A 57,671-nucleotide genomic window follows, 5' to 3' on the forward strand; every position below is an offset into this window, starting at 1 on the left:
CCGGCCACCTTGAACGTCTCGGTCCGGACCTCCTCGAACGGCACGACCTTGCCGTTGTACTGGGTGCCGTTGGTGCGGACCTTCTCCAGGAACAGGTCGGTCACGTCCGGGTCGAGGTTGGTGAGACCCCAGGCGATGTTGTTGTTGTGGCCGATCACCACGCCGGGCACGCCCGCGAAGCCGAAACCGCTCACCTCGAACGGGCACTCCGCCTTGATCGTGCGGCAGTGCAGCCCGACCTGGGACCACACGCCGGGCATCGTCGCGCCCAGGTGCGGGTCGTTGGCCAGCAGCGGTTTGCCGGTGGTGGTGTGGTCACCGGAAACGACCCAGGAGTTCGAGCCGATGCCGTCGCCCTTGCCGAGCAGATCCGGCAGGGACTTGGTGATCTTGTCGATCCGGTCCAGCGACTTCGTGAGGTTCTGGTCGTCCAGCGACTTGCGCAGGGCCGGATCGAGCGCGCCGCGGCGGCTGGTGTTGACCGGCGGCTTCGCGTTCACGAACTTACCGTTGCTGACGTTGCCCGCCTCGACGATCGGCGCGTTCCGCTCGAACGGGTACGGCGGGTAGAGCTTGTTGATCTGCGGCAGCGACAGGATCGTCGCCATCCGCGTCCGGGCGATCTCGTCGTCCATATTGCCGGCCAGGTCCCAGGCCATCGCCTTCAGCCAGGCGAGCGAGTCCGCCGCGGTCCACGGCGCCGGGGTGTACTTCTCGCCCTTGAGGCTCAGTACGGCGTACTCCAGGGAGACGCCGGAGCCCTGGTTCTGCTTGAGATAGGCGTTGACGCCCTGCGCGTAGTCCTCCAGGTAGGCCCGCGTCGTCGGCTGCAGCAGCTTCAGCTCGCGCTCGGCCACCCGGCGCCAGCCGAGCGTCCGGACGAACTTGTCGGTGTCGAGCGCTTCCGGGCCGACCAACTCCGACAACCGGCCGGCCGTCACGTGGCGGCGGAAGTCCATCTCGAAGAACCGGTCCTGGGCGTGCACGTAGCCCTGCGCGGCGAACAGATCACCGGCCTTGTCGGCGTAGATCTGCGGAATGCCGTTGGCATCGCGAACCACCTCGACATCGGCGTCGAGCCCGGGCAGCTCGGCCGAGCCGTCGTACGACGGGAACGAGTGGCGGACAACGAAGACGCCGGTACCGGCGATCACCACCAGCAAGATGGCAAGCGCGATACCGCTGATGACTGAGAGTCGGAACAGGCGGCGCACGGACCCAACCGTAGAGACAACGCCGGTCACACCCCAAATGGACCCGTCCGATCAGCCCTCCGGGCGTGGCGCCCCACCGGCCTTTTACGGCTGGCTGGGCGCTCAGATTGGAATAGTTCGCCTCCGTGGCGCATTATTAGCAGTCGAGTAGTAGGAGTGCCAGGCCTGAAGGGGATCGACGTGCCGACGTACCAGTACCAGTGCACCGACTGCGGGACCAACCTCGAGGTGCGCCAAAGCTTCTCCGATGACGCACTGACCGTGTGCCCGGAGTGCAGCGGAGTGCTGCGCAAGGTCTTCAACGCAGTGGGCGTGGTCTTCAAGGGCTCCGGCTTCTACCGCAACGACAGCCGCAACACCACCAAGTCCTCCACCGTGCCCGCGGCCAAGTCCGACTCCGCGAGCAGCACGAAGAGCACCTCCAGCGACTCGTCTTCTTCTTCGTCTTCCTCGTCGAGCTCGACCAGCGGCTCCGCCAGCAGCTCCACCTCCGGCAAGTCCTCCTCCGCCGCGTAAATCTCGCGGCCGTCTCGTCGGCCGGCCGCCTCCCTGGGTGGCGCCTCCGCGGGGTTGACTGGTCCACGGCCGTCGCCGCGCCGGTGCTGCCATGCGGGTGCATCTTGTGGTCGCGTTGGTTCTGTGGTCGCGTTGTGACGGCTGAACTGGTTCGGAATCGGTCTGTGGATAAGTCCGAAACAGCTCGGCCAGGCTCGTAACTTCTCCGGCATGAGCCGATCCGAACCTCTCAGGCACCGCTTACTGCGGGCCGCCCGCTGGCATCGACGGCCGCTCGCCGCGGTCGCCGCCGCCCTTGGCGTGTACCTCGCCCTGACCGCCCTCGCCCCCGAGCCGCCTCCGACCGTCCAGGTCCTCGCGGCCGCCCGCGACCTGCCTGGCGGCGGCCAACCCCTGCCCGCGGACATCCGGGCAATCGCGATCCCTCCAGTGCTGGTGCCGGCCGGAGCCCTCAAACCCGGAACCACCACCCGCCGTACGCTCGCCGCCCCGATCCGGGCCGGCGAGATCCTCACCGACGCCCGATTCGTCTCACCCGCGCTGGTACGACGTACCGGCCCGGGCCTCGTCGCCTACCCGATCCGCTTCGACGACGCCGAGGTGGTCGGCCTACTCCGAGTCGGCGACCACATAGACCTGTACGCCGCCACCAGCACAACCTCCCCCACCGCCACCCGAATAGCCACCAACCTCCAGGTCATCGCCCTCCCCCGCGGCGGGGCGTCCGCATCGGGCGGGATCTCCGCAGCGGGCGAGACATCCAGGGCCGGCGGCACGTCCGGTCGCGCGGGCGGCCTGGTAGTGGTCGCACTCAAATCGGAAGCCGCGAGCCGCCTCGCGCAGGCCGCAACCAACTCCCGCCTAACGTTCGCACTCTCACCGCTGACCGGATGACAGCGCGGGCGGTCGCCGGGGTGAGGGACGGCGCGGTTGCTCGCCGGAGGGGGCGCGAACCACTAACTTCATCGGTTAGCGAACGAGGGTCAGCCGGACCCTCGCCGGTGGAGGCAAACAGTCATGATCAAAGGCTTCAAAGAGTTCATCATGCGCGGCAACGTCGTCGACCTCGCGGTCGCGGTTGTCATCGGCGCCGCGTTCGGCAAGATCGTCACGGCGCTGGTCGACGGTCTGATCACCCCGCTGATCGCCGCCATCTTCGGTCAGCCGGACGTGACCAAGGTCGGAAACTTCACGATCAACGGGGCGGAGTTCTCGATCGGCCTGATCCTGCAGGAGATCATCAACTTCCTGTTCGTGGCCGCCGCGATCTACTTCCTGATCGTGATGCCCCTCAACAAGCTCAACGAACGCCGCCGGCGCAACATCGAGCCCGAGCCGGAGACCCTCACCACCGACCAGCAGCTCCTCACCGAAATCCGCGACGCCCTCCGCACCCGCTGAACCACGCCACAGCCTCCGCTTTCGGACCAGCTGCCGCCACACCGCAGTCCAGTCCGACCAGATCGGCAAACCTGCCGCCACGGCGGTTCGGTGCCGGCCGTCGGTTCGGTGCGGCCGGCGGATTGGTGCGGCCCCGCGCGTGCCGTGCCGTCAGGCTGGCAGTGGTCGCGGGGCCGAGCCTGCGGACTAGTTCGGGTAGGTGACCTGGTAGGTGAGGTGGGTGACGCCTTGGCTTTCGATGACCTCGGGTGTTTCGAGGGTGATCGGCGTTTCGGCGAGGTTGGCGAAGTAGGGCACGCCCTGCCCCAGCACAACCGGGACCAGGTTGATGTGGACGGCGTCGAGAAGGCGCGCCTCAAGGCATTGGCGCACCATGTCGGGAGTCGCCACGCCCACGATCTTGTCGCCGGCAATGGCCTTCGCCTGAGCTACGGCGCTCTTGATGCCATCGGTGACGAAGACGAAGTTCTTGTTGTCGCGCCATTCCGAAGGCGGCTCGTGGGTGAGTACGACGACCGGTACGCCCATCGGGTGCTGACCACCCCAGCCCTTCGCCAAGTCGAAGTTGCGTCGGCCGGTCAGCAGCGCACCCACGCCGCTGAGCGCGTCACGCAACATGTCAGCACTTGGCGCCGGTGCCTGGAAGGAGAAACCCGGCGTAGCGGTCGGTACCTCGACATCGCCGCCGAAGAACCACCCTGCCACCGGTTCGATCGAGTCGTCCGGACGTGCAACGAACCCGTCGAGCGACATGGACATGTCGGCGATCACCTTGGACATCTCGTACTCCCTTTAGTCGTTGGTTCCTGGTGCCACCACCTTCCCGCCGCCTACCCCGCAAGACATCTGCCACCTGGCCGACTCCGCCCACCCACCTGGCCAAACCGCCCGGGCTAAATGACGACGAACCACCGGCGCTAGGCAGGTCCGGCTGAGGCAGAGTCACCACGCTAGGCAAGGTTGGCAGGGGTTCGTTGGCGGGCGTATTGGAGGTTTACGAGGGACCAGAGTTCGTAGCGGCGGATGGCTACTAGGGCGGAGGGGATGACGCCGGAGTGGCTTTGGCCTCGGTACCAGGCAGCCTGGGTTTGGAGGCCTGCGGCGACTGCGAGGTGGTGGTCGGCGTGCAGGTCGACCACCTTCCAGTCCAGGTAGCGGATCGCGAGGTCGCCCGAGGCGTGGCGGTCCAGCCATTGCGGTTTGTCCAGTACGTAGCCGTTCGGGCCGTCGCCGCGGAAATCGTCAGCCAGGAGTTTCCGCAGCGCCCGTACGTCTCCGGCCGACTCGGCCTGGATCCAGCGCCGGAGTAGGGCTTCGAAGGTCTCCACGCATCGACGGTGGCACGGCCTGTAACGACGTACATCGGCCAGCTGGCTGATGTACGTCTCGATGGCAGACTGAGCCTCGCGATGACGACTACTGAGGACCCGGGATTCCAGCCGGCTGACGAACAGGGCGGCTCGATCCGGCCTGCCGGCACAGTCACCTTCCTACTGACTGACACCCCTACCGCCGACTTCGGGCGCGCCGAGTCCGGGACGTCTGAGAGCAGCAGCCGGGCCGGGTTCGTGACGGCTGAGGGTGGGGATGGCGTGGGGCGGCCGATGGTCAGGGCGTTTGAGTCGCCCGGGGCGGCGCTGGCTGCTGCTGCCGAGTTGCGGGCCACCGGGTTACAGGACGTCGGGATGGGCGTGGGGCTGCGGATCGCGGTGCATGCAGGGGAAGCGCATGTTGATGGTGCTGGGCGGTATAGCGGTGAGGCGCTTCGCAGGTGCCAGTACTTGTGGGAGATCGCTAATCCGGGTCAGACGCTTATATCGGCTACTGCCTTGCCTGATGGTCTACTGCCCGATGGGCTGGTTTTGAAGGACCTTGGGCTGCATCGGCTTCGCGACCTGGCGGCACCACTTCGGATCTGGCAGCTGTGCATCACTGAGTCAGACAGCCAGACTGACGATGAACCGACTACACCCGAGCCAAGCCACCACCCGACGACCAGTCACGCGGCAAACGCCCGCGGGCCGAGAGGGCGAGTGGGGAGTGCGCTGGATTGGGTGGCGCATAACTTGCCGGTTCAGCTGACGGGGTTTGTGGGGCGCGAGGCGGAGTTGGCCGCGCTTAAAGACCAGCTGGTTGGCGGGCGGTTGGTGACCATTTGTGGTCCGGGTGGTGCGGGGAAGACCCGGTTGGCGGCGCAGGTTGCTGCCGCGACGGCTGCGCGTTGGCCCGAGGGGGTCTGGTGGGTCGAGCTCGCCGCCGTCACCGATCCCGCCCTGGTCCCGGAAGTCGCCGTCTCGACCGTAGGCGCCCTGCTGGATCCGGCGCGGGGCCCGATCGCTTCCCTCACGACGCACCTGCGCGACCACCGAGCGCTGGTCTGCCTGGACAACTGCGAGCAGATCTTGGATGGCGCGGCCGCGATCGCGGATGCCATCCGGCTGAATTGCCCCGAGGTCGTCGTACTCGCCACCAGCCGGGAGCCCCTCGGCGTACCGGGTGAGGTCGTCTGGCGGGTGCCCGCGTTGAGCGGCGACGACGCGCTGGCGTTGTTCGTCGAACGCGCTGGGGCGGTTCGGCCCTGGTTCACCGTCGACGCCTCGAGTGAGGCGGCGATCCGGTCGTTGTGCAACCGGCTGGACGGGATGCCGCTCGCGCTGGAGTTGGCCGCCGCCTGGCTCGGAACGCTTACCCCGCACCAACTCGAAGCGGGCCTGGACGACCGGTTCGCCCTGCTGGTGCGAGGCCCGCGTGGCGCCGTACCGCGGCAGCAAACGCTCGCGGCGTCGATCGACTGGAGCCACGATCTGCTTGCCGAAGAGGACCAGGTGGTGCTCCGGCGACTGGCCGTCTTCACGGGCGGCTTCACCCTCGACGCGGCGCGGGCGGTCTGCCCGGAGCCGGCCGGCGTATTGGCTTCCCTTGCCCGGCTGGTCGACAAATCGCTGGTGGTGATGGAGAGCCGTGCCGGTGACGCCCGCTACCGGTTGCTTGAAACGATCCGGGGGTACGCCGCCGCCAAGCTCCAAGCCGCCGGGGAGGACGAGACGACGCGGGACCTCCATCTCGCGTACTTCCTCAACGTGGCCGAGAGCCTCGAGCCCGAGCTGGACCGGGACAAGGACAAGTGGCGGGCGCGGATCGTGCCGGACCGGGACAACTTCCGTGCGGCGCTCGATCGTGGTCTGGACAAGGCAGATCCCGATCAGGGCCGACGGCTCGCGGCGGCTTTGGCGTGGCTTTGGAATCTCCAGGCGCAAGGGCCGGAGGGCATCGACTACCTGCGACGGGCGATCGACCGGACCCCGAAGGATCGCTCGCTCCTGCAGGCGAAACTGCTCACCGGGCTCGGCTTGATCGCTGATACCGCCGCGCCGTTCGACCTGGATCCGGCTCAGCTCGGGCTGGAGATCGCGACCGAACTCGGCGATGAGCGATTGCGCGCGCGGTGCCTTTCGTTGCTGGCGGTCGGCCGGTTCTACGTCGACTTCGACGCCAGTCTCGAACTGTGCCAGGAGTCGATCCAGGCCGCCGAGATCGCGCACGACGACTTCGCCCGCGACGGTTCGACCGTGCTGCGCGGGCTCATCCTGGTGCTGCGGGATCAACACGATGAGGCCCGTCGGCTGCTCAGCGCCGCCACGGAAAGCCTGCTCAAACGAGGCGAGCGCGGTATCGCCGCCACCGGCCTCGGCGGCCTGGCCAGCATCGCCGCCTGCACCGGCGATCTACCGACGGCCCTCCGCATCGCGGCGCAGGCCACGGCCACCGCGGAACCGCTCGGCGACTACCACCGCGTCGGTACCAGCCGGGCCTCGCTCGCCTTGCTGCACGGCCTGACCGGCGACCACGAAGGTGGCTTGCGAGTGATCGAGCCGTTCGTGCGGGCGGTCGAACAGACCGACGCCTTCGTTCCCGGTCTTGGCCGGATGGTCGGCGAACTGCACCGCCTCCGCGGGGACCTGGCCGCGGCGATCCGCTGGTTCGAACGGGACCAGCCGATGACGGGCCCGACCGCCGGCACGTACGTCGCGGCGATGACCCTGCCCGCGTACGGCGCGGCCTTGCGTCAGGCGGGCCGAACCACGGAGGCCGTCGAGGTACTCGAACGGGCCGTCGACCTGGCCAGGCGGTTCGGCCTTCCCGGCGTACGGGCCGATGCGCTGGCGCAACTCGCCCACCTCGACAACGATCCCGGCCGGCACCACGAGGCACTGGCCATCCGAGTCGACCACGGCCTCCGTACGGCGTGCGCGGACAGCCTCGACGCGCTGGCCACTCTCGCCGCCACCACGGGCCGTGCCGCCGACGCGGTACGGGTCTTCGCCGCCGTGACCGAGGCCCGTACGGCGATGGGTCATCCCCGGCCGCCGATCGACCAGCCCGGGTACGACGCCACCATCGCGAATCTCCGCGAGGCGCTCGGGGATGACGCGTTCGAGGCGGCTTGGACCGAAGGCGCCGGGCAGTCCCTGGATCAGACGGTCGCGTTCGTACGACGTACGCGCGGTGTCCGCGACCGGCCCTCAACCGGTTGGGCGAGCCTTACGCCGACGGAGCTGGACGTGGTCCGGTTGGCCGTCGAGGGGCTCAACAACCCGGAGATCGGCGCGCGGCTGTTCATCAGCCGGGGCACGGTGAAAACGCACCTCGCGCACGTCTACGCCAAGCTGGGCGTCGCGAATCGCACGGAACTCGCCAAGCTCGCCGCGACCAAGCTGTAGCCGCCCAGGCCAGGGCCGGTTAACCGAGCTAGGGCCGGTTAGTTGTGGTGAGGCGGCACGTCGCGCAGGAAGCGCTCGTCGTCGTCCTCGGGTGACGACTCGCCCCAGGAACGCGGGTCGTCGTCACGGGTCTGATCAGGCAGGACCGGTTCGTCGTCCTCGTAGGGCGTGCTCATACCGGTAAGCCTAGTCCTGACCCGGAATACGAGGCAGTTTGCGCTGCTCGGTCTGACCGGTGGTGACCTGCGCACTCTGGGCCCCTTGGACCAGAGCGGCGATACCCGGCTCCGACGGCCAACGCTCACCAAGCACGCGCCAGGCGCTCAAGACCGACAAGGTCGGCGTGGCCAGTCCAACCAGCCGTAGCGGCTCGGAGTTCTGGAAGCCGAAGGTGAGCGTCCAGTTCGCGGGGTCCGGGTAGAACTCGGACACAGTCGAGTAGTCGAAGCTCAACCAGCCCCTGGCCGGTAGGTGGCACATGAGCCGGTGCGAGGTGGCAATGAGCGACACCTCTTGCAGATCGCGCCACAGCAACTGCATGTCGCGTTGGGCGGCCGAACGACGGCTGGCGTTCACGGCGGCGGTAGCGGCCATCAGACCGAGGACCATGCCGGGCTTGCCGAAGTAGATGCCGCCGCTCTGGTTGTACTGACCCGTGCCGCCGTACAGACGGGCGTAGTTGACGGTCGTCTGGAGGTACGCGGTCTCACCCTGGTCGAGAATCAGCCCGTACAAGGTCAGCGGCTGCGGCTGGTTACCGGCCAGCAGCCAGCGAGCCCAGTCCTGGCCCAGCTGCCACTCCGCCGCCTGCCGCTCGGCGAGAAGGGCCGCCTCCTTCTTCTTGCCCACTGCATGCCTCCTGGTGGCGTCCACATCCGGTCGGCACCGATCATGCCATTTTGTTCAAACCGTAGCCCGCGGAGGGCAACCCGATCACCGGTCAGAACGTCCGCTGACCAGAAGGCCCTCGCCGTGACCAGATAGACGTGCTGCCGTGACGCTTCCGCCACAGCGGACGAGATCTCGGTCGACCATCATGGGTCCCTTGTTCCGCCCAGGAGTGTTCGCGGCCGCGGTTTCGGCCCGGGACACTTCGTTCCTGTCAGCAACCGGAAGGACCGAGTCGTGAGTGCAGTAACCCGGACACGGAGCCTCGTCGGTGCCTCGCTCATCGTTGTGGTTCTCGCGGCAGCCAGTGGCTGCGGCGACGAGAGCGCCCCCGCCGCCCAGCCCAGCCAGACACCGACCAGCACGCCCATTGCCACCCCAACACCCAGCACCACGCCGAGCACGCCCAACCCGAGCGGCACGCCCAGCATGGACTGCCCGCAGACGATCGCCAGCGTGCGGGCCGCCGTGGAGCAGGCGGTCTGGGGCAAGGGTGCGCCCAAGTCGGCGTTCCAGCCGGTCAGCGTGACGATCTGCCAGTACGACGCCGAGGCCACCGGCAAGGCCTACGCGACGGTCACCACCAAGCGCCAGGGCAAGCAGGCCGAGGAACTACTCGCGTTGATCAACGCCGCCAAGGTGACGGCCAGCGAGCCGAAGTTCTGCACGAAGGAGCTCGGCCCGACGTATGCGCTGCGCTTCACCGACAACGAGCGCGGTGTACTGACCTACACGGTGGAGGCCTACGGTTGCCGCCGACTGGTCGCCACCTCGTTCGAGGGCCAGGGCAAGCCGGGCGATCTCGCGTCCCCGCGCATCGTCACTCCGCAGCTGATCAAGTCCCTCGGCCAGCGCTGAAGCTTTACGGCACTTTGGGGCTTAGTGCAGAGCCCGATCCAGCACGGCCTGGCCCAACGGGGTCAGGCCGTGCTGCATTTTGTTGCGGTCTCGCACGCTCGTCACGAGACCCGCATCCCGTAAGGCGGTCGCATGCTGGCTCGCACTGGCAGGGGAAACACCTACGCGCCGGGCCAGCTCGGTCGTCGTACAGCCCTCGTCTATCGCTTGTAGTACGGACGCCCGTGTTTTACCGAGAAGCGTCGCCAGTGCCGTACTGGACGCGGTTGAGGTCCATAGCGCGTCACTTGCGATCGGGTAAATCAGTACGGCCGGCTGACCGTCGTGCGGGAAGTACGGCACGGGCCCGGCCGCGCAGAAGACCGACGGCACTACCACCAGCCCACCGCCATCCAACCGGGTGAAGAGCGGCTCGCGGGACCAACCACCTGCACTAGGTATTTCCAGTACTGGCGACTCCCAGCTGATCCGAGGATGCAGTGACGACAGCAAGCCCTCAACACCTTCATCAGCCAGTACGCGAGCTAGGCGGGCCTTCTCCATCCCCAAGGCCGTGCTGATCGCAGACCAGTGTGGCGCGACCGTATCCCGGTGCAGACGGTCCAAGACGCTGACCATCCTTCGACGCGCAGGAAGCTCCGCACGCTCGATACCGCGTAGCCACGAAGGGGTGAACCTACAACGGGCCACCTCCACCTCATCCCGGAACGAGCGTTCCGGGATGGCCAAGACCGCTTCCGCGCCCGTACCGAAGTCCTCGGCTGGTCCAACCCGGCTGAACAGGTCGAGCTGGATATGAGGTGTCGGGCAGTAGAAGAGGGACAACTCCGCCAACTCGCGCGCCGAGGCTCCTCGAATCGCTGCGCGCCAAGGGGCGGTAGGCCTTCCGGTCATGCGCACCGAGCCGACTCCGAGTGCCGTCTCCGCGAACGGCCCGAGCGTCGGCAGGATCCTGGTCCTGGCCAGATCCGCCGCGGTGAACTCGATATGCATCATTCCCACATTTGGCCACGGCCGAAGGTCATTGTCAGCCCTGTCCAGCGGGTCGCACGCTGACGCCAGATCCGACCTGGAGGCCTTCATGCGTAACCGCCTGGGCGCTCTGACCGCACTCACCGTCGTGCTCGTCAGCTGCGTCTCCCCCACCGCGACACCCACCCCATCGCCCGCTCCTTCTACTACCGCGCCACAGCCCGCCGTCAGCGGACCGAAGCTGGAGAACCCGCAGCCGTGCGCAGAAACACCTGGGTTCACCTGTACGACCTTGCGAGTCCCGATCGACCATCGCCGTCCCAACGGGCGCAGGCTCGAACTGTCCGTCGCGGCCGCAGACAACGCCGACGCGCCTCGCGGCGTACTACTACTGCTCGCAGGCGGCCCAGGCCAGCCGGGCGTCTCTCTCGTCAACCGGATCCGTACGTACTTCGATCCGGCTGTACTCGCGCAGTACCGGCTGGTGATGTTCGACCAGCGTGGGACCGGCCCGAAGGGGATCAACTGCCAGGAGCTGCAGAAGTCCGTCGGCGGTTCCGACTGGCTCACCCCGGCCGCCGAGGCTGTAACCGCGTGCTCCCGGCAACTCGGCGACGACCGGCACTTCTACCGTTCAACCGACACCGTGGCCGACATCGAGTGGTTGCGACGGGCCCTGGGTCAGCAACGCCTAACGGTCGACGGTGTCTCGTACGGCACGTTCACCGGCGCCCACTACGCTTTGAGCCACCCGAGCCGGGTTCGCGCGCTCATCCTCGACTCGGTGGTTCCTTTCACCGGTATCGACCCGTTCAGCGTCGACCTGCTGGCCTCCACCAGGAAGGTCCTGGCCGCCGCCTGCGCCAAGGACCCGGCCTGTACGACGGACCCAGTGGCCGACCTCGCCTGGCTGATCCGGAACGGGCAAATCGACGGTAAGCCGATCAACGGCATCAACTTCGTCGAGTCGTTGTCGGTGGCCAGCGTCAGTTCGGTCAACCCGGCCTTCCGGGGAATCCCGAAGATGCTGAACGACGCCCGCAACGGCGACACCGCCCGGCTGAAGACCTTGCTCGAGCGGTTCACCACCCTCGGCACTCCGGCCGACCAACTCTCCGCCGGGCTCCACCTCGCCACGCTCTGCGCGGATATGCGCCTGCCCTGGGGTAGCTCCGAAACCCCGCTGGCCCTGCGCCCGGCCGCGCTGGATCGGGCCGTCGCGAGGCTCGACCCGGCCGAGCTTTACCCGTACGACGTACGGACCGCGCGCGCGATGCTGCTGATCGAAGGGTGCCTGCGCTGGGAACCGGCCCGGGCCTCGACGTACTCGAAGCTGCCGCGACTGGTGCCGCCCACGCTCATCCTGCACGGCACGAACGACCTGTTCGTCCCGGTCGAAGGCGCGGAGTGGACCAAGCGGCAGGCCCCGCGCGGTGAGCTGGTCGTCGTACCCGGTGGTGGGCACGGCATTCAGGGCAGCCCGGCCGATCCGGCCGGCAAGAACGCGGTGCGCTCGTTCTTGCTGCGGTGAAACCTGTTGCGGTGAGACTTGTTGCGGTGACAGCGAAATACAACTGATTGAAATCTTTGCAGCACCCTGGGTGGTCAACGGCGTCTAATAGGTGTGAGGTGTTGTACACCCGTCCAGGGAGTTGCGAGTGGAGTTCGAGGAGTACGCGGCCGCGCGCGGGCAAGACCTGGTGCGGCTCGGATTCACCGTGTCCGGCGACTACCAACGGGCGGAGGACCTGGCCCAGATCGCGCTGATGCAGGCGTTCCGGAACTGGCGCCGCGTGCAACGCACCGAGGATCCGCATAACTACGTGCGGCGGATCCTCGTCAACTCCTACCTGTCGATGACCCGGAAGCGGTCCTTCACCGAGGCCCCCGCCGCCGACATCGACTCCGAACGAACGGTGCCCGACCCCGCCATCGACATCGTGAACTCCGACGACCTGTGGCGCGCACTCGCCCGGTTGTCGGCCAGGGAACGGGTCGTCCTGGTCCTGCGCTACTACCAGGACATGGACGACCGGACGATCGCCGAAGTACTCGGCATCAAACCGTCGTCCGTGCGTGCGACGGCCAGCAGAGCGCTGGCCTCGCTGCGGTCGGCAAGGCAGTACCGCCGCGTTGATGAGAGGTTGCCGTGAGCAAGACAGAACTCGAGGAAGACCTGCGTAGTACGTTGCAGCGGGCCGCCGCCAGCGTGCCGTTCGCGCCCGACCTCGTCACCCGCGCCGAGGCCCAGGTGCGTCGCGAGCGCCGTACCTGGGCCGCGGCCGGTGCCGCCGCGGTCGCGGTCGCCTCAGTCGCCGCGGTCGGCATCGTGCTGCAACGCGGTTCGGAGGCCCCGGCCCCCTTCGCGGGACCGCCACCGGCCGCCGTTCAGTCCGTTACTCCCGGCGGAACTCCGACGGCGCCGGCCTCGGCCAACGACGTGACCGGCAGCTGGCGGCCACTCCGCATCGCCGGGTTCAACGGCATGCGCAAACCCCGGCCGGATCAGCCCTTCCTGGCCTTCTCCCCCGACGGAACCTGGCGTGGCTCGGACGGCTGCAACGGCATCCACGGCACGTACAAGATCGGCCCGAACGGGGAGTTCTCCTCGACCACCGGACCGCAAACCCTGATCGGCTGCGACTACGTGCCGAACGCCGATGTCATCGCCGCCACCCGCAAGGTCGTCGGCGACCGCGCCACCTTGCGCTTACTGGGGGCCGACGGGCGAGAAGTTGCGACTTACGTACGGACACGGTAGGCCTAATTGATCGCGTATAGTGACCGGGTATTGACGATCCGCAGTCACTGAACGGACGATGCACCAAACACGTCCAGCGCTAAGGGGCAACGTGCGACTTTCCACTACCGTCCGGGTCCTCGTCCTCAGCTCCGTCACTCTCAGTGCAAGTTTCGCGGCCTTGCCCACCAACGCCTCGCCCATGGATTCGTCACCCGGATCCGTCGCGGCCAGATGTGATCACGCGGCTCCGACGGCGAACACCGCACAGTCGGAGCGACTCAACCAGCCCACCAGCTCGACCGACAAGCGGCCACTCGGCGACGCGATCGGCGAAGGCATCAACAAGGCCATCCGCTCGGTCGAACCGATGACCGCGACCGGCCGCCCGGCCTCCGGCCTGCCGTACGGGTTGAGCGTCGGGATCATCGGCGTGCTCGGCTCACCCGGCTCCGGCTACAAGGTGATGGTCGACGACTCCGTCGCCGGCGCCAGCGAGTACGGCGCCGCCGCCGCCAAGCACGTGCCACGCGAAGGCCTGAGCATGCATGGCGTCGAGCGGAGTTGCCGCTCGGCGAAGCAGATCGCCGCCGCGTGGACCAAGCTCAGCAAGCGGGACTGGTCCGCCGAGGCCAAGAAGATCACCTTCACGGCCGATCTCGACGCGGCCACCGAGCAGATCGTCGTGGAGTACGACCCGACCGAGGCCAGCCCGGCCACCGCCGCGGCTCTGATCGGCATCGACCCCGAGATCGTGCGGCTGAAGCCGGGCCGTCCCGAGCGGATGGATCGCCTCAACGACACCGCGAACGGCGGCCACTGGGGTGGCGCGCGGATCGCGTCGGCGCTGAAGTACTGCACCGCCGGGTTCAGCGTGGTCCGCCGGGCGATCAACGCTCGCGCCTCGGTCACCGCCGGGCACTGCGGCGCCAACGGCACGTACTGGCGATCCGGTTCGAACTACTACGGCACCACCAACGGCCGGGTGAACTATCCCGATTACGACCAGGCCTTGCTGACCGGTAGTTCGTACGGGCCGAAGATCTGGACCTACGGCGCCGGCGACACCGCGCAGACCCGCACAGTCAGCAGCGCGGCCGATCCGGCCGTGGGTCAGTTGATCTGCCAGTCCGGCAGCTTCAGCAACTCGATCTGCGGTATCCGGGTCGACTCGCTGAGCGCGAAGTACTGCGATCCCGACGGCTGCACGACGTACGTCATTCGCGGTACGAAGTCCGGCGAGACCGTCATCCGTGGCGGCGACTCGGGCGGGCCGGTCTACACCAAGCCCGGCAGTACCACGGCGACCATCCGCGGCATGGCCTTCGCGGGCGGGAACTGCGCCTCCAGCCGTTGCACCACCATCTACGCCGAGCGCTACGACTCGATCGCGGGCCACCTCAACGTCTACGCCCTCACCGGCTGACCGAGGTTCGCCGCCACGATCAGGGCCCGGGTCGATACCGGAAGCATCGACCCGGGCCCTTGCACGTGACTTTCTAGGCCGAGCAGGTCAGTAATAGACGGTAAATTACAACGTGCCGGAAACTTTCCAACGGTCACATGCGGTGGTACACCTTTAACGTTCCGTGAGTTCAACAGCCGGAACGCGTAGGTCTACCGCCCATGACCTAGGAGGAAGTAATGGCTGGTTTGAATGGCGAAGTCTCGTGGTTCTGTTGCGGCAATAGCTGGGGCCCTTGCAGTAGTACCGGCCGCGGCGCCTGTGGCACCTGCCACTCCGGCAACTCCCAGCACGCGTGGCCGAACACCTCGGCCGCCTGCTACGACATCACCCGTCCCGACCGGTGCGGTATCACCGGAATGTCCTTGCGTACTTGCGGTTTCCGTCACCGCACGACCAATCTCTGCAACGGCAGGGCGATCACCACCACGATCGCGGACTGTGGTCCACAGACCGATCTCTTCTGCGGTGAACGGGCCTGCTGCGGTGGCAACTGCGGCTCGAACCGGATCATCGACCTCACGCCGGCAGCCTTCAGTGCGATCGCCTCGCTGAACGCCGGACTCATTCCCTGCAACGTCGACGTGGGCTGAGAGGACCGGCCATGACCACCTTCGATCGCCGCACCCTGCTCACCTCCGCCGTACTCGGCACCACCGCCTCACTGGTCGGCGCGAGCACCCTCGGCTCTCTCGCACCTGAAGCCGCCTTCGCCACCCGGGCCAAGTCTCCCGAGCCCGGCGCGCCAGATCCGAATTTCGCCGAAGGACGCGTCACCGGCCGCAACGGCGCGGTCGTCACGGCAGGCGGTTCGGACGGGCGGTTCCACCGGATCATGCTCACCGGCGGTACCAGCGTCTGGAAGTTGCACCCGACCACGATCGACCAGATCAACGTCGGCGACGGCCTGTACGCACGAGGCGTACTGCTGCCCGACGGCGTCCTCGCGGCCGAGGCCGTCTGGGTCAACATCGTCAACCTCAAGGTCGGAATCACCAGCATCGGCCGCAACCAGCTCACGATGAACCACCACGGCCACAAGGTGATCGGCCACGTCGTGCCGGGTTACAGCGCCGCGGTCTACAACGGCACTCCGGCGGTCTCGGACCTGTCGATGCTGTCGGTCGGACGGCACGCGCAGGTACTCGGCGCCTGGCGCCCGGACACCAACGAGATCGACATCGCCACCATCTACGCGGCCGCCTGATCGCCGCCTTCGAGAGGAGAACCGCAGATGGTGAACGATCTCGCCGCCGTGCAACCGCTTGTGCTCGGCGGAATCCTGCTCTGGTCGTCGTACGGCAAGCTCGTCGGCGACCAGGTCCCAGCCAAGGCCCGGCGTACGGCGCTGGTCCCGCTGCTGGGCAAGGACCGCGCGGTACCGGCGTTCCGGGCTGTCGGCGTGGCCGAGGTACTTGTCGGGCTGGCGCTGGTTCTGTCGCCTGTGGGCTTCGGAGCGGCCCTTGGCGCGACGGCGCTCGCAACCGGGTTCGTGGCCTACCTCGTGTACGCGAAGGTGGCCGCGCCCGACTCGTCCTGCGGGTGCGTCGGTTCGAAGGCCGCGCCAGTCTCATGGCGTTCACTCGGCCGGGCTGGCCTGATGCTGCTCGGGGCGGTTCTAGCGCTTACAGCCACTAGTAGCTGGTGGACGGTGTTTGCCGACCGGACGGCGTTTGCCCTTGCAGTGGTTGTCGTAGAGGCCATGGCGTTCGCCGCGCTCTCGGCTGAGCTCGACCACCTTTGGCTCGTGCCACTGCGGCGTTACCGACTTAGGCTCACGCACCCGCTTTCGAACACCGCGGGCGACTTCGAGGTACCACTCGTGAATACGCAGCAGCAGTTGTTGCGCAGTCCCGCCTACCGGGAGGTTTCGCCGTACCTGCGCTCGGACATCCGCGAGCACTGGGATGAGGGCGAGTGGCGGTTCGTCAGCTACACCGCCGCGTACGACGAACGGGCCGGGCTGGCCGTCTTCGCCGTGCCCCGAACGCAGTACGAGCCGGACGACGTACTGGTCGCCATCGTCGACGACGAGACCGGCAAGACCCTCTACAAGCCTCGACTGGTGAAACGCGCAGACCTGCTGCCAATGGCGCAGTAGTGGCTGAACGCCGGCGTCCATGGGTGCCTTCGGACGCCGGCGTTTCAGCCGGTTGTGTTCAGGACGACTTCGGCGGTTGTAGCCGCCTGGGACCAGACTGCCGCTAGTTCCGACATGGAGTGCAGCTCGGCCACGGAAAGCGTTGCGGCCTTGGACTTCTTGAGGTGAATGACCAGGTCGGGGATATCGACCTGCTGCGCACAGGTGGCGTCTGCGACGGCCGCCTTGATCTCTTGTTGTAGTAGTTCCTTGCTCTTACCGTTGGCCTCGTAGCGGGCGGAGAAGTCTTCGCTCACCTTGGCCGGCTCGGCGTATTTGTAGCCGCGGTGGTTCATACAAGTCGACCAACGCCGCATGGCCTGCTTGTACTCGGGCGAGGCCGTTGCGAGGGCCGCGAGCTTGTTGTTGAGCTCCTCCGGCACGTACGTCACACGGGCCCACGTAAGGATGTCTCCGAACAACGCGGCCTGCGCATCGTGCAGGCAGCCGTTCCCCGGGAAACTGACCGGCCCTGTGCCTGGCAGCTCGATCGCGCGACGCTGGTCGTCGGCACCGAAAAGCGCGCGGGTGAAGGCGGTCCGCGCTGCTACCGGTAGTGCCCGCACGTACTGGTCCAGGGCCGGTACGTTGCTGCCATTCGGCTGGGAAAGACCGTAGCCCTGCCGCTGGCGCTCGGCCAGGTTGAGCACGCGCTCTTCGTCCGTACGGGTGTCGGCCTTCGGTGGCTCCTTCGGATAGGCGACGCCCTGGTTCCGCATGCACCGGCCGACCAGTACCTCTTCGGCGGCCGTGAGCAGGTACTCGTGCTGGTGGAAGGACCCTGACTGCGTCAGCAGGTCGAGGGCCGTGGAATCGAGCTCGGCCGGTGGCGCGGTGAGCGCCGGGTCGCTCTTGGCGCACCCGGCGAACACCAGCGTCACGGCTACCGCGCAGGCGACCAGGCCTGTGCGCACGATGGGCCGTGTTCGCATCTCAGCACCAGCGGTTCGAGCTTGCCTTATCGTTGAAGTCGTCGTCCTTCAGGTTCTTGCGATTGCCGCCACGCTCGATCTTCTCGACGTCACCGCTGTAGCTGTGGTGCTCGTACAGCCGCACGTCGCAGGAGGTGCCGCGGTTCATGGCCGACGACGCGCAGTCGTTCCAGTTGCCGTCCGGGCAGGCCGACTGCCCGAATCGGCTCCAGTGCGTGTTGTTCCCCTCGACCGAGCCCTTCTTGCCTTCGTAGTCCTTGTGCTGCCAGAAGCACAGTAAGCCGTCGGCACAGGTCGCGGCGGCCTCGTTCGCCGAGACGGCGACCTCCGGCGCGAGCACGGCCGTGGCCTTGGTCGGTACTGCCTGGCTGGTCGCATTGGCGGCCGGCGCGAACGCCACAGTGGCGGCCAACGCGGCTACAACGACGGCGAGTTTCCTCAGCATCGTGGTGCCTCCCTTTCGGTAGGTCCGGGCGGTCCGGATCTCCACACCGGGAACGATGCGGCAACCTCCGCACAGAACTCGCACAGACGACGCACAGTCGCGGTCGGCCGACCTGGGCACGCCCGATCGCGCCCGGCTACATCGCGTCGCCGAGTTGCTGGCGTAGCTGGCGCGATTTCGGGCCACCGCGCAGGTCGTCCAGGATCATGCCGGCCTCCTGGCGGCATGCCTCGGCCTGATCGCCTTCGCCCAGGGCATCCGCGAGCCGCGCGAGCACGATGGCGGCCTGCCAGCGGTCACCGGTCTCGCGACTGGCCGCAAGGGCTTGGCGGTAGTGCTCGACGGCTCGGCCGGATTTGCCCAGCGCGACGTACACATCGCCCAGGCAACTGCGGGTGTAACGCTGCGCGGCCCGATCGCCGCTGCTCCACTGCAACCGCAGGGCCTTCCGCAGGTGGGTGAGCGCCTGGTCGAGCCGGCCCAGCGCGCGATAGGCATCACCGAGATTGCTCAGGGCCAGCCCTTTGCCGTGGGCGTCCTCGTGCAGCGTCAGGGCCTGCTGGAAACAGTCGACCGCCTCGTCGAACCGGCCGATGTCTCCCAACGCAACACCGAGGTTGTTCAGGTTCCAGGCTTGGCCGGCCCGGTCCCCGGTGACGCGCAGAATCACCAGCGCCTGCTGATGACAGGCGATGGCCTCCACATACTGATCGAGATCGGAGTGCGCGACGCCCAGGCCGTTCAGCATCATGGCCTCACCGGTGCGATCGGCCAATTGACGCGCGGCGGCAAGCCCGATCGTGTAGGTGCTGGTCCAGTCCGCCCACAGCCTGCGCCGGTAGAACCAGCTCAGCAGGAACGAAGGCAACTGCCATGCATGCCGATGGCAACCATGGTCGGCGGCCACCTGCACAGCGCTTACCAGGTTGTCGTTCTCGGCCTCGAACCACTGCATCGCCTGATGCTGATCGAACTGCCGCTGGTTGCCCACAGCTTCGAGTACGACGCGGTGGCGCGACGGCTGCAAGGCGCGATCCGCCGCGTCGGCCGTGACCGTGAACCACTCGAGCGCCCGCCGTACCGAATCTGCTTGCGCGGCAGGGGTTTCGTCCGCGCGCAGGCAGTCCCGGGCGAAGTCGCGAACCAGATCGTGGAAGCGGTACCGCCCGGGCGTGATCTGTTCCAGCAGGTAGAAGTCGAGCAGGTGGTCCAGAATCAACTCGGCGTTCCGGGGCGTGAGGCCGGCCAGCGCGGCGGCCGACTCCGCCGTGAAGTCGTCGCCCGGATGCGCCCCGAGCTGGCGGAACAAGCGGCGCTGCTCATCGGTCAAAGCCTTGTAGGACATCTCGAAAACCGTCCGCACGCCACGATCGCCCAGGTCCAGCTGGTCGAGCCGATCGCGCTCCAGCCGGTCGGCCAGATCGACGAGCCGCCAGCTCGACCGCCCGCGGAGGCGCCGGGCGGCGAGGGTCACCGCGAGCGGCAGGTAGCCGCACAACCGGGCGACCCGCGCGGCGGCTTCCGGCTCGGCCGCGATCCGCTCAGGACCGAGCACGCGCGCCATCAGTTCGACGGCCTCCGGCTCGGAGAAGACGTCCAGCCCCAGCATCACCGCACCATCGAGCCCAGCCAGGGAACAACGCGTCGTCACCAGCACGAGGCTCTCGGGACCTCCCGGCAGCAGTGGCCGTACCTGCTCCTCGCTGACCGCGTTGTCCAGCACCACCAAGGCCTTCGAACCAGCGAGGCGTTCCCGAAAGAGGGCCGCCCGTTCGTCGAGTTCACGCGGGACCTGCTCGGCCGATACCCCCAGGGCATGCAGGAAGGTGCCGAGTACGGCGCTGGGCTCGGCCGGTCGTTGCCGGCCATCGAACCCGCGCAGGTCCGCCCAGAGCTGGATGTCGCCGTCGGCCGCGAACCGGTGGGCCGCGTGAATGGCCAGCCGGGTCTTGCCGACGCCCGCCATGCCCTCGATCACGCACACCGTCACCGGGCCGCGAACCGCCTCGTCGACGAGTCGCCGCAGCCGCGCGAGTTCGTCGTACCGGCCGGTGAAGTCCGCGATATCCATCGGCAACCGGCGAGGCCTGGTCCTCGAACGAGCCGGAGCCGCGACGGGGCCGCAATCCAGGATCTCCCGCTGCATGCTCTGCAGGCGTGGACCGGGTTCGATGCCGAGTTCCCGCACCAGCCGCGCGCGGGTCTCGCGGAAGACCTCCAGCGCCTCCGCCCGACGGCTCGACCGGTGCAGCGCGAGCATCAGTTGGGCGCTGAGATCCTCGCGCAACGGGTTCTGCCCGACCAGACTCTGCAATTCGGCGACCAGCGAGGCGTGGTTACCGAGTTCGAGGTTGGCCTGGCAGTGCTGTTCGATCACCTCGAACCGGCGATCCTGCAACCGCCCGATCTCCGCCTGCAGGGCCGGACCGATCGCCTGGCCTTCCAGCGGTTGGCCTCGCCAGAGGTCCAGCGCCTGCCGGAAATACGCCGCCGCGGTGGCGAAATCCTCGTCCCGCAGGGCATTGCCACCCGCCTGCGCGAACTGCTCGAACCGGGCCATGTCCAGCTCGGCCGGATCCAGCAGCAGGCAGTATCCGCCGCCGCGCGTCACCAGTTCGGCCCGCTCGTCGCGCAGCGCCTTGCGAAGGCCCGCGACGTACGTCCGCAGATTCGACTCGGGCGCCCGTGGCGGGTTGTCCCAGGCCGCACGGGTGAGATACCCGATGCTCGCGGTGTCGTTGGCCCGCAGCAGCAAGGCGGCCAGCACCGCCCGTTGCCGCGGCCCGCCCAACCGCTCGACCTGGCCAACCTCGAGTGCGCCAAGCAGACGGAATCGTGCCTTGGTTTCCCCCAGCAACCCGGCATCCCCTCAGTGATGTCACCTCACGTAATCACCAGAGCGCGATGAGTGTACCTAGACTCAGGGGCCACCGTCGCGGCTCCGCCGTGCCCGCCGGGCGAATCGCGCGCTAGTATGGAGCCAGCACAATCCTTGGCGCCGCCTTTCGCTCTGCGATGGCTGTGCCTCGTGGCCCGCGCCACGACCACCGACCAGTGGTCGTCGTTCAGACGGCGGATCGTCTCGTCGGGGTCCAACGCATCGATCGCTTGCGACAGCGGCGGGATCGAGCCGCCTCGCGGTGATCAGCCCGACTCCCGTGCGACGTTTCATCGGCTACTGCGGTGGTCTGCGGTGTTGCCATGCCGCCATGGTGAACCTGCCATGGCATTTCAGAGGAGGACTCTTGGCCCGTCGAGGCCAGCGCCAGCCCGGCGCTACCCGTACCGCCGCGCCGCAGCGGCGGCGTCGTACCCGAGCCGTCAACAACGACGGCATCATCCCGGTGCTCGCCCGCGCCGTTCGCGAGATCGAGACCGCCGTACAGCGGGGCACCCGGCAGGCCTCGACCAGCACCAAGTTCCAGGTCGTGGCCCTGCTGGTCCGCCAGGAGCGGGCCCGCGTGAAGGCCGACCAGAGCGCCACCGAGGCGTACCGCGACGAGCAGCTGCGGCGTCTCGACGGCGTTGCCACGATCCTCGCGAAGACCGCCGCCCGGGACACCTCCCTGCTCGCGCTGCTCGCCGAGGACGCCGTCGTCTCCCCTGCCGCCGCCGCGCTCAAGCGCGAGATGCTGGAGGCCGCCGGCTTCGAGCCGCTCGAAGACGAGCCTGAGGACGACGAGCCGGCCCCCACGCAGGCCCCCACCGAACGCCGGGTCGTGCCGCAGTCGGTGGTCTCCCGCCAGCTGGCCAACCCGTTCCTCGCGCCCGACTTCAGCGCCGCCGGCGCACGCCAGCCGCGCGTACGGCGCCTGACCGGCTGGGAGTTGATCGGCCCGCTGCTCAAGTCCTTCGAGTACGCCGCGGCCGGAGCCTCCACCGGTAAGACCCTGCCCGAGCCCTCCGCCGTACGGACGCCGCGCGGAGTCGAACTGATGCCGCACCAGGCGCAGCTCGTCGCGGCTGCGGCCTCGGGCCATCGAACCTTCCTGCTGGCGGACGAACCAGGTCTGGGTAAAACGGCACAGGCCCTGCTGGCCGCGCAGGCCGCGGACGCGTTCCCGCTGCTGGTCGTCGTACCGAGCGTGGTCAAGGCCAACTGGGCCCGCGAGGCCGGTCTGTGGACGCCGCAGCGGACCGCCACCGTGATCCACGGCGACGGTGACACCATCGACGGCTTCGCCGACATCGTCATCGTGAACTACGACATTCTCGACCGGCACGCCGGCTGGCTCGGCGATCTCGGTTTCCGCGGCATGGTCGTGGACGAGGCGCACTTCATCAAGAACAAGAAGTCCCAGCGCTCGCGCCACGTGCTGCAGCTGTCCGAGCGGATCCGGGCGCGCACGGCCCGTCCGCTGCTGATGGCCCTGACCGGTACGCCGCTGATCAACGACATCGACGACTTCCGGGCCATCTGGCAGTTCCTCGGCTGGATCACCGAGAACGCGCCGGGCGCGGATCTGCTGGAAGCGCTCGAGGACACCGAACTGACCCCGGCCGATCCCGCGTTCTACCCGGCCGCCCGGGCCAGCGTGATCGACATGGGCATCGTGCGTCGCCGCAAGGTCGACGTGGCCGCCGATATCCCCGCGCGCCGCGTGGCCGATCTGCCGGTCGAGCTCGATTCGGCCGCCGGCCGTTCGATCCGGGCGGCTGAACGCAAACTCGCCGAACACCTCGTCGAGCGGTACCACAGCGCCCTCGCGAACCGGACCTCCGGCAGCGCCGTCGAAGGTATCGACCATGACCTCGTCCGCCAGGTGGCCAGCTGGGAACGAGCCGACCCGAGCAAGCCGAAGACCGGCGAGAACGTGTTCAGCCTGGTACGGCGTATCGGCCAGGCGAAGGCCGGACCGGCCGCGGATTACGCCGCGCAGCTCGCGCACAACGCGGGCAAGGTGGTCTTCTTCGCCAAGCACGTGGACGTTCTCGACACCGCCGAGGGCATTTTCGCCGAGCGCGGTATCCGCTACGCGTCGATCCGGGGCGATCAAACCCCGGCCAAGCGCCAGCAGAACATCGACGCCTTCGTCGACGATCCCGACGTCTCCATCGCGGTCTGCTCGCTGCTCACCGCCGGGGTCGGCCTCAACCTGCAGGTGGCTTCCAACGTCGTACTGGCCGAGTTGTCCTGGACCGACGCCGAGCAGACCCAGGCCATCGATCGCGTGCACCGAATCGGTCAGGACGAACCGGTCACCGCCTGGCGAATCATCGCCGCCCAGACGATCGACACCCGGATCGCCGAACTCATCGACAGCAAGGCCTCGCTGGCCGCGAAGGCGCTGGACGGCTCCGACGAGGAAATCGCCTCCTCCGCCGACATCCAGCTCCAAGCCCTGATCGCCCTACTCACCAACGCTCTGGAGGCCTCGGCCTGACCCGGTGACGACCAACTGGCGGAGTGCGCGAAGCTCGCGCGGCGGGCAGTTCCAGCCGAGCACTCCGACCACCACCTCGTTCTCCTGGTAGGCGACGGCGAACTTCCGGTCGGCGGGCTCGCCGTACACGACGGTCGTCGTTGAGTCCGGGGGAAAGATCCCGTAGCCCTGCAGGCGTACGCCGTACTGGTCGCTCCAGAAGTACGGGACGGGGGCGAACGGCTGGTCGGCGCCGAGCAGGTTCGCCGCTACCGCCGTTGCCTGTTCGCTCGCATTGTGCCGGTGCTCCACTCGCATCCGCCGGCCGAAGTGCGGGTTGTACCAGGACGCCACGTCGCCCGCGGCGTAGATCCCGGGCGCCGCGCGACACAACTCGTCGCATTCGACACCGTCGCCGAGCGAAAGGCCCGAGCCCGCGAGCCAGGCCGTCGCCGGGATCGAGCCGACCGCCACGACGACCACGTCCGCGTCGAGCACCGTCGCGTTGGTCAACCGGACACCGGTCACCCTGCCCGCGCTGGCCTCGAATCGCGAGACGCCCGTGTTCAGCTGGAGCCGAACGCCGTGATCGCGATGGGTCTGGCCGACCAGGGCCGCGACACCTGCGCCTACCTGGCGGTACAACGGCGCCGGCAGCGGGTCGACCAGCGTGACGTCAAGGTTCATACCGCGCGCGGTTGCCGCGATCTCGGCACCGAGGAAGCCGGCTCCGACAACCACCACTTTCGGACCGCTCAGTAGCGCCACCCGCAGGGTCACGGCGTCGTCCAGGGTCCGCACGTGGTGCACACCCGCCAAGTCGTCGCCTGGCAAACGTCGTGGAGTAACTCCGGTCGCGATCACGACAGCGTCGAACGCCAGCCTGTCATCGGCGATCCGGAGTTCGCGGCGCCGTACATCCATCCCGGCCACGGTCTGTCCCAATCGGAGCTCGGCGTCGAGCCTGGCGATCGCCGCTTCATCGCGGAGCGACACCCGCTCCGGATCCCAGGCGCCGGCAAGGACCTGCTTCGACAACGGTGGCCGGTCGTACGGCGGCCGCCGCTCCGCCCCGATCAGCGTCAGCCGGCCGTCGTACCCCTTGACTCGCAGGGCTTCCGCGGCGGACAGACCCGCGACCGACGCACCGACGACCACAACGTTGCGAGGCACAGTTCGATGAGGCGCAGTCTGGCGGGGCGCGGTTTGGCGGGGCGCGGTCACCAGTCTTCGACCGTGATCGCCATCGCGGGGCAACCTGCGGCCGCGTTGTGGGCATCCGCGAGCCGGTGATCCGGCGGGTTGTCGTCCAGCACTACGGCGACCCCGTCCTCGTCACGCTGGTCGAACAAGTCCGCCGCGGCGAGCACGCATTGCCCGGAGGCGATACACCTGTCCTGGTCCACGAATACCTTCATCGGTTGTCTCCTCGGTTCGTGGCAGGGCGACGGGCACCTTGCTTGCGGCGTTCCAGCAGCCAGTCGGTGAACAACAGCAGGAGCAGCGGGCTGAGCCAGACACCGATGCTCGTCGCGGTGTTCTGCATCATTTCCTCGCTACCGCCGAAGGTGGTGTCCACCCTTGGCGTGAGGATGATCATGGCCGGGATGTTGATGACCCGGCTCAACGCGATGGACATGGCGAGCGCGAAACTGCGCGACATCCAGCGCCGGTGCTCGTCGTACCGCCGCTGACGCGCCATCCGGAAAGCGGCGATCGTGACGATGAGCCAAAGGGCCGATCCCACCAGGTTGGCCACCCGGACGGACGGACCGGCCGAGGTGTACCAGCCGATGTACAGGCCGAGCACACCGGCCGGAAGCACGCCGGCGAAGACGTAGATCCGGCCGGTGATTCGATGCCCGCGCCGGTGACGCGCCCGGAAGGCGGGCCAGACCTGGAAACAGGCCGTCGACATCGCGATGGTGCCGCACAACACGTGCACGACCAGGAGTGGGTAGTACAGGTCGTTGCCCGGCGGCGGCTCGAGGCACGAGTGGGCCGGATCGAACGTCAGGTAGGGCGGCACGGAGAAGGCCAGGAAGGCGACCGCCGCCATCATCAGCGGCACGATCCAGGTGCGGCGCCACCACACCTGCGCGCGATGAGTCGGAGGTGTTGGCGGCGGCGCGGTCAGGGTTGAAGTCATAACGATCCGTTCAAGGAAGGAAGCCGGGCGAAACTATGTATAGCATACGTTTTACGTACGACGTACATAGATTTAGGATGGCCGTTAACCGACGGGATGGTGGATGACGAAGCGCGACAGCAAGGACCCGAAGCCCCTGCACAGCCTCGACCTGCTGTGGTCAGGACGGCCCCAAGGGCAGCGCGGTCCCCGGCCTCAACTCAGCGTGGAGCGGATCGCGCAGGCGGCGGTTCAGATCGCGGATACCGACGGGCTCGAGGCGCTGTCCATGCAGCGCATCGCCAAGGAACTCGGCTACTCGACGATGTCGCTCTACAACCACGTCCCGAGCAAGGACCTCCTACTGGAGGTTGCCGCCGACATCGGCGCCGGCCCGCCGCCCGACCTCGGCGACACCGACGACTACCGGCAGGCGATCCGCAACTGGGTCAGCGCACTATGGAACGGTCTTCGGGTACGCCCCTGGATGCTGCGAGTCCCGCTCGACCACGCGGCGATGGGCCCTCATCAACTGGCCTGGCTCGAGCGCCTCCTGCGCCCATTACTCGCCGCGGGCCTGGTCGGAGGCGAGGCGAGGGTGGCAGCGCTACACCTGACGGCGGTCGTACGAGGCACAGCGCAGATCAGCCTCAGCATGACGAGCACACCAGACGCCGACGGCTACCCACGCCCCGACGCCGCTCTAACCCGAATCGTTGCCGAGTTCATCGACCCCGAACAGTTCCCAGCCCTAACAGCCGTTTACAAGGCCGAACTCGAAACCCCTCCCACCGACCACCAACCCGGCAAGGACGGCCTCCCCTTCGAACTAGCCTTCGGCGTAGACCGCTTCCTAGACGGCATCACTCACTACGTCACCACCAAAAACCCACCTACCGACCACTAACCACCACCCAGCGGTCACCTCTGCCGATTCGTCGAGCCCTATACGACGGACGGGTTAGTCGCGTGGTCCGGTCGGCCGGGTTCGGTCATTCGGCGTTGCGCCAAAGGTCGCGCGCCGCCAACCAGATATTGCGGTCCGCCAACTGCCTCGGCGCGCTGGCACGAGCTCGGGCCACTCTCGATGGCGTACCCGGTGGGTCCCAGGGTTCAGGCGCAGGCGGAACCGACTTGGTCCATCGCGGCCGAGGAATCCCTGTGTCATCAGCGATCTTCTCCGCGATGCCGGCCAGCAACGCATCGAACGCCGCATTGCCCGTACGAGCCGGGGCGCCTCGATCGCCTGTGCCGCGAGCTGCGGATGCGCGGTAATCCAGTCCAGGAAGCCGCGAAGTCGCGTCCAGTCGACGCCACTCCCCTCCCCCTCGGGCCGGTAAGCCGCGATGAGATCGGCGAGAGCGGGCCCTGTCGCATCAGCGCCTCGAGGAACAACGCTGACCGAAAGCTGACCACCGGCCGCAGCGATCAAGCGCGCGAGCATCGTCAAGGCCACCGACAATCCTCACACAGGCATAGCCGCATTGATCCGTGTTTCTGGTTGGGCTACTCGAGTGGCATCGGACCTTGAGCGCATTGCCCAGGGACTCGTCGACTACCTCGACGCCAATCCGCGCATCGCCGCAGACCTGTCCGGCGCAGCCGCAGAATGCCAGGAACTCGCCGGATTAGCGGCCGAGCTGTCGATAATTCTGCCCGAGGCGGCCGCAGTGGCTGAGTACCTTCATCAGGCGGCACACGACTGCGGCCAGGCCGCACAGCTATCGGCTCACGCGGCGGTGATCGGCCGGACCTGGGCAGTCGAAGCGCTTGGTGGCGGGATCACCCAACGCCCATCAGGAGCGATCACGCGAGATGCGCCTGCTGGAAACCTCGACCCCGTTGTGAAGCCCAGTAGCGCCGACGAAGACAGTCATGAGGCTGGTAACGCGGTTGAACTGAGCATTGACCTGTCGGACGCCAAGCCGGATGCCGGGCCGCTCCAGCAGGACCGGGCATTGATCGAACTGTCGACCAGACAGCCTGACCATCTACCCACCCTCAGCGCGCCGCCTCCCAACGCGCATGTCCGCGTCGATAGCAAATTCGCCTACGACACCGATGAGGACGGACGTGTGGTGTCCGCAGAGGCATCCTTGGATCTGATCGACCTGGCCCATCCCCGCGACTCCAACGCGCAACGCAAGCTGATCGGGAAACTTCCAGGCGATCACGCCGGCCACATCTTCGCCCGAATCTTCCAGGGGCCAGGCGGAACCATGAACCTGGTACCGATGCAGGGCGATCGGGTAAACCTGAGCCAATACAAGATGCTGGAGAATCATTGGCGCCGCATCATCGATGCCGGCGGCACGGTCGACATATCGGTCAGTTCACCTACACCGCAGACAGTCGCCGACCAGATGTCATCGCAGTCGAATATCGTCACCCGGGCGGAGTCGAATGGGTGGAAATCGAGAACGATCCGACGCCAGGAGGACAGGCATGAAGGGCCGATCGCAGGAGTTGCTGATTGCCGCAGCCAAGTCGCTTGCGAGAGTGGCGCCGGCCGGATGGACGCGTGCTGAACTCCACATCACCGGCGTGGGCGGCATGACCAAAACGAAAGTCGTCATCACCACCGCCGAGGGCACCGCCGACTGCACAGTCGGCCTCGACGAAGCCGGCCGCACCGCTGCCCGGCAGCTCCGCAAAGAGATGCACCAACCCGCCAAGGGGACTTGGTACAACGCGCGCCTCGAACTCCAGCCATCGGGCAAGCTCAACGCTGATTTCGATTACGACAACCCACCGTTCGACGGCGACGCGGACGCCGACCTGCTGCTGGAAGACCAGCGATTGTTTCCCCGTGACGGTGGGCATTTGCCTGGATGGCACCCAGCAGCGTCGCGCTAGTCCAGCGATGTCGCGGCGTGACCGGGCGCAAGCTGGGCGGCCCCGTGTCGGCCCGCTGTTCGGTGAGCGGGCCGGCACGGTGTCGGGCTAGCAGGCGGGGATGAGCCTGGGGGAGATGTCGCGCACGTTTCTGGTGGTGTACTTGTTGCTTCCGACCCAGGCCGTGAAGGACGTGCCGTTGTACGAGCCGGCGTAGATGTTGAACTGGGTGTTGATCCGGTTGGGCCCGATCTTCTCCCAGCCGATCGGGTAGCTGTGGTCCGACATGTAGTAGCCCCAGTTGGCCCACTTGCTCGTGTTGTTCCACATGGAGACGCGGAAGTCCTTCGACTTCAGCTCGCACATGTACAGCGTGAGTCCACCGACCCAGGCCAGCGCCTTGCCGTACGACCGCAGCTTCCGCCAGGTCTGCGGTCCGACCTTGCCGTCGACGCCGATACGGGCGTCGGCCTGGAATGCCCGGACCCGCGAACGCGTCGACGAGCCGTACACGCCGTCCGCGCGGAGGCCGCCCAGATTCACCTGGAGCTGCTTCACACAGGTGCCGCGACTGCCGTAGGCCAAGTAGGTGGTGGAGCAGCTCGCAGCCGCTGCTGCTCCACCCTCGGCTGCAGCGGCCTGCGCGATGGGAGCGGCCTGCGCGGTGGTAGCGGCCTGGACCGTCTGCATGCTCGGACTGTTGCCGTCGGCACCAGCTGTCGCGGCCAGGCCGCACACCAGGCTGCCTGCCAGTGCCGCGGTGATGATGGCGCCACGGGTGCGCGGGCGACGCAGGATGTTACTCATCTAGATCCGTTCCTCTCTTGGGGACGTCTGACAACTGCACTTTAGGTGCCTTGAGCAACAACCCTCTGCCCGTACTCCGCCCGTACTTGAGAAAAGAAACCATCCAACGAGGTGGCCGTCTGTGATGGCGTGGGTGCTGACGGTCGGCGCCGCCTGACGTCCACGGTCTCTTGCCTGCTGCCTTGGTGCTCTCGGCAACGATGCCGCCCATCCCGGGGAATGTCGTAAATCGGCGGTGCCGATCTCCGCCAGCGACAACGCCTTCCGTTGATTGGGCAGCTTGCTCAAACTCAGAGCACTCAACCGCCATCGCTGCCACTACGTCCCGGACGCGGCAGGCGCACCCCAGGTCGGCCGATCGTCGACCCGCCCCAAGGAGCAACTGTGAATCGAAACAAGACCAGGTTGGCCACTATCAGCGGACTTCTCGCTGCTGGGTTGGTGACGACGCCTGCCTTCTCAGCCGTGGCCGACCAGCCATCTCCTGGCGCTGTTGCCCACGAGTCGAAGTCCTTGGCCGCCAGCGAGCAGGCGAAGGCGCCGGCGAGTGCGGCGGCGCTGGGTCTGGCGTCGGGAGAGAAGCTGACGGTCAAGGCGGTTATCGAGGACGCCGACGGCGGTACGCACGTGCGTTACGACCGGACGTTTAACGGGCTGCGGGTGATCGGTGGCGACCTTGTGGCCCACAAGGATGCCAAGGGCGCAGTCACGGAGGTCACGTACAACCTGGGCCGCAAGGGCATTGCGCCCGCGTTGCGGACTCCCAAGATCTCCAAGGCGGCGGCACAGGCCAAGGGCCTCGCCACGGCACAGGCCACCAAGGATGAGGCGCCGGCCGGGAGCGAGTTGGTCGTTCTCGTCACTGACCAGGGGCCCAAGCTGGCGTACGACGTACTGACAACCGGCACTCGCGCGAACCAGGTTCCGACCCGGCTGCACACGTTCGTCGACGCCGGCACGGGCGCCGTGCTCTTGACCGACGACGAGATCAAGACCGGCACCGGCGACGGCATCTACGTCGGCAACGTCGCCATCAATACCACCGCCAAGGCGGGCGGCGGTTTCGAGATGAGGGACGCGGTCGGCCACACGGCCACTGACGTACACAACCAGGGCGACCCCAACACGGGTGAAGGCCCGGACGGTGACATTTTCACCGACGCCGACGACAAGTGGGGCTCCGGGGTGTACTCCGACCGTGCGTCCGCCGCCGTCGACGCGCTCTACGGCGCGCAGAAGACGTTCGACTACTACAAGACTCAGCTCGGCCGCAACGGTATCTGGAACGACGGCCGCGGGGCCCGCTCGCGCGTGCACTTCGCCAACGCGATGGTGAACGCGTTCTGGGACGGCACGCAGATGTCGTACGGCGACGGCGCGAACAACTCCGCCCCGCTCACCGAGCTGGACATCGCCGCGCACGAGATGAGCCATGGCGTCACCGAGAACACCGCAGGACTCGTGTACAGCGGTGAGGCCGGGGGGCTCAATGAGGCGACCTCCGACATCTTCGGTACGGCGGTCGAGTTCTACGTGAACAACGCCAGCGACGTACCGGACTACTACATCGGTGAAGAGATCGACATCTTCGGCACCGGCAAGCCGCTGCGGTACATGGACCAGCCGAGCAAGGACGGTAAGTCGAAGGACTGCTGGTCCTCGACGCTCGGATTCCTCGACCCGCACTACTCCTCGGGTCCGCTCAACCACTGGTACTTCATGCTCTCCGAGGGTTCGGGGGCCAAGACGATCAACGGGATCAGCTACAACTCCCCCACCTGTTCCGGCGCCGCGGCCGTGACCGGTATCGGCCGCGCGAAGGCCGAGAAGATCTGGTACCGCACGCTGGCGACCTACCTCACGTCGTCGAGTAAGTACTCCAACGCCCGGACCGGCGCGATCAAGTCCGCCAAGGACCTGTACGGCCAGGGCTCGGCGGAGTGCCTTGCGGTCGAGAAGGCGTTCACGGCCATCGCCGTCGCGGCGACGACCGAGACCTGTGGCACGGGCACTCCGGAACCCGGCTCCCCGACGGTCACCAACCCGGGCGCGCAGACGAGCACAGCAGGGACCGCTGACACGCTGCAGCTCGCAGCGACGGGCGGCACCACGCCGTACTCGTGGTCGGCGACGGGTCTCCCGGCTGGTCTGTCCGTGAACGCCTCGACGGGTCTCATCTCCGGTACGCCGACCACCGCGGCCACCTCAACGGTGACGGCGAAGGTCACCGACGCCGCGGGCAAGACGGCCAGTGTGTCGTTCTCGTGGGTCGTCTCCGGCGTTAGCGGTGGCGGGGCGTGCACCGGCGCACTCAAGTACAGCGGCACTCTCACCGCTGGCGCCAGCAGGACGCTCGCCGCCTTCACCGACAGCGACGCGGGCCAGCTCAAGGTCTGCCTCGACGGGCCGACCGGCAGCGACTTCGACGTCTACCTGCAGAAGCTCTATGGTTCCTACTGGCTGACGGTGGCCCGGGGCATCAGCCCGAACCCGGACGAGTCGTTCACCTACAACAACACGGCGGGCACCTACCGCCTCGTGGTGAAGGCCGACTCCGGATCGGGCGCCTTCACGGCTTCCGTATCGGAGTAATCGCATCCCTGCACGGACGAGTTCCGGCGCGGTGCGTCTGAACTGTTCCGCGGCAGTGGCACCTCCTCGAGCGCTGGGGCTCGGGGAGGTGCTGCGTGGGCAGGGCGTTCGTTGCTTCCAGGCGAATCGGCTTAGATCCAGCCGCGACGACTCGCCTGCACGGCCAGCTGGAATCGGCTGTGGGCGCCGAGCACCTCTTCGAGACGAGCGATCCGCCGGCCGACCGTACGAGCGCTGACGCCCAGGTCGCGGGCGATCGCCTCATCGGTGAGACCGGCCGCCAGGTAGGACAGCAGCTGCTGCTCATCCGAACCCGGAGCATCCAACGCGTCGACCACCTGAGACTGCGCTGACAGCGGCACGCCCATCTGCCAGAAGACTTCGAAGAGGCCGGCCAGGGAGTCGAGCAGGCCGGACTCGTGCACGATGATGAGAGACCTCCGTGCCCCTTTCTGGCCCGGAACCGACAACAGCGCACGCTTGTCGTCGAACAGCATGAGGTTGAGCGGCACCTGGGCGAAGACGCGCGCCTGCTCGCCGACCGCGATGCACTGATGAACTGCTGCCAGCCCTTCGAAGTCCTCAAGAACCGATACGCCGTACAGCCCGCGTGCTCGCACGCCGCGTTCCATGGCCGCAAAGAATCCGGCCGCCACGCCGGGCCGCGGGATCTCCATCCCGGTCTGGAGCTTCCGTGGCGAGACGGGGCCGATGCACAAACCGTCGACGGTCGAGGCCGTGTCATCCATCAGCTTGACCTCAACCGCCGCGCACCGCGCCTCGTCGGTGATGACCTCCACAAAGCTCGAGCGGTCGCCGGCTTCGCTCCAGATGTCAGCAAAAACCGAGGCGATCTGGCGAGTGGCGTCAGCAGCCCTCGCATGCGCTGCCGCCACCTGCTCCAACGGGATCCGGGGAGCGACAGCCTCGATCCCGCCATCATTGATTTCCAGTAGACCGATCGCGGCCAGCGCCTTCACCTCGTCCGCAGCAGTGGCGCAGTCCAAACCGGCACGCTCGGCCAGGACCTCCAAGCTCGTCCTCCCGCCCACGACGGCCGCGCGGTAAAGCGGCTCCGCTGCAGGTGAGAGAAAGGCCGCTGAGGACAACTCCATCTCGCCGTCTTACCACTTCCCGCACCTGCTGGGCGAGCACGAGAACCTCTCAACCCCAACAGCTCGCCCCGCAGTCACCGAGACCACACGTGCCGTAACCGCAGGCCTGGCAATCCGCACTTGGCACAACGGATGGGGGCGACGCCGGAGCGCAAGTTGCAGTGCGCTGAGTGGGAACATGCGCCTGACCTACGGTGACGTCTGGTGCCCCCGGCAGGATTCGAACCTGCGACGCACGGTTTAGGAAACCGACGCTCTATCCCCTGAGCTACGGGGGCCCGTCGCCGAAGCTTAGCTTAGCCAGGGGCGGGCGGTGGCTTGGCTCGGGATCCGGGCACGTCTGTTCCAGCGCGGTCTCTACTTACCGGTCCCGCGCGAGCTTCTCTTCATCCACTCGTGCGGTCTGGCGGTGGCACCCCGGCGGAGAAATTGGTGGTGTTTGGGGGTTGGGTGGAGATCGGTCGCGATATATCGTTGAGCTATCGGATCGGCTCGTTGAGGATGGTGGTCGGCATGACCGGATCGGCGCAGACAGTCGGGTGGCCTTGGCAGCAGTTGGCGCGGGACTGCTCGTTGGTGGCGGAGCTCAAGAAGGAGTGGCTGGCGATGAGCGGGCGGCGCGGGCATGGGGCGCACCCGTTCGGCGGGCCTTGGGACATGTTCGGGGGACCGGCGGGTTGGGCCGGCGGGCCGCCCGGTTGGGCTGGTGGACCGCGGGGATGGCGTGGGCAGAAGGCGCGGCGCGGGGACGTACGGGCGGCGATTTTGGCGGTGCTGGCGGAGCAGCCGATGAACGGGTACCAGATCATTCAGGAGGTTGCCGAGCGGAGCGGCGGAGCCTGGAAGCCCAGTCCGGGTTCGATTTACCCGACACTTCAGCAGCTTGAGGACGAAGGGCTCGTCACCGCGGACGCTGGTCCTGGGCGGCGGACGTTCACGCTTACCGACGAGGGGCGCGCGTACGTTGCAGAGCACGCGGATGAGGTCCGGGCGCCCTGGGAGGCGATGACCGCACCGGCCGACGACGACAACGGGCTGAAGCCGTTGCTCGGTCAGGTCGGTACGGCGTTGTGGCAGATCCACGCCTCGGGTACGCCGGATCAGCAGGCGCGAGCCCGCAGGGCGCTGGCGGATCTCCGGCGCACGCTGTTCGGGATTCTCGCCGATGACGATGACCAAGAGCAGGACCGGTCATGAGTCAGCGACATCCGGCGATGAGCCCGAGCCGGGTCGACTCGGCGCCACGCCGGGATTCGGTGCGGATCGGTGATGCCGAACGGGACGAGGCCGTCACCGCGCTCAGCGAACACTTCGTGGCCGGACGACTCACCCAGGAGGAGTTCGAGGAACGCAGCGACCAGGCGACGCGAGCGAGGTACGTCGGCGAGTTGTCGCCGTTGTTCGACGACCTGCCGGAGCCAGCTGAATCGACGGTCGCGATGGCGCCGCGGTCGCCGGGAAGCCGTCCGGATCAGCGGCGGTTCCGGGCAGGGCCGCCGCCGTTCGTGATGTTCGCGCCGATCCTGGTGGTCGGCCTGGTGGTCGCCGCCGTCGTACTGAGTGCGCCGTGGCTGCTGTGGATGTTCTTCTGGATCGCCTTGTTCAGCAGGCCTTTCGGCCACCGCCGCTGGCACCACCCGCATCACTCCCACCGCCACTGAGCCGCCACTGAACCCCGGCGGCGGATCGGCGTACCCGTCGGCGGATCGGCGTACTCGCCGGGACGCCGTACGGCCGATCCGACCTACCGCGTGCCGGACGCTCCTTCCCCACGAGTGGCCGGGCACTCCCTTCCCCCACGAGTGGACGCGTGCACACGCGACCACTCACGAGCAATGTCCACGACCACCGCCCGGGCACTATTGCGAACCCGCACAGTGGCGCCGGACCTTGGGGCAGGGCCTGGTCGGCTCTACGCTGGCCAGACCACCACCGGCGACGTCAGGACGACTTGATGAGTTCGACCAGACCACGACGACGTTTGCGTTCACTGCTCATCACCCTCGTGGTTCTCGCGGGCCTGGCCTTCGCCGCGGACCGCGTGGCCGAGTCGATCGCCGAAGACCGGGTGGCGGCGATCGCCCAGCGCGAGGCCGCGCAGTACGACGTACAGGCGAGCGATACGTCGGTGGAGGTCGCTGGGCTCGCGTTCTTGCCGCAGTTGGCGCGAGGCGAGTTCGACCGGATCACGTTGACCATGCGGGATCCGGTCGTCTCGTCGGTTCCGGCTGAGGACTTGACCGTCGTGATGACCGGGATCGACGTACCGCGCGAGGCGCTCACCGGCGGTACGTCGGCGGCGGTCCGGGCCAACGCGGCGGACCTTCGGCTCCGAGTATCTCCGGACGCCATCGCCAAGCTGGCCGCTCGCAGCGGACTGAACGGGCTGACCCTGCGAATCGCGGACGGCGAACTACAGGCGCGGATCGCGATCCGGGGGTTTGAGGCCGCCGCGACGGTCCAACCGCAGACGGAGAACGGCCGGATCAAGCTGGTAGTGGACAACGACGCACCAGCAGCCGTACGGAAAGCCGTGAACTCCTTGCTGGCAAGGGGAATCCCACTCCCTCGCCTCCCCTTCGGTACGACCCTTCAGCGGATCGGCGTGGACGGCCAGTCCGTCCTGCTCACTGCAACCGCAACCAACCTGGACCTCGCCACACCGTAGAAGATCTTGGTCAGCCGGGTTTCCGTGAGGCCGCCGAAACGTACCTGTACGGCGTCGATCAGCGCGCCTCGCCTATCGAGCATTGAGCTGTTCGTGGCCCGGGGGTACGGCGCCACCTCGCTGCAGGAGATCGCCGAAACTGCAGGGGTTGCCGTGCAGACGATCTACTTCGGATTCGGTTGCCAAGCCTGGCGCGCGCGACGGCGTCACAGCCGAGGACGCTGCCGACGTGCTGTACGGCCTACTCAGCCCTGAGCTCTATCTGGTCATGACCACAGAGCGAAAGTGGTCCGGCGATCAATGGCAGACCTGGGTCCTCGACCTACTCAAAACCCAACTCGTCCGCAACCGATAAGTTGCCGCAAGCAACGCGATGATTGCCAGCAGCACCTTTTCCGGTTCGCTCCCGATGCAGAGGCGGACCACCATGCCCGTCGCCTGACCAACACCCTCGCCCGCGAGTGGACGCGGCAGACGCGATCACTCGCGGGTCCTTGGCCGGAGTTCGGCCTAGCCCATCCGCTGGCTTAATCCGTCGACACCAGCCGGCCGAGGTGGCCTAGGATTGCGGCGGCAAGCGGTTTCCAGTGAGGAGTGGTATGACGCTCACCCAGCGGTGGTTCGCCCTGACCGAATCCGCCCGCACTGACGCGCTGCGGCAGGCTCGCGCCCGTTCCGGCGTACCGGATATCGCCGACCGGTCCGCCTGGGAGAAGCGTGATCCCGAGATGGCCGCCGCGATCATCGCGGAAGCCGCCAACGACGCGGACCAGCCTTGGCCGGCCACGCTGCTGTCGGATTACGCACGCTATTGGCGCGACGGCGTTCGCACGGCGTACGAGAACCCCGCGGGCGAGGTCAGACGTCGTACGGCCGCAGCGGTTGTCGCGGCGTCCCTGACCGGCGACGAGCGATACGTCGATCAAGCGGCCGACGGGTTGCTCCTGCTGTGCGAGCAGACCACCTGGTGCTGGGCCGCGCACGAGGTGGTCGCGACCGAACGCCACGAGGTGGTTCCCGATCAGGACCAGCCGTACCTCGATCTCGGGGCCGCGGAGACGGTCGCGATCCTGGCCTGGGCCGACCTGACGCTCGCCTCCGCCCTGGACGAACGCGTCCCCGGTCTTCGCCGGCGCCTTCGCGAAGAGGCGCGCCGCCGGGTGTTCCGGCCGTTCCTCGATGACCGTCGCTGGCATTGGCTCGGGCTGGACGGCCACCTGCACAACTGGAATCCCTGGATCCACGGCCAGATCCTCACCGCGGCGTTGTTCCTCGAACCCGAGCTGTCCACCCAGCAGGCCGTGGTCGACCTCGTTGTCGACGGCCTCGATCGCTACCTCGGCTCGTTGCCCGCGGACGGCGGCTGCGACGAGGGTTACGCCTATTGGTGGAACGGCCCGGCCCGGTTGGCCGAAGCGCTGGAGCTACTCGATCGAGTGACGAACGGCGAACTCGCTCCCTGGGATCTCGAGCCGCTGGCGGAACTCGCCCGCTACCCGCAACGAATGGCGCTCGGCGACGGCTGGTACGTCAACGTGGGCGACGGCCCAGCCCGCCCGGACGACGGCTACCAACCCTGGCATGTCCTGCACCGCTGGGGTGTACGGATCGACGACCAGGACGTACGTGCGCACGCCGCGGCCCACCGGCAGGCGGGCATCGCTCCCAAAGCGGGTCTCGGCCGCGCGTTGATCGGGCTCACGGACGACCACTGGCGGGACGCGCAACCAACAGCCCTCCCGTTGCCGGTGTCGTCCTGGCTGCCCGACGTTCAGCTCCTGGTCTCGCGCGAACAAGCTGGTACGACGAACGGCCTGGCCCTCGCGATCAAAGGCGGGCACAACGCCGAGAACCACAATCACAACGACGTCGGGTCCTACCTTGTCGCCCTCGACGGCACGCCCGTGGTGATCGACCTCGGCCAACCGACGTACACGCGTATCTCGTTCTCCAAGCGGCGCTACGAGCAATGGGTGGTGCGCAGCGAGTGGCACAACCTGCCGGTGATCGCGGGCCACGAACAACCGCCGGGTGCGGAATGGCGGGCCGGCGGGATCGACGTACAACAATCGCCTACCACGGATACGTTTTCGGCCGAGCTGTCGGCCGCGTACCCGGTGCCGGAGCTGGCCTGGCGACGGACCGCAACCCTCGACCGGCAGGCCGGGGCGATCCGTATCTACGACGAGTGGAACGACGTCGGGCCGACCGCGATTCACCACGTTCTGGCGGGCCCGCCGAAGGAACATCGCGCAGGTGAGTTGATCGTGGAAACCCTTGCGGGCAAGGCGATTCGGCTCACTTGGGATCCAGCACTCGGCGAAGGCATACTCGAACCGAAGGCCGTTGACGATGTCCTGCTCAGCGGCGTGTGGGGACCACTCGTGCACCGGCTGATCGTTCCCGTGAATCAGTCGCCGTTCCATCTGACCATCACCGCGCTGCAAGGAGAGCCCACGTGAATGACGCCCCGAACCGGGAAACCTGGGCGGCCACGGCCGACGGCCTACTGCTGTCGTTGCGCCCCTGGGCCTCACCCGACCACGCCCGGATCGACCTGCCCGGTCCGGCGAGCGCCTACGGCCGCGACAGCGATTCGCTCGAGGCGTTCGCCCGTTCGTTCCTGCTGGCTGCGATCCGCCTGCGCGGCGAGAACGGCGAGGACCCGCACGGCCTGGCCGACTGGTACGCCGATGGCCTTCGAACCGGAACGGACCCGGCCTCACCGCGTCGCTGGCCACGCCCGGACGAGCTTGGCCAGGCCAAGGTGGAGGCCTGTTCGATCGCGCTCGGGTTGCACCTGAGCCGGCCGTGGCTTTGGGATCGCCTGGCCGACACCGACCGCGAGCAACTTGTCGCCTGGCTGGGCACCGTGGTGGGCGAGCAGTATCCGCCGATCAACTGGGTGTGGTTCCAGATCGTGGTGGAGACGTTCCTCAAGTCCGTTGGTGGGCCTTTTTCGATGGGCGATATCGAGAGCGGCCTGGCCGTGCACGAATCGTTGTATCAAGGCAACGGCTGGTACGCCGACGGGCCCGAGCGGGCGTACGACCACTACAACGGCTGGGCCCTGCACGTCTATCCGTTGCTCTGGGCGGACATGGAGCCCGGGTTGTGCCCGCCCGGGCTGGAGACCGCCTGGCGCGAGCGGCTGACCGAGTTCCTGAACGCGGCCGTCCACCTCATCGGCGGCAACGGGGCACCGCTGGTTCAAGGCCGGAGCCTGACGTATCGATTCGCCGCGGCAGCGCCGTTCTGGGTCGGCGCGATCACCGGCGCGACGGACCTCTCCCCCGGTCTGGTGAGACGCGCGGCCTCCGGCATGCTCGGGCACTTCCTCGACCGGGGCGTGCCCGACGAGCGCGGCCTGCTCAACCTCGGCTGGTACGGCGAATGGCCCGCCATCGCGCAGTCGTATTCCGGGCCGGGCTCGCCGTACTGGGCGGTGAAGGGCATGCTCGGCCTGATGCTGCCCGCGGATCACCCGGTCTGGGCCGACGCGGACGAGCCACTTCCGGTCGAAACCGGGAATTTCGACCTCACGATGGCCGAACCGGGCTGGCTGGTCAGCGGCACCCGCGACGACGGCATCGTCCGGATCGTCAACCACGGCACGGATCACTCGAACCCGGGTGACCAGCGAGCGGATTCGCCGTTGTACGCCCGCCTGGCCTATTCGACCCACACGATGCCGCTGCTGGCCGCGGGCGCGTGGGACCAGGCCTTGGAGAACAGCGTCGCGATCGTTCATCCCGAACTCGGCCCAAGCCATCGCAACGGCTTCACCACCGCCGGTCCCGGTGTCTCGATCACCTCGGCCCATTGGGTGCGGACCAGCGAGGACAACGGGCCCGAGCACGGATCGGGCCGCGGCGGCAGCGTCGTACCGGGTCCGCGCCTTGTCGTCGGGTCCCTGCTGCACGGTGGCCAGGAGGTTCGCGCTGTTCGGGTAGATCCCGCAGCTGAGCTGGATCCCGCGTGGATGCTGGAGATCAGTGGTTGGCCGATCAGTGCGGAGGATGCTCCGGCAGGTTCCGCCGAGGAAGACCAGGCAGTTGTCGAGGGCAACGGCCTGCGTTCGTCGGTATCCGGCTTCGGCAACGCAGGTATCCGGCGGTTGGTGGATGCCGCGCCGACCGGAAGGCATACCGCCGTACCGCTTGTCACCGTCAAACCGCAGGCAGGCAGGGTGTATGCGGCCGTCGTCACCTTGGCTGGTACGGCGCCGGCCCCGCCAGAGGTCGAGGTTCGGCCGGACGGGACCGTCGTCGCGAACTGGCCGGACGGGACCACGTCCGCCCTGCTGCTAGAGGCCTAACATGATCGACGAGTCGCGAATGATGAGCTCGGGCGTGAGCAACACCCGCTGACTCGGTCGGCGCCGGCCTTCCAGTAACCGGGCCACCATCAGCTCGACCGCGGTCCGGCCGACCATCGCCTTGGGCGGCCGGACCGCGGTCATCGCCGGTTCGGCCAGCCCGGCCACCTCGTCGTCGTAGGCGATGATCGCCAGGTCGTCCGGGATCGACATGCCGAGCTCAACGCAGTACTGCGCGACGGCCATCGCGTCCGGGTCCGAGTGGATCATCAACGCGGTGGTCCCGGCCTCGGCACACCGCTCGAGGATCTGCGCGACGATCTCGCGATGACCCGGCTCGTCCATCCGGACCGACTCCCGCAGCACCATGCCGGCCGGAATACCGAGATCCGCGCAAACCAGCCCCCACCCGTGCGCCAGGTGCGCGGAGGTCGGGCTGCCCTTGGACAGCAGCAGCCCGATGTTGCGATGGCCGTGGTCGTACAGGTGCCGTACGGCGATCTCGGCGCCCAGCGAGTGGTCGCTGCGGACCCACTCGAGCTGGTACTTCGTCGGCGTCCAACGCGGCGGATGACGCTCCACCAGGATCACCGGCACGGGCAGATCGCCGATCCACTGGATCATCTCGCCGACGTCCTCGCCCTCGAGGTTCGGGGCAAGCAGTAGCCCCTGGACCTGCTGCGCCTCGATCAGCCGGGTGATCTGGCGACGATCCTCGTTCCAGTCGTACGTCGAGCCGCGGAGCTGGATGTGCACGCCTTGCGCTGCGGCGGCCGAACGGGCCCCGCTGACGATCGGCGGCCAGTAGTAGTCCAGCGAGGGCACCACCATGCCGATGGTGAACCGAGGGGCCGCCGAACCCCGGCGCCGGGCCGGTGCGGCGGGCGCGAGCTCGGTCGGCAGGGTCGCGCCGCCGTGCACCTTGGTCAGCAGGTTCTGCGCGGCTAGGGCAGCGATGTCCCGGCGGACAGTCAGCTCGCTGACGCCCAGCAACTGCGACAGGTCCTTCACCCGGACGGCCCCGTGGCGGCGGAGTTCCTCCATCACCCGCTCGTGCCGCTGCAGCCCGAACAGCCTGTCTTCGGACATCAGCTCTCCCTCGTGTTCGAGTCTGAACGTTTTTGGATGATTCGGATCGACCAGTAGATCTTATGTTCGAGCAAGACATCTCATGTTCACACACCGGAAACGGTAAACGCTTACTGAACCTTTCTGAACCAGGAGAGCCCGCTTGATCACGAAGCCGCCCACCGCCCTGATCGTGATGGACCGCGACTCGTTCGGGGCCCACTTCGATCAGGCCCGGCTGGACCGGCTGGCCGGTCTGGTGACGCTCGGCGACCCGGTCTGGATCGACGAGCTGGACTCGCCGACCGCGCGGACCCGGCTGGCCACGGCCGAACTGCTGTTCACGTCGTGGGGGGCGCCGCGCCTGACCCAGGAGCGGCTGGACGCGGCCGAGCGGCTCCAGGCGGTGTTCCACGGCGCCGGCAGCGTTCGCCCGCTGGTGGACGACGAGGTGTGGAACCGGCGGATCATCGTGACGAGTGCCGCCGACGCGAACGCCGTACCGGTCGCCGAGTACACCCTGGCGGCGATCATCTTCGCGGGCAAAAAAGCCCCGTTCCTCGCGGTCGACGAGCGTACGGCGTACCAGGGCTGGGGCCATCCGCGCGGTTATGGCGACCTGTCGAACTTCCGGCGCACGATCGGTATCGTCGGGTTCTCCCGCACCGGGCGCCGGGTGGTCGAGCTGCTCCGCGCGCTGGACGAACCAACCGTGCTGGTCGCCGACCCGTACGCCGATCCGGCCGCGGTCGCCGCGGCGGGTGGCAAACTCGTCGAGCTGGACGAACTGCTGCCGAGGGCCGAGGTGCTCTCGTTGCACGCGCCCGCGCTGCCGAGCACGCACCACCTGATCGGAGCCGCCGAACTCGCACTACTGCCGGATCACGCGACGGTCGTCAACACCGCCAGAGGCAGCCTGATCGATTCCGACGCGCTGGCGCGGGAATGCCGATCGGGCCGTCTGTTCGCGATTCTCGACGTCACCGATCCCGAACCCCTGCCGGGCGACTCCCCGCTGCGCTCGGTCCCCAACGTGATGGTCACCCCGCATATCGCCGGCTCACTCGGCACGGAGATCCGCCGGCTGACCGACCATACTCTCGACGAGATCGCCCGGTGGGTGGCGGACGAGCCGCTGCGCACCCGGATCACCGCCGAGGGTTTCGCTCTCAACGCCTAGTTTCACCCCTGCCCATCAATTGCAAGGAGTTTCGCCGTGAAGCGACACCTCGTTCCAGCCCTCGCCGCGGCCGCCGGCCTGGTCCTGCTCGCCGGTTGCGGCGGCGGTGACGACGGCGGCGGCCAGGCGGCCGACGGCCGGCAGATCCTCAAGGTCTCCTTGTGGAACTACGAGACGACCCCGGAGTTCAAGGCCCTGATCGACGGATTCGAGAAGGCCAATCCGGACATCGACGTGCAGCCGGTCGACATCCTGGCCGACGACTACGCCGAAAAGGTCACCACCATGCTGGCCGGCGGTGACACCACCGACGTGCTGACCATGAAGAACGTCATCGACTACGCCCGGTTCGGCACCCGCGGTCAGCTGCAGCCGCTGACCGAGGAGGCCAAGGCGCTCGACCCGGAGAAGCAGTCGGGCCTGAAGGCGTACGACCTGTCCGGTGAGTACTACGCCCTGCCCTACCGGCAGGACTTCTGGGTGCTCTACTACAACAAGACCCTGCTCCAGCAGGCCGGTGTACCCGAGTCGAAGCTGCAGAGCATGACCTGGGCCGACTACGCCGCGCTGGCCAAAAGCCTCACCAAGGGCAGCGGCGCGAACAAGGTGTACGGCGTGCACCAGCACACCTGGCGCTCGGTCGTCGAGGCCATCGCGGCCGCGCAGACCGGCGGCAACCTGCTGGGTGGCGACTACAGCTTCATGCGTGACCAGTACACGATGACGCTGGACCTGCAGAAGAGCGGTGCTTTGATGCCGTGGGCAACGGCCTCCAGCCAGAAGGTTGCCTACGACACCATGTTCTCCACCGGCAAGGCCGTGATGATGCCGATGGGCACCTGGTACGCCGCCCGGCTGCTGACCGACAAGGCCGCAGGCAAGCACAAGGTCGAGTGGGGCATGGCCCCGCTGCCGCAGCGGGAAGCCGGCAAGGTGAAGACGTTCGGCTCGCCGACCGCCTTCGCGGTGAACAAGAAGGCCAAGAACGCCGAAGCCGCGAAGAAGTTCGTCGTCTGGGCCGCCGGCGTCGAAGGCGCGACCGCGGTCGCCAAGGTGGGCGCCACGCCGTCCCTGCAGAGCCAGCAGATCCTCGACACCTACTTCGCCCTGCCGGGTATTCCGAACGACGCGGTGGCCAAGGCGGCGTTCAAGCCGGACGAGGTCGTGCTGGAGATGCCGGTCAGCGACAAGGCCTCGGACGTGGACCAGATCCTGACCGAGGAGCACGAGCTGATCATGACCGGTGAGAAGTCGCTGGACGAGGGCCTTGGCGAGATGGCCAAGCGAGTGAAGTCCGAGGTCGGCTGAGCCCCGTGACGATCTCTGCGACCGGACCGACGACCGCGGCCGCCCGCCGCCGGCACAGCATCAGGGTGGGCTGGAGCTTTATCCTGCCCAACTTTCTCGGCTTCGCCGCCCTGACGCTGGTGCCGGTACTGGCCTCGCTCGCGCTGTCCTTCCTGCACTGGGATTCCTACAGCACGCCGAAGTGGGTCGGCCTGGACAACTTCCGCCGGATGATCCACAACGACACCTTCTGGACGGCATTGTGGAACACCGTGTACTACGCGGTCGGCCATGTGCCGCTGACGTTGTGCGCGGCGCTCGGTTTCGCCGTACTGCTGAACCAGAAGCTGCGTGGCGTGCAGTTCTTCCGGACCGCGCTGTTCTTCCCGTACATCACGTCGCTGGTGGCGGTGGCCGTGGTGTGGAACATGCTGCTCAGCCCGGAACTCGGTCCGGTCAACCAGATGTTGCGATCGATCGGCATCGACAACCCGCCGGGCTGGACGACGTCGACGACCTGGGCGATGCCGGCCGTGATCGTGGCCAGCGTCTGGCGGGACCTGGGCTACTACATGATCTTGTACCTGGCCGGGCTGCAGACGATTCCGGGCGAGCTGTACGAGGCGGCCAAGGTGGACGGCGCGACCGCCTGGCAGCGGTTCCGGCACATCACCGTGCCGTCGTTGCGGCCGACCACGTTCTTCGTGCTGATCATGCTGACCATCTCCAGTTTCAAGGTGTTCGACCTGATCCAGGTGATGACCGAGGGCGGTCCGGGCCGCGCGACGCTGGTGCTGTCCCAGGTGATCTTCCGCGAGGGCATCACCCAGGGCCGCTTCGGCTACTCCTCCGCCGTTTCGATGGTCCTGTTCGTGATCGTGCTGCTGATCACGGTGATCCAGTTCCGCTTGCAGCGAAGGAGTGAGCGATGACCCTGACCGTCTCGCCCCCGGCCCCGGCCGACAGCCCTGCTCCCCCGCCGGACCAGCGGCCGACGCGCGAGCGGCCGTCCGTGCGGCTCGTGCTGGCGTACCTGTTGCTGATCGTGCTGTCGGTGGCGGTGCTGATGCCGTTCGCGTGGATGGTGTCGTCATCGCTGAAGCTGGACGCCGAGGTGTTCAGCGTGCCGATCCAGTGGATTCCGGCGGAGTTCCACTGGGACAACTTCACCAAGATCTGGGACCGGATCCCGCTGGCGACGTACCTGTGGAACTCGGTGTTCCTGAGCGTCACGATCACCGTGCTGCAGGTACTGACCGGCAGCTTCGCGGCGTACGGATTCGCCAAGGTGCGATTCCCCGGCCGCGACGCGCTGTTCCTGGCCTACCTGGCGACGATCGCCGTGCCGTGGCAGGCGTACATGGTGCCGCAGTACATCATCATGCAGAAGGTCGGCCTGGTGAACACGCATCTGTCGCTGATCCTGCTGCAGGCGTTCAGCGCCTTCGGGGTCTTCCTGATGCGGCAGTACTACCTGACGATTCCCGACGAGCTCAGCGAAGCGGCCCGCCTGGACGGCCTCAGCGAGTACGGCATCTGGGCGCGGATCATGCTGCCGCTGTCGAAACCGGCTTTGGCGAGTCTCGCGCTGCTCACGTTCGTGCACACGTGGAACGACTACATGGGCCCGTTCATCTACCTGACCGACAATAAGTTGTGGACGATCCAGCTCGGCCTGCGCTCGTTCGTCGGCCTCTATGACGCGGAGTACGCGATGATCATGACCGGTTCGGTGCTGTCCGTGCTGCCGATCCTGGTGATCTTCCTGCTCGGCCAGAAGTACTTCGTGCAAGGCATCGCGACGAGCGGAATGAAGTGACATGAACGATCCGGCCCGCCGCCTGACGCTCAGCGCCGACACCTGGGACCTGCTCTGGTCCTTCGTGCACCGAATCCTGGTGGTCAACCTCGGTCTGGTGCTGGGCTGCCTGCCGTTGCTGATCGGCCTGCTCGCGGTCGCCGAACCGTGGCGCTATCCGATCTTCTTCGGGCTGCTCGCGGTTCTTGCCGGACCGGCGGTGGCGGCCGCTTTCTCCTATTTGAATGAAGAGGATTCGCGGCCGCCGGTGCGGTTGTTCGTCCGGGCCTACCGTCGGCACTGGCGCCGCGCGTTGGCCGTCGCGGCCGTGGTGACCGCGCTGGTCGGTGTACTGGTGGCCGACATCGCCATGTTGTACGACGCGATGCCGGGAGCGGCCCTGGTTCCGCTGCTGGTGGTCTTGGCCGTTCTGCTCGTATCGGCGGGGTCCTGCGCACTCGCGCTACTGCCCGACTCGAATCTCGGACTGCGATCAGTAGCGCGAGTGGCCGTGTACGCGGCGGTGCGCGGCTGGCAGTGGAGCCTGGTCAGCCTCGTGGTGGCCGTCGTCGCGCTGGTCCTGGTGAATCAGGCGCCGCTGCTCGGGCTGACCACCGTGCCCGGATGCGCCGCTTGGGTGATGCTGATCAACGCCCGCTTCCAGCTGAACGCGTTGTCCTTGTCCGTCGTCCGGGTAGGTCAGCCGCCGGTGTAGGCGGCCACGGTCCGCGCGGCGGCTGCTCGCGCTTCCTCAGCCGGCTGACCGGCCGCGATGGCGGCCTCACCCCACGCCTCACCGCTTACCCGGCTCAACCGCAGGCCTTCTTCGGTCGCGCCGAACTCCGCGCCGTTCTCGATCGGCTTCCCGGCGAGATGCGTGGCCAGGGCCATCAGCGCCAACTCGTACCCGATGCCGACCGCGCCCGGACCGTATTGCTTCCAGTGGTCGTCCTCGTGGGCCAGGTGATCCAACTCGAACCTCGTACCGCCCGCGGGATCAGGCGTCAGCCGCAGTTCGATCCAGCTCACGGTGCCGCCGTACTCCCAGGTGGCGGCGAACATCGACGGCGGCTCGCACCGTTCGATCGTGCCACCGGCGTTGCCCTCCAGCTGATACCGGCCGCCCAGGCGCAGGTCACCCGTGACCGGCAGGAACCACCGCTCCAGCCGCTCCGCCGTCGTACAGGCATTCCACACCTCCTCGACCTCACCCGCGAAGGTCCGGCCGACGGTCACCACGTTCAGCTCACCGGCCTCCACCAGCTTCGAACCAACCTGGCGCCGGACCGCGTTCAAGTGCTCGCTCACCTCGATCATGCCCGCCAGTCTGACAACCCCAACTTATATAAGTCAACCCTAATCCTTCACCCCGAGCGACGACGCCAAAGAGAAGTCCTCCCTCTGCTCATTGCATACCGTTCATCGGACTCTTGTAACGCGGCGTGTCGGGGTTCATCGGACCCTTGTGACCAAGCTGCGGCGTGTCGTCGGACCCTTCCGACACGGCGTGTCGGGGTTCATCGGACGCTTGTGATTAAGGTGCGGTGTGTTGCGAGTGGTCGCGTCCGGACAGTCTGCGGCTGCCGGGTTTGTGGCCACCATCCACCCTCTCCCGCGAGTGGCCGGGTCTGAACGGGCACGGCTGCCGGGTTTTGGCGCCGCTACCTGGTTGCAACCGGGTAGCGGCTGCAAAACCCGGCAGTCGGCAAACCAAAACCCGCCAGTGGTCCCGAAACCCGCTAGCCGAGTGCACGCCGAGTCCGCCCGGCCGATTTGGCGAGGGGGTGCGCAACGACGCTTGCCGCGAGTGGACGCGAGCAAACGCGACCACTCGCGGGAATGACGGCGCGAGTGAACCCGTTCGTACCCGACCCGCGGAAATGACGGCACGAGTGAACCCGCCCGCACCCGACCACCCGCGGAAATGACGGCACGAGTGAACCCGTTCGCACCCGACCACTCGCGGTGGGGAAGCGGTGGACGTACGGGGTGGTGGGAGTTGGTTCAGGTGTTGGACGACCAGCCTTCGGTGTACGCGGTCCAGTGGGCGGGCGTGGCGGTGAAGTCGACGTACAGGGCGAGGCCGAAGGTCTGGCGGGTGGGCGCGTGGCGGGTGAGGCCGAGACGGGCGCCGCGAACGGCCGCTTCGACGGTTTCGGCGGAGCCGCGATGACCGAAGTCGTCCTTCCAGTAGGCGGGTAGGCCCATCAGGAGGTCGACCTCTTCGCCGGTCGCTTCGAGGGCGAGGGCCGTTTGGCGCGCGACGAATCCGCCGTACAGGGACTCGAGTGGCATGGCGGTGTCGTACGACATCACGGCCACTTGGTTCACCCGGCGGGCGGTCTCCGCGAAGTACGCCTGCGACCAGTACTTTCCTTGGCCGGCAAGGGCGATACCAACGCGGTGCACGGACGGCAACGGGTCGATCTGCGGCGTCGCGATCGACAGCAGCTTCTGCCGCGGTTCGGTCAGCGCGCGGACCTCGTCGAGTACGGCGAGGAACCCGGGCGATCCGGACCGAACCGGCTCGAAGTCGAAGTGGATCCCATCGAAGCCGAGATCGAGCATCCGCCCGGATGCCGCCACCACCCGGGCACGAGCCGCCGGGTCCTCCAGGTCGAGGCCCGGGCGTTTCTCCGGCGTGACGACGTCACCGAGCCAGGACTGGACTCGCACGGTCGGCATGGCCCGATGGACGGCATCCACGAACCAGCGGGCGCGGGGATGGACCGCCGCGGGGAGGGTGCCGTCATGTTCGAGTGGCCCGGTGTGCACGTACAGGTCGCGCATGCCGGTGCCTTTGAGCCGCGCGGCGAGTACGGCGATATCCGCGTCGGACTTCCGGCCGTCCACCCAGGCATGTCCCAGCCAGACCGCGTCCCGCCCTCGGGTTCGCGCGTCCACCGACGGCTCACCGGCGTACTGCACCCGCAACCACAAAGCCACCGCCGCCGGGCACAACACCGCGAAAACCAGCACCCCGGCCAGCACCACCCGCACCCATCGCCGCTTCACCGCGCCCCCTCAAGCCCTGGAAGTCCAGAAGCCTAATCAACGAGCCCAAAAGCGAAGGCCTCCTGCCGGGTGACAGGAGGCCTTCGCGGGTTGGGATCAGCTGCCGGTGATGGTGAAGGAGGAACCGGGCTCGATCAGGATGTTGCCGTCGCGGGAGTTGGTGATGGTGACGTTGGACAGGATCGCGTTACCGCGCGCGCCGCCCATCGCGAGAATGCCGGAGCCGTTGTTGGACTTGTCGATGCGGACGTTGGTGACGCGTACGTCGGGCATCAAGCCGCCGCCGGTTTTGAACTGGATGCCGTCGTAGGTGGAGTCGTGGATATCGGTGTCGCGAATGGTGACACCGGGAATCGGCAGGTTCTGCGGGAAGAGCGTGATCGCGCCGAACTCCTGATCCTCGTTCCAGAAGGCGCCGCCGGTGCGGTAAAGCCCGTTGTTGGCGATCAGCGTCGTACCGGAGAACGGCAGCGGGTCGTGATCGGTGGCCAGCATGATCGCCGGGTAGTTCATCGTGTCGTAGACGAGGTTGTTCTCGATCTTGTTGCCGTAACCGCCGTAAATCGCGATGCCGTTCGCGCGCCACGGCAGCTGGATCGTGTTGTTCACAAAGGAGTTGTCGTGGCCGATATCGACCGACTGGTCCTTCACGTACTTGTTCGCCCAGACCGCCAGCGCGTCGTCGCCGGTGGTACGGAACGACGAGTTGAAGACCCGTGAGTTGCGTGAACCGTTCGACAGGTTGATGCCGTCCGCGTAGGTGTTGCGGATCCGCATCCCGCTGAACTCAAGCCCATCGGCCGGTCCCCACAGGTCGGGAATGTTGTCGTAGTCGCGGCCGACCCAGGCGCCGACGTTCGCGTGCTCGATCCACACGTTGCTGATCTTGGTACCGGTGCCGAACCGCCCGTTCAGGCCGACGCCACCTTCGGCGTTACCGTCACCACCGCGGATCCGGCCGGAGCCGAAGATCGCGATATCGGAGATCTGGGTGTTCTTGTCGATATCGAAGCCGAAGTTGCCCTCGTGCGGGTGGTTGATGCTGCCCTGGGCGTTCTGCGGTTCGGTCAGCGTGTACAGCTGGGAGTGCCACATACCGGCGCCGCGAATGGTGACGTTGCTGATGCCGACCTGGTTGAACTGGCCGCGGTTCAGCGGATCGTCGGTCAGGATCTTCTTCTCCTGCCGCCACTGCCCGGCCGGAATCCAGACACAGCTGATCACGCCGTTCTGGTCGTCCGTCACCGCCCGCTGGATCGCGTCGGTGTCGTCCAGACCGTCGTTGGGCACGGCGCCGTACGACGTGATCGAGGTACAACCGGCCGGCTGGCTCAGCGCCGGCGCGACCTGTTCGAGGTCGATCAGGTCGATGATGTAGAACGACGCGGTATCACCGGCATCGCGCTGCAACTTGAACTTCGTGCCCGCCGGGTACGACGAGGACAACAGCGCGTGCGACTCGTCGAACAGCCGCCGGGCATCACCCTGCGGGGTGTTCGTCAGGCCCTCTGGCGTATCGGTATTGCCGTACAGCCAGCTGTGCCGCGACGACAGCGTCAGCTTCCGCGAGAAGGTGCCGTTGATGTAAAGGCTGATCGTGGCCTCGATACCGCCGCCACCCGGGGCGTCGGGGATCGAGTTGCGCACGACGATCGAGTTGGACTGGTTCGTTGAGGTGAACTCCACGAACTGGCCGGTCGAGTTCAGCCGGACCGACTGCCGGCCGGACGACTCGGTGGCGAAGTTGGTGTGCCCGAACGTGCGCAGCGGGTCCGTCACCAGCAACGTGCCCTGGTAGTTCGCGGCCTCCGCCTCGTACTCGGTGTACGGCACGGCGGCACCGCGGCCGACCACGATCGACTGCGCGTAGGTGTTGTTGGTTTCGTTGGTCTCGGCAACAACGTTGGTGGCGTCGGCGGTCGCGGTGATGGTGGCGCCGCCGTTGGTTGCCGTCCACGTCCCACTGATCGCCACGTTGGCCGTCGCGCCCGCGGCGATCGAGGCCGTGTTGCCGTTCAGCGTCGTACTGCCGACGACCACCCGGGTGACCGAGGCGGCGCTGGCCGACGTACCACGGTTGCTTACGGCAACGGTGAAGCCGACCGGGCTACCGACGGCCGGGTTCGCCGGGTTGGAGGTGATGCCGAGGACCTGCAGGTCGGGACCGGGTGCCTGGGCGACAACCAGCTGGGTCGGCGCGGTGAAGCTGTTGTTGTCGTTGTTCTGTTCGACGATCGTGTTGGCCGGATCGACCACCGACGTGACCGTGTAGTTGCCTTGGGCCCGCGTTCCGGCGTTGACCGTGACGGTGCTGGAGGCACCGGCGTTCAGGGCGCCTACCGCAGCACTGCCGACGACCGTACCGCCCAGGCTGACGTTCACCGAGGTGGCGCCGGCCGGGGCCGAGCCGATGTTCTGCACCGTCGCGGAAAGCGTGATGGGCGTGGTCTCGCTCGGCGAGGCGGGCGTCCACGTGGTCGAGGTGACGACCAGGTCGGGATTCGGCGCGGGCGTACCGACGACCTGCAGGTCCGCGACCTGGCCGCCCGGTGCGCCGGTGTTGCCGAAGAACTGCAGCCGTACGTCGGCTGTGCGCGCGCTCACCGGAATGGTGACGGTGTTCTGCGACGAGGGGTTGAAGACGTAGTCCGCCCGGGCACGCAGCGAGGTGAAGGTGGTCGCGCCCTGGTCCCGGCCGAGAATCTCGAAGTTCTGCGTGCGCGTTCCCCAGATCGGGTCCGGGTTGAGCTTCACCACGACCGAGGAGATGTCGGCGTTCGAGCCGAGCTTCACGGTCAGTGTCGCCGGGAAGCCGTTCGACTCCCAATAGCTGGTGCCGCTCGGGTCGTTCGCGTTCGTGGCGACAAAGCTGTGGACGTGCGATGAGGCCTCGATCGGCTTACCCGCGGCCAGGTTGGCGCCACTGCCTTGGCCATTGCGTACCACCCGGTTGCTGTCGGCAGACTCGTTGCCGGCGGCATCGCGGGCGCGCACGTAGTACTCGACGGTGGCCGCGGCCGGCTGGCTCTCGGTGTAAGTGAGCACGTTACCCGCCACCGTGGTGACGGGAGCACCGTTGCGGTGGACGACGTAGCCGGTGACACCCACGTTGTCCGTCGATGCCGACCAGGCCAGACGGATCTGCCCGCTGGCTGGTTCGGTCAGGCCGAGGTTCCCCGGCGCGGACGGGGCCTGGGTGTCGCCGCCACCGCCCGAGTCGGGGCCGAACAGGTCGAACTCGGACAGTTGCGCGGCGGGCCACTCGGTATTGGCCGTGACGTTCAGCCGGACGTACCGGGTGGTGGTCTCCGGGAACGAGATGGTGACGGTATTGCCGCCCGACTGGGTGAAGGCGTATCCCGCCGAACCCACGATGTCGGCAAAGGTCGAGCCATTCGCACTGCCTCGCACCGACAGCGTCTGCGTACGCGCACCCCACGAGGACGGCAGCTTCAGCACGACGCGATTGACCTTCACGGACGCGCCCAGATCGGCCTGGATCCACTGCGGGAAGGCGTTGTTGTTGCTCTCCCAGTACGACGCCTGGTTACCGTCCGCGCTGTTGCCGACGGGATAGCCGCCGAGCTGGCTACTGGCCGACACGGTCTTGGCCAACGCGACATCGGCCGCCACCGCCGCTTCACCTTGGCGAGCGTAGGCGTCGGCGCCGCGGGCGGCGGCATCAGCGCCGAGGGCGGCGCCGGAGATCGGCACGGCGCCGGCGGCGGAGGTCGGCACGGCGCCGGCGGCGAGCAGTGCCGCCGCGAGCAGGCCGGGAATCAGCCGCCATCTGGGCTGCGTCCGTTTCATGGTGTCCTCTGTTCTGCTGCGCGCACCGGTACGGCCTACCGCCGCGCACGCCGCAGTTCCGCGAGACCGCGCGAAAGCGGGGCTGCGGGTACGGCGGCGGGCATACGGGGTCGGTACGCCGGAGTGGTTGCTAGCGGGTCGGGGCGGGCGGGACGACCGGGCAATCAGGGCACATCGGCCCTGGAACCGCCTGGTCTAAGTAATTGCGTAGTTCTTGCCAATTTCTTGCGAGCGTGGAGACAAAGGTTGCAGGTCGTGCTCCGTTCGTCAACGGTTCAGGGCCTGCAGGGGTCACCGCCCGGGGCCGACCTGCCGCCAGGTGAAGCCGGTGAACCCCGAGGCCGCTGGCGGTGAAATCCGGACGAAGCCAGATGAAACCCGGTGAAACCCGGTGAAGCCGGTTGAAACCCGGTGAAGCCGGCGTGATGCCGGGGTGAAACCGGGCGGCCGCAATCTCTTCTCAGACGCAAGCAGCACCGCAACAGCAGCGAGCAACACCAGCCAGAGATGAGGGAGCATGACCAGTTCACCCCGCCCGGCCATCGCGGTCACCGGGCTACACAAGGCCTACGGCGACAAGGTCGTCCTGGACGGCATCGACCTGAACGTCGCGGCGGGCAGCATCTTCGCCCTGCTCGGCCCGAACGGCGCCGGCAAGACCACGGCGGTGCAGATCCTCACCACCTACATCACCGCGGACAGCGGCGAAGTCGAGGTCGCCGGGCACAAGGTGAACCAGCAGCCGGACGCGGTCCGGGCCGCGATCGGCGTGACCGGCCAGTTCTCGGCGGTCGACGGGCTGCTCACCGGCGAGGAGAACCTCCTGCTGATGGCGAACCTCCACCACCTGCCGAAGCTGGCAGGCCGCCGCCTCGCGACCGAACTGCTGGAGAAGTTCGACCTGGTCGAGGCGGGCAAGAAGCCGGCGTCGACGTACTCCGGCGGAATGAAGCGGCGGCTGGACCTGGCGATGAGCCTGGTCGGCGATCCGCGCATCATCTTTCTCGACGAGCCGACCACCGGGCTCGACCCGCGCAGCCGGCAGACGGTGTGGGAGATCATCCGCGGCCTGGTGGCCGAGGGTGTGACCATCTTCCTCACCACGCAGTACCTGGAGGAGGCCGACCGCCTGGCCGACCGGATCGCCGTACTCGACGGCGGCAAACTGGTTGCCCAGGGCACCGCCGAAGAGCTGAAGCGCCTGGTTCCCGGCGGCCACGTCCGGCTCCAGTTCGCCGACAGCGCGGAACTCGCACTGGCGGTCCAGCACCTCCGTGATGCCGCGCCCGATCAGGACTCGCTCAGCCTGCGGGTGCCGAACGACGGCACCGTGCACTCGCTGCGGGCCCTGCTCGCCCGGCTCGACGACGCCTCACTCGAGGTCGAGTCGCTGTCCGTGCACACCCCCGACCTGGACGACGTGTTCTTCGCCGTCACCGGCCAGCCGAAAACCGCCATCCCCGCCAACGCCCACGCCAACGCCGCCAGCACCGACGCGACCGAGAAAGCGACGATCCGATGAGCTCACTGTCCCTTGCCATTGCCGACTCCACCACGATGCTGCGGCGCAACCTGCTGCACGCGGCCCGGTACCCCGGCCTGACACTCGGTTCGCTGGGCATGCCGATCGTTCTCCTGCTCTTGTTCGTCTACGTGTTCGGCGGCGCGATCGGCCCAGGCGCGGCGGGTGGCGGCGAGTACATCGACTACCTGCTGCCGGGCATTCTGCTGCTGACGGTGGCCTCCGGCTCGATCTCCACGGCCGTGGCGGTCTGCACGGACATGACCGAGGGCATCATCGCCCGGTTCCGCACGATGGCGATCTTCCGGCCGTCGGTTCTCACCGGGCACGTCATCGGCAGCATGATCCTCACGTTGATCAGCCTCGCGCTGGTCACCGGCGTCGGCCTGCTGATGGGTTTCCGCCCGAACGCGAGCTTCACCGACTGGCTCGGCGCGGCCGGCATACTCGCGCTGATCACCTTCGCCTTCACCTGGCTGGCCGTCGCGATGGGCCTGGTCAGCCAGACCCCCGAGGCGGCGAGCAACATCGTGCTGCCGCTGCAGTTCCTGCCCTTCCTGAGCAGCACGTTCGTACCGGTGGACTCGATGCCGGCCGGGCTGCGCTGGTTCGCCGAGTACCAGCCGTTCACGCCGATCACCGAGACGGTTCGCGGCCTGCTGATGGGGACCCCGGTCGGCAACCAGTGGATCGCCGCCATCATCTGGTGCGTCGTCATCGCGGCCATCGGCTACCTATGGTCCCGCTCGGCCTACCGCAAGGACCCGTCCCGCTGAACTGGCCGAACCCGATGATCAGGCGCGATCAGCCAACGCCGCCAGCGCGGCCGCCCGGAACCCGGCCCGCCGCAAGCCGGCGTACGACGACTCCCAGTCGACGTACGCCGGCTTTCCGGCGTTTTCGGCCGTACGGCGAGCCCGTTCGGCGGACATGGTCGGCTGGTAGTTCCGCAAGAACCTCAGCCGGGCCGCGAGCGCCATCAACCGAACCGCCGAGGCGGTCGCACCCCGGTCGAGGTCGACCATGCCGAGCGCAAGCAACAACGCACCGCAGACGGGAAACTCCATCAACGACAGCGGTTCGGCCACCGGGGCATTCAGCACCATCAGCAACTTGCCGGGCAGTTCGGCGATGAGATCGGCCACCAGGTCCAACTGCCCGTGCTGGGCGTGCGCGACCACCGCCGCGGCCTGCATCTCGAGCACCCACGGGTCCATCGCCGGATCGACGATGCCGAACGCGGGATTGTCCTGGTTGTTGGTCCGCACAGCCTGTCGCCACAGTCCGAGGCCGGTCTCGATCTCCCCGCGGGCCAGGGCGATCTCGGCACGAATACCGAGATCGGGAATCGTCACCGCCTCGCCGTCCCATAAGCCGCCCGACTTCGACAGCAACCGCTCAGCCTCTGCACCGTCGCCCAGCTGCAACGCGGCCAAGACCAGTCCCCAGTCGATCTGGAAGTCCATCAGCTCCGCCCGTTCGCCGAGTTGAGCGAGCAAATCCTTGGCCGCCAGCATGTGCCGCCGCGCCTCGGCCCCTTGCTCGACCTGCAGGCACAACTCACTGACCCGCAGGTGCGCCATCAACCGCATCCACGGCGAGCGCGACGCTTCGAACGCCGTCAGCATTCCGTGGGCCGCCTCCATCGCCGTGTCGGTATCGCCCTCGATCTCGGCCAGATAGCCCGCCACGGCATTCGCGGCACCGGCCAGCAACGCCGGACCCTCGCAGAACTCCTGCAATACCAGGGGGAACCGCTCCGCTGACTCGTACGCCGTACCGGCCAGGACCGCGATCGCCCGGGGAACCGTGTCGGGTGGCGCCGCCGGTAGACGCCGCAGGCCGACCAACGCCCGGGTTGCGACGGCACCACGCACCAGGAGCGTTCCGGCTGCCGCGAGCGCCAGCGCCGTTCGGGTCACTTCCACGTGTTCCGGCTCGGGTCGATAGTGCGAAAGCAGCCACTCGGTGTCCCGCACGAGGGCCAGAAGGCGGATGTGGTTGAACTCGACGTTCCACAATCCCGCGAGTACGGCGGTGACCGCCGCGACCGTGGGCTCGTCGGAATCGGCCAGCGCCCATCGCAACGCCTGCACCAGGTTGTCCCGCTCCGACCGGGCCGACTCGACGGCCTGCGACGGGTCCGTTCCGTAGTACTCCAGGTGATGGGTGATGCCGAATTCGCGTGCCCAGGCAAGGAATCCGGCCCGGATGGTGTCGCCGTCCCCGGCCACCTCGCGATGCGCCGTACTGAACTCGCGCACGGTTTCGAGCATCCGGAACCGCAAGCCCGCTGGAGTTTCGATTGCCTTCAGCAACGACTGGTCGGCCAGTTCCGCGAGCAGGTCGAGAGCGTCGTACCCCAGGAGGTGTTCCGCGGCCTGCGCGGTGAAGCCACCCGGGAAAACCGAAAGCCGTCGCATCGCCGTCTGACCGGTTTCGTCGAGCAGGTTCCAGCTCCAGTCGACCACGGCGTACAACGTCTGGTGCCGTTCGGGTTTGTCCCGCGCAGCCCCACGGAGCAAGGTGAAACGGTCCTTCAACCGGCTCGCGATGTCTGCCACCTTGAGCACCCGGACCCGCGCCGCCGCCAGTTCCACCGCGAGGGGTAGGCCATCGAGTTGCCGGCACAGATCCGCGACTGCCTCGGCCGGCAACTCGACGGTGGGACGAGCCGCCCGGGCCCGCTGGCCGAACAACTCGATGGAGGTCGCCAGGTCCAGCTCCGGCAACAGGTGGACGGCCTCCGACGACAAGTCCAGCGGTGCGCGGGTCGTCGTCAGCACGCGAAGGTCCTGCGTCATCGCGACGAGGGCCTGCACCAATTCGGCCACCCCGCGGACGACCTGCTCGCAGTTGTCGAGCACCAGCAGCATGGGCCCTTGGCCGAGCCCAGCGACGATGCCCGCGAGCAAGTCGGCCGAGCGCGCGGTTTCACCCACGCCAAGGGCCGAGCCGACCTCGTGCGCGACGTCCTGGTCCGTCCGGACACCGGCCAGCCCGATGAAGTGCACGGTCCGTTGCTCGGCCTGACGGCTGACCACCTGCGCGAGCCGGGTCTTGCCGAGTCCGCCCGGGCCGACGATCGAGACCACGCGGGACGAATGCAGCAGGTCCAGGACCGCCGCGATATCGGCGTCGCGGCCGAGCAGCGAGTTCGGTTCATGCGGTACGCCGTGGCGAACGGACGGCGCGTCTTCCTGAAGCAATTCCCGGTAGAAGGCCTGCAACCCCGCGCCCGGATCCGCGCCGAGCTCATCCCGCAGGAGCCGGCGGTAGTCGTCGTACCGCGCTAGAGCCGCCGAAGGCCCTGCAGTCGCCGCCTCGCTGCGCAACACCTCGAGCAGGATCTCCTCGTCGCGCGGGTACTCCGCCGCGAGCGGCGCCAACGCCTCGATCGCCTCAGCCCGCCGTCCCAGCCGCGACAACGCGACGGCGCGTGCCCGCACGAGAGCCCGGTACGCCGGAACGCGGTCCTCCCGAAGCACCGCCAACGGATCTTCCGGGTCCGCGCCGGTCTCGATGCTCGCGCCATCCCAGTACGCCAGGCCCGTCTCGGCCTGCGCGAAAGCGTCGGCGTGGTCCCCGGCCCGGGCACTGGCCGCACAAGCGGCGGCGCTGACCAGCACTGCAGAGGTATCCACCTGGTCGTCGGCGAGGTTCAGCCGGTAGCCGGTCGCCGTACTGGCGATGAGGTCGGAACCGAACTGCGACCGTGCGCGGGAAACCAGGACCTGAACCGCCTTGACCGGATTCTCGGGTTGGACGTCCGGCCACAACCCCTCGGCCAAGCGGCCCGTACTGCACCCTGCCCGCAGGTCATTCGCCAGCAAGGCCAACAGCCCTCGCAACCGAGCCCCGGCAACTTCCCGC

49 protein-coding genes and 1 tRNA gene (2 of these 50 cut by a window edge) are annotated in these 57,671 nt (G+C 67.6%); 30 read left to right on the forward strand and 20 right to left on the reverse strand.

Annotated features, from left to right (window positions below):
* Positions 1–1,214, reverse strand: partial view of a penicillin acylase family protein gene (locus tag ACFFGN_RS27590; protein WP_380053101.1) — the 5' portion only. The gene continues 1,381 nt to the left of window position 1, outside the view; the window shows 1,214 of its 2,595 coding nt (coding positions 1–1,214); the start codon lies at positions 1,212–1,214; its stop codon lies off the left edge, out of view.
* A 180-nt stretch (positions 1,215–1,394) separates the two neighbouring features.
* Between ACFFGN_RS27590 and ACFFGN_RS27595 the strand changes: the two genes are divergently transcribed.
* The 3 genes from ACFFGN_RS27595 to mscL all read left to right on the forward strand — a co-directional run bounded on the left by ACFFGN_RS27595 (position 1,395) and on the right by mscL (position 3,131).
* Entirely contained in the window at positions 1,395–1,730 is a 336-nt protein-coding gene (locus ACFFGN_RS27595) for an FmdB family zinc ribbon protein (protein WP_380053438.1), read from the forward strand.
* Positions 1,731–1,940: 210 nt separating this feature from the next.
* Positions 1,941–2,624, forward strand: a complete 684-nt coding sequence (locus tag ACFFGN_RS27600) for an RcpC/CpaB family pilus assembly protein (RefSeq protein WP_380053103.1) — start codon at positions 1,941–1,943, stop codon at positions 2,622–2,624.
* Positions 2,625–2,747: 123 nt separating this feature from the next.
* Positions 2,748–3,131: a large conductance mechanosensitive channel protein MscL gene (mscL, locus tag ACFFGN_RS27605; protein WP_380053105.1), complete on the forward strand. Its 384-nt coding sequence runs from the start codon at positions 2,748–2,750 to the stop codon at positions 3,129–3,131.
* Positions 3,132–3,317: 186 nt separating this feature from the next.
* Here the strand turns inward: mscL and ACFFGN_RS27610 are convergent, their stop codons facing one another.
* On the reverse strand, positions 3,318–3,911 hold the full coding sequence (locus ACFFGN_RS27610) for a dihydrofolate reductase family protein (RefSeq protein WP_380053107.1): 594 nt from the start codon (positions 3,909–3,911) through the stop codon (positions 3,318–3,320).
* A 170-nt stretch (positions 3,912–4,081) separates the two neighbouring features.
* Positions 4,082–4,459, reverse strand: a complete 378-nt coding sequence (locus tag ACFFGN_RS27615; protein ID WP_380053109.1) for a nuclear transport factor 2 family protein — start codon at positions 4,457–4,459, stop codon at positions 4,082–4,084.
* 726 nt (positions 4,460–5,185) lie between these two features.
* Here ACFFGN_RS27615 and ACFFGN_RS27620 point away from each other — a divergent pair.
* Positions 5,186–7,852: a helix-turn-helix transcriptional regulator gene (locus ACFFGN_RS27620; protein WP_380053111.1), complete on the forward strand. Its 2,667-nt coding sequence runs from the start codon at positions 5,186–5,188 to the stop codon at positions 7,850–7,852.
* 38 nt (positions 7,853–7,890) lie between these two features.
* On the opposite strand, the gene ACFFGN_RS27625 is transcribed toward ACFFGN_RS27620, so the two are convergent.
* A complete protein-coding gene (locus ACFFGN_RS27625) occupies positions 7,891–8,028 on the reverse strand; it encodes a hypothetical protein (protein ID WP_380053113.1) in 138 nt (45 codons plus the stop codon).
* A 10-nt stretch (positions 8,029–8,038) separates the two neighbouring features.
* Complete coding sequence (locus ACFFGN_RS27630; RefSeq protein ID WP_380053115.1) at positions 8,039–8,701, reverse strand: hypothetical protein; 663 nt, start codon at positions 8,699–8,701, stop codon at positions 8,039–8,041.
* A gap of 276 nt (positions 8,702–8,977) precedes the next feature.
* Between ACFFGN_RS27630 and ACFFGN_RS27635 the strand changes: the two genes are divergently transcribed.
* The gene (locus tag ACFFGN_RS27635) at positions 8,978–9,598 is read left to right on the forward strand and encodes a hypothetical protein (RefSeq protein ID WP_380053117.1); all 621 of its coding nucleotides are present in this window, start codon (positions 8,978–8,980) and stop codon (positions 9,596–9,598) included.
* Between the two features lie 21 nt (positions 9,599–9,619).
* Here the strand turns inward: ACFFGN_RS27635 and ACFFGN_RS27640 are convergent, their stop codons facing one another.
* The gene (locus ACFFGN_RS27640) at positions 9,620–10,594 is read right to left on the reverse strand and encodes a winged helix-turn-helix domain-containing protein (RefSeq protein ID WP_380053119.1); all 975 of its coding nucleotides are present in this window, start codon (positions 10,592–10,594) and stop codon (positions 9,620–9,622) included.
* Positions 10,595–10,679: 85 nt separating this feature from the next.
* On the opposite strand from ACFFGN_RS27640, the gene ACFFGN_RS27645 reads away from it, so the two are divergent.
* The 7 genes from ACFFGN_RS27645 (at position 10,680) to ACFFGN_RS27675 (ending at position 16,876) form a co-directional block, all read left to right on the forward strand.
* Positions 10,680–12,101, forward strand: coding sequence for an alpha/beta fold hydrolase (locus ACFFGN_RS27645; protein WP_380053121.1), 1,422 nt, complete (start codon positions 10,680–10,682; stop codon positions 12,099–12,101).
* 127 nt (positions 12,102–12,228) lie between these two features.
* Entirely contained in the window at positions 12,229–12,723 is a 495-nt protein-coding gene (locus ACFFGN_RS27650; RefSeq protein WP_380053123.1) for a SigE family RNA polymerase sigma factor, read from the forward strand.
* Positions 12,720–13,331 carry an META domain-containing protein gene (locus ACFFGN_RS27655; protein ID WP_380053125.1) on the forward strand — a complete coding sequence of 204 codons (612 nt, stop codon included), beginning with the start codon at positions 12,720–12,722 and terminating at the stop codon, positions 13,329–13,331. The genes ACFFGN_RS27650 and ACFFGN_RS27655 overlap by 4 nt, the downstream gene beginning before the upstream one ends.
* 181 nt (positions 13,332–13,512) lie before the next feature.
* Positions 13,513–14,736 (forward strand): chymotrypsin family serine protease, encoded by a 1,224-nt coding sequence (locus ACFFGN_RS27660; protein WP_380053127.1) that lies wholly within the window; start codon positions 13,513–13,515, stop codon positions 14,734–14,736.
* A 218-nt stretch (positions 14,737–14,954) separates the two neighbouring features.
* The gene (locus tag ACFFGN_RS27665) at positions 14,955–15,368 is read left to right on the forward strand and encodes a septal ring lytic transglycosylase RlpA family protein (RefSeq protein ID WP_380053129.1); all 414 of its coding nucleotides are present in this window, start codon (positions 14,955–14,957) and stop codon (positions 15,366–15,368) included.
* Positions 15,369–15,379: 11 nt separating this feature from the next.
* Positions 15,380–15,982: a cell wall protein gene (locus ACFFGN_RS27670; RefSeq protein WP_380053131.1), complete on the forward strand. Its 603-nt coding sequence runs from the start codon at positions 15,380–15,382 to the stop codon at positions 15,980–15,982.
* Positions 15,983–16,009: 27 nt separating this feature from the next.
* Positions 16,010–16,876 (forward strand): MauE/DoxX family redox-associated membrane protein, encoded by an 867-nt coding sequence (locus tag ACFFGN_RS27675; protein WP_380053133.1) that lies wholly within the window; start codon positions 16,010–16,012, stop codon positions 16,874–16,876.
* Between the two features lie 44 nt (positions 16,877–16,920).
* Here ACFFGN_RS27675 and ACFFGN_RS27680 read toward each other — a convergent pair whose 3' ends face one another.
* From ACFFGN_RS27680 to ACFFGN_RS27690, 3 genes are all read right to left on the reverse strand, one after another.
* Complete coding sequence (locus ACFFGN_RS27680; protein ID WP_380053135.1) at positions 16,921–17,847, reverse strand: hypothetical protein; 927 nt, start codon at positions 17,845–17,847, stop codon at positions 16,921–16,923.
* Between the two features lies 1 nt (position 17,848).
* Positions 17,849–18,292, reverse strand: a complete 444-nt coding sequence (locus ACFFGN_RS27685) for a peptidase inhibitor family I36 protein (RefSeq protein WP_380053137.1) — start codon at positions 18,290–18,292, stop codon at positions 17,849–17,851.
* A gap of 136 nt (positions 18,293–18,428) precedes the next feature.
* The gene (locus ACFFGN_RS27690) at positions 18,429–21,149 is read right to left on the reverse strand and encodes an AfsR/SARP family transcriptional regulator (protein WP_380053139.1); all 2,721 of its coding nucleotides are present in this window, start codon (positions 21,147–21,149) and stop codon (positions 18,429–18,431) included.
* Positions 21,150–21,537: 388 nt separating this feature from the next.
* On the opposite strand from ACFFGN_RS27690, the gene ACFFGN_RS27695 reads away from it, so the two are divergent.
* Positions 21,538–23,676, forward strand: a complete 2,139-nt coding sequence (locus ACFFGN_RS27695) for a DEAD/DEAH box helicase (protein WP_380053141.1) — start codon at positions 21,538–21,540, stop codon at positions 23,674–23,676.
* On the opposite strand, the gene ACFFGN_RS27700 is transcribed toward ACFFGN_RS27695, so the two are convergent.
* The 3 genes from ACFFGN_RS27700 to ACFFGN_RS27710 are packed head-to-tail and all read right to left on the reverse strand — an operon-like array spanning position 23,644 to position 25,804.
* On the reverse strand, positions 23,644–24,828 hold the full coding sequence (locus tag ACFFGN_RS27700; RefSeq protein ID WP_380053143.1) for an NAD(P)/FAD-dependent oxidoreductase: 1,185 nt from the start codon (positions 24,826–24,828) through the stop codon (positions 23,644–23,646). The genes ACFFGN_RS27695 and ACFFGN_RS27700 overlap by 33 nt on opposite strands.
* A 47-nt stretch (positions 24,829–24,875) precedes the next feature.
* On the reverse strand, positions 24,876–25,073 hold the full coding sequence (locus tag ACFFGN_RS27705) for a ferredoxin (protein WP_380053145.1): 198 nt from the start codon (positions 25,071–25,073) through the stop codon (positions 24,876–24,878).
* Positions 25,070–25,804, reverse strand: a complete 735-nt coding sequence (locus ACFFGN_RS27710; protein WP_380053147.1) for a DUF2306 domain-containing protein — start codon at positions 25,802–25,804, stop codon at positions 25,070–25,072. The genes ACFFGN_RS27705 and ACFFGN_RS27710 overlap by 4 nt, the downstream gene beginning before the upstream one ends.
* Before the next feature lie 103 nt (positions 25,805–25,907).
* Here ACFFGN_RS27710 and ACFFGN_RS27715 point away from each other — a divergent pair, with 103 nt between their 5' ends.
* The 3 genes from ACFFGN_RS27715 to ACFFGN_RS27725 all read left to right on the forward strand — a co-directional run bounded on the left by ACFFGN_RS27715 (position 25,908) and on the right by ACFFGN_RS27725 (position 28,639).
* Positions 25,908–26,690, forward strand: coding sequence for a TetR/AcrR family transcriptional regulator (locus ACFFGN_RS27715; RefSeq protein WP_380053149.1), 783 nt, complete (start codon positions 25,908–25,910; stop codon positions 26,688–26,690).
* A gap of 607 nt (positions 26,691–27,297) precedes the next feature.
* On the forward strand, positions 27,298–28,311 hold the full coding sequence (locus ACFFGN_RS27720; protein WP_380053151.1) for a DNA/RNA non-specific endonuclease: 1,014 nt from the start codon (positions 27,298–27,300) through the stop codon (positions 28,309–28,311).
* 25 nt (positions 28,312–28,336) lie between these two features.
* Positions 28,337–28,639: an immunity protein YezG family protein gene (locus tag ACFFGN_RS27725; protein WP_380053153.1), complete on the forward strand. Its 303-nt coding sequence runs from the start codon at positions 28,337–28,339 to the stop codon at positions 28,637–28,639.
* 87 nt (positions 28,640–28,726) lie between these two features.
* Here the strand turns inward: ACFFGN_RS27725 and ACFFGN_RS27730 are convergent, their stop codons facing one another.
* Complete coding sequence (locus ACFFGN_RS27730; protein WP_380053155.1) at positions 28,727–29,425, reverse strand: peptidoglycan-binding domain-containing protein; 699 nt, start codon at positions 29,423–29,425, stop codon at positions 28,727–28,729.
* A gap of 384 nt (positions 29,426–29,809) precedes the next feature.
* On the opposite strand from ACFFGN_RS27730, the gene ACFFGN_RS27735 reads away from it, so the two are divergent.
* Positions 29,810–32,017 carry a M4 family metallopeptidase gene (locus tag ACFFGN_RS27735; RefSeq protein WP_380053157.1) on the forward strand — a complete coding sequence of 736 codons (2,208 nt, stop codon included), beginning with the start codon at positions 29,810–29,812 and terminating at the stop codon, positions 32,015–32,017.
* Between the two features lie 131 nt (positions 32,018–32,148).
* On the opposite strand, the gene ACFFGN_RS27740 is transcribed toward ACFFGN_RS27735, so the two are convergent.
* Positions 32,149–33,051, reverse strand: a complete 903-nt coding sequence (locus tag ACFFGN_RS27740; RefSeq protein ID WP_380053159.1) for a helix-turn-helix transcriptional regulator — start codon at positions 33,049–33,051, stop codon at positions 32,149–32,151.
* A gap of 283 nt (positions 33,052–33,334) precedes the next feature.
* Positions 33,335–33,410, reverse strand: a tRNA-Arg gene (locus ACFFGN_RS27745).
* A 235-nt stretch (positions 33,411–33,645) separates the two neighbouring features.
* Here ACFFGN_RS27745 and ACFFGN_RS27750 point away from each other — a divergent pair.
* The 6 genes from ACFFGN_RS27750 (at position 33,646) to ACFFGN_RS27775 (ending at position 40,118) form a co-directional block, all read left to right on the forward strand.
* On the forward strand, positions 33,646–34,329 hold the full coding sequence (locus tag ACFFGN_RS27750) for a PadR family transcriptional regulator (protein WP_380053161.1): 684 nt from the start codon (positions 33,646–33,648) through the stop codon (positions 34,327–34,329).
* Positions 34,326–34,793, forward strand: a complete 468-nt coding sequence (locus tag ACFFGN_RS27755; RefSeq protein WP_380053163.1) for a DUF1707 SHOCT-like domain-containing protein — start codon at positions 34,326–34,328, stop codon at positions 34,791–34,793. Before ACFFGN_RS27750 ends, ACFFGN_RS27755 begins: the two co-directional genes overlap by 4 nt.
* A 293-nt stretch (positions 34,794–35,086) precedes the next feature.
* Positions 35,087–35,800: an LmeA family phospholipid-binding protein gene (locus ACFFGN_RS27760; RefSeq protein ID WP_380053165.1), complete on the forward strand. Its 714-nt coding sequence runs from the start codon at positions 35,087–35,089 to the stop codon at positions 35,798–35,800.
* Positions 35,801–35,893: 93 nt separating this feature from the next.
* Positions 35,894–36,055: a TetR family transcriptional regulator gene (locus tag ACFFGN_RS27765; protein WP_380053441.1), complete on the forward strand. Its 162-nt coding sequence runs from the start codon at positions 35,894–35,896 to the stop codon at positions 36,053–36,055.
* 344 nt (positions 36,056–36,399) lie between these two features.
* Positions 36,400–38,262, forward strand: a complete 1,863-nt coding sequence (locus tag ACFFGN_RS27770; RefSeq protein ID WP_380053167.1) for a heparinase II/III family protein — start codon at positions 36,400–36,402, stop codon at positions 38,260–38,262.
* Complete coding sequence (locus ACFFGN_RS27775; RefSeq protein WP_380053169.1) at positions 38,259–40,118, forward strand: DUF2264 domain-containing protein; 1,860 nt, start codon at positions 38,259–38,261, stop codon at positions 40,116–40,118. Before ACFFGN_RS27770 ends, ACFFGN_RS27775 begins: the two co-directional genes overlap by 4 nt.
* On the opposite strand, the gene ACFFGN_RS27780 is transcribed toward ACFFGN_RS27775, so the two are convergent.
* Entirely contained in the window at positions 40,107–41,207 is a 1,101-nt protein-coding gene (locus ACFFGN_RS27780; RefSeq protein WP_380053171.1) for a substrate-binding domain-containing protein, read from the reverse strand. The two genes, ACFFGN_RS27775 and ACFFGN_RS27780, sit on opposite strands and share 12 nt — an antisense overlap.
* 142 nt (positions 41,208–41,349) lie before the next feature.
* On the opposite strand from ACFFGN_RS27780, the gene ACFFGN_RS27785 reads away from it, so the two are divergent.
* The 5 genes from ACFFGN_RS27785 to ACFFGN_RS27805 are packed head-to-tail and all read left to right on the forward strand — an operon-like array spanning position 41,350 to position 46,166.
* Entirely contained in the window at positions 41,350–42,366 is a 1,017-nt protein-coding gene (locus tag ACFFGN_RS27785; protein ID WP_380053173.1) for a hydroxyacid dehydrogenase, read from the forward strand.
* A gap of 36 nt (positions 42,367–42,402) precedes the next feature.
* Positions 42,403–43,674, forward strand: a complete 1,272-nt coding sequence (locus ACFFGN_RS27790; protein ID WP_380053175.1) for an extracellular solute-binding protein — start codon at positions 42,403–42,405, stop codon at positions 43,672–43,674.
* Between the two features lie 5 nt (positions 43,675–43,679).
* Entirely contained in the window at positions 43,680–44,585 is a 906-nt protein-coding gene (locus tag ACFFGN_RS27795) for a carbohydrate ABC transporter permease (protein WP_380053177.1), read from the forward strand.
* Positions 44,582–45,472, forward strand: a complete 891-nt coding sequence (locus ACFFGN_RS27800) for a carbohydrate ABC transporter permease (protein WP_380053180.1) — start codon at positions 44,582–44,584, stop codon at positions 45,470–45,472. Before ACFFGN_RS27795 ends, ACFFGN_RS27800 begins: the two co-directional genes overlap by 4 nt.
* Before the next feature lies 1 nt (position 45,473).
* A complete protein-coding gene (locus tag ACFFGN_RS27805; protein ID WP_380053182.1) occupies positions 45,474–46,166 on the forward strand; it encodes a DUF624 domain-containing protein in 693 nt (230 codons plus the stop codon).
* On the opposite strand, the gene ACFFGN_RS27810 is transcribed toward ACFFGN_RS27805, so the two are convergent.
* From ACFFGN_RS27810 to ACFFGN_RS27820, 3 genes are all read right to left on the reverse strand, one after another.
* Positions 46,151–46,768: an SRPBCC family protein gene (locus ACFFGN_RS27810; protein ID WP_380053184.1), complete on the reverse strand. Its 618-nt coding sequence runs from the start codon at positions 46,766–46,768 to the stop codon at positions 46,151–46,153. The genes ACFFGN_RS27805 and ACFFGN_RS27810 overlap by 16 nt on opposite strands.
* Positions 46,769–47,455: 687 nt before the next feature.
* Positions 47,456–48,466: a glycoside hydrolase family 18 protein gene (locus ACFFGN_RS27815; protein WP_380053186.1), complete on the reverse strand. Its 1,011-nt coding sequence runs from the start codon at positions 48,464–48,466 to the stop codon at positions 47,456–47,458.
* Positions 48,467–48,562: 96 nt separating this feature from the next.
* The gene (locus tag ACFFGN_RS27820) at positions 48,563–52,276 is read right to left on the reverse strand and encodes a CARDB domain-containing protein (protein ID WP_380053188.1); all 3,714 of its coding nucleotides are present in this window, start codon (positions 52,274–52,276) and stop codon (positions 48,563–48,565) included.
* A gap of 517 nt (positions 52,277–52,793) precedes the next feature.
* Here ACFFGN_RS27820 and ACFFGN_RS27825 point away from each other — a divergent pair.
* Together ACFFGN_RS27825 and ACFFGN_RS27830 are read left to right on the forward strand one after the other, a co-directional pair.
* On the forward strand, positions 52,794–53,798 hold the full coding sequence (locus ACFFGN_RS27825; protein ID WP_380053190.1) for an ATP-binding cassette domain-containing protein: 1,005 nt from the start codon (positions 52,794–52,796) through the stop codon (positions 53,796–53,798).
* Positions 53,795–54,574, forward strand: coding sequence for an ABC transporter permease (locus ACFFGN_RS27830; protein ID WP_380053192.1), 780 nt, complete (start codon positions 53,795–53,797; stop codon positions 54,572–54,574). Before ACFFGN_RS27825 ends, ACFFGN_RS27830 begins: the two co-directional genes overlap by 4 nt.
* 18 nt (positions 54,575–54,592) lie before the next feature.
* Here ACFFGN_RS27830 and ACFFGN_RS27835 read toward each other — a convergent pair whose 3' ends face one another.
* Positions 54,593–57,671, reverse strand: the 3' portion of a protein-coding gene (locus ACFFGN_RS27835) for an ATP-binding protein (protein WP_380053194.1). It continues 41 nt past the right edge of the window; 3,079 of the gene's 3,120 nt are visible here — the last part of the coding sequence; its start codon lies off the right edge, out of view — the gene reads right to left on this strand; it ends in the stop codon at positions 54,593–54,595.

Source organism: Kribbella deserti (assembly GCF_042434725.1).
In the GTDB taxonomy this organism is placed as follows: Bacteria; Actinomycetota; Actinomycetes; order Propionibacteriales; family Kribbellaceae; genus Kribbella; species Kribbella deserti.

Bases quoted from the DNA above. Each gene is read 5' to 3' on its own strand.
- ACFFGN_RS27600 (WP_380053103.1), top strand. From the start codon at position 1,941: ATGAGCCGATCCGAACCTCTCAGGCACCGCTTACTGCGGGCCGCCCGC.
- mscL (WP_380053105.1), top strand. From the start codon at position 2,748: ATGATCAAAGGCTTCAAAGAGTTCATCATGCGCGGCAACGTCGTCGAC.
- ACFFGN_RS27610 (WP_380053107.1), bottom strand. From the start codon at position 3,911: ATGTCCAAGGTGATCGCCGACATGTCCATGTCGCTCGACGGGTTCGTT.
- ACFFGN_RS27625 (WP_380053113.1), bottom strand. From the start codon at position 8,028: ATGAGCACGCCCTACGAGGACGACGAACCGGTCCTGCCTGATCAGACC.
- ACFFGN_RS27640 (WP_380053119.1), bottom strand. From the start codon at position 10,594: ATGATGCATATCGAGTTCACCGCGGCGGATCTGGCCAGGACCAGGATC.
- ACFFGN_RS27645 (WP_380053121.1), top strand. From the start codon at position 10,680: ATGCGTAACCGCCTGGGCGCTCTGACCGCACTCACCGTCGTGCTCGTC.
- ACFFGN_RS27660 (WP_380053127.1), top strand. From the start codon at position 13,513: ATGGATTCGTCACCCGGATCCGTCGCGGCCAGATGTGATCACGCGGCT.
- ACFFGN_RS27665 (WP_380053129.1), top strand. From the start codon at position 14,955: ATGGCTGGTTTGAATGGCGAAGTCTCGTGGTTCTGTTGCGGCAATAGC.
- ACFFGN_RS27670 (WP_380053131.1), top strand. From the start codon at position 15,380: ATGACCACCTTCGATCGCCGCACCCTGCTCACCTCCGCCGTACTCGGC.
- ACFFGN_RS27675 (WP_380053133.1), top strand. From the start codon at position 16,010: ATGGTGAACGATCTCGCCGCCGTGCAACCGCTTGTGCTCGGCGGAATC.
- ACFFGN_RS27680 (WP_380053135.1), bottom strand. From the start codon at position 17,847: ATGCGAACACGGCCCATCGTGCGCACAGGCCTGGTCGCCTGCGCGGTA.
- ACFFGN_RS27685 (WP_380053137.1), bottom strand. From the start codon at position 18,292: ATGCTGAGGAAACTCGCCGTCGTTGTAGCCGCGTTGGCCGCCACTGTG.
- ACFFGN_RS27705 (WP_380053145.1), bottom strand. From the start codon at position 25,073: ATGAAGGTATTCGTGGACCAGGACAGGTGTATCGCCTCCGGGCAATGC.
- ACFFGN_RS27710 (WP_380053147.1), bottom strand. From the start codon at position 25,804: ATGACTTCAACCCTGACCGCGCCGCCGCCAACACCTCCGACTCATCGC.
- ACFFGN_RS27715 (WP_380053149.1), top strand. From the start codon at position 25,908: ATGACGAAGCGCGACAGCAAGGACCCGAAGCCCCTGCACAGCCTCGAC.
- ACFFGN_RS27725 (WP_380053153.1), top strand. From the start codon at position 28,337: ATGACCAAAACGAAAGTCGTCATCACCACCGCCGAGGGCACCGCCGAC.
- ACFFGN_RS27730 (WP_380053155.1), bottom strand. From the start codon at position 29,425: ATGAGTAACATCCTGCGTCGCCCGCGCACCCGTGGCGCCATCATCACC.
- ACFFGN_RS27750 (WP_380053161.1), top strand. From the start codon at position 33,646: ATGACCGGATCGGCGCAGACAGTCGGGTGGCCTTGGCAGCAGTTGGCG.
- ACFFGN_RS27755 (WP_380053163.1), top strand. From the start codon at position 34,326: ATGAGTCAGCGACATCCGGCGATGAGCCCGAGCCGGGTCGACTCGGCG.
- ACFFGN_RS27760 (WP_380053165.1), top strand. From the start codon at position 35,087: ATGAGTTCGACCAGACCACGACGACGTTTGCGTTCACTGCTCATCACC.
- ACFFGN_RS27770 (WP_380053167.1), top strand. From the start codon at position 36,400: ATGACGCTCACCCAGCGGTGGTTCGCCCTGACCGAATCCGCCCGCACT.
- ACFFGN_RS27780 (WP_380053171.1), bottom strand. From the start codon at position 41,207: ATGTCCGAAGACAGGCTGTTCGGGCTGCAGCGGCACGAGCGGGTGATG.
- ACFFGN_RS27800 (WP_380053180.1), top strand. From the start codon at position 44,582: ATGACCCTGACCGTCTCGCCCCCGGCCCCGGCCGACAGCCCTGCTCCC.
- ACFFGN_RS27805 (WP_380053182.1), top strand. From the start codon at position 45,474: ATGAACGATCCGGCCCGCCGCCTGACGCTCAGCGCCGACACCTGGGAC.
- ACFFGN_RS27810 (WP_380053184.1), bottom strand. From the start codon at position 46,768: ATGATCGAGGTGAGCGAGCACTTGAACGCGGTCCGGCGCCAGGTTGGT.
- ACFFGN_RS27820 (WP_380053188.1), bottom strand. From the start codon at position 52,276: ATGAAACGGACGCAGCCCAGATGGCGGCTGATTCCCGGCCTGCTCGCG.
- ACFFGN_RS27825 (WP_380053190.1), top strand. From the start codon at position 52,794: ATGACCAGTTCACCCCGCCCGGCCATCGCGGTCACCGGGCTACACAAG.
- ACFFGN_RS27830 (WP_380053192.1), top strand. From the start codon at position 53,795: ATGAGCTCACTGTCCCTTGCCATTGCCGACTCCACCACGATGCTGCGG.